This window comes from Amycolatopsis sp. M39 (assembly GCF_001651785.1).
Classification (GTDB): domain Bacteria; phylum Actinomycetota; class Actinomycetes; order Mycobacteriales; family Pseudonocardiaceae; genus Amycolatopsis; species Amycolatopsis rubida.
Map to the genome: position 1 here is coordinate 1 of NZ_LWSF01000014.1, position 57,406 is coordinate 57,406.

52 protein-coding genes and 1 riboswitch are annotated in these 57,406 nt (G+C 70.5%); of the genes, 31 read left to right on the top strand and 21 right to left on the bottom strand.

Translation table 11 applies throughout. The features are described from left to right. Both A4R44_RS26210 and A4R44_RS26215 read right to left on the bottom strand, forming a co-directional pair. Positions 1-838, bottom strand: an 838-nt coding sequence (locus tag A4R44_RS26210; protein ID WP_067586154.1) for an SGNH/GDSL hydrolase family protein, incomplete at its 3' end; no start/stop codon positions are given. A 93-nt stretch (positions 839-931) separates the two neighbouring features. After that, a complete protein-coding gene (locus tag A4R44_RS26215; RefSeq protein ID WP_067586157.1) occupies positions 932-1,573 on the bottom strand; it encodes a bifunctional 2-polyprenyl-6-hydroxyphenol methylase/3-demethylubiquinol 3-O-methyltransferase UbiG in 642 nt (213 codons plus the stop codon). Positions 1,574-1,741: 168 nt separating this feature from the next. Here A4R44_RS26215 and A4R44_RS26220 point away from each other — a divergent pair, with 168 nt between their 5' ends. Further along, positions 1,742-3,418, top strand: a complete 1,677-nt coding sequence (locus A4R44_RS26220; RefSeq protein ID WP_067586160.1) for a folylpolyglutamate synthase/dihydrofolate synthase family protein — start codon at positions 1,742-1,744, stop codon at positions 3,416-3,418. Beyond that, complete coding sequence (locus A4R44_RS26225; protein WP_067586163.1) at positions 3,415-3,816, top strand: DUF4233 domain-containing protein; 402 nt, start codon at positions 3,415-3,417, stop codon at positions 3,814-3,816. Before A4R44_RS26220 ends, A4R44_RS26225 begins: the two co-directional genes overlap by 4 nt. Before the next feature lie 151 nt (positions 3,817-3,967). Here A4R44_RS26225 and A4R44_RS26230 read toward each other — a convergent pair whose 3' ends face one another. Continuing rightward, the gene (locus tag A4R44_RS26230; RefSeq protein WP_232791780.1) at positions 3,968-4,252 is read right to left on the bottom strand and encodes a VOC family protein; all 285 of its coding nucleotides are present in this window, start codon (positions 4,250-4,252) and stop codon (positions 3,968-3,970) included. Positions 4,253-4,551: 299 nt separating this feature from the next. Here A4R44_RS26230 and A4R44_RS26235 point away from each other — a divergent pair, with 299 nt between their 5' ends. From A4R44_RS26235 to A4R44_RS26270, 8 genes are all read left to right on the top strand, one after another. Continuing rightward, positions 4,552-4,869, top strand: a complete 318-nt coding sequence (locus tag A4R44_RS26235) for a GNAT family N-acetyltransferase (protein WP_232791781.1) — start codon at positions 4,552-4,554, stop codon at positions 4,867-4,869. A 97-nt stretch (positions 4,870-4,966) separates the two neighbouring features. Further along, a complete protein-coding gene (locus A4R44_RS26240) occupies positions 4,967-6,523 on the top strand; it encodes an alkaline phosphatase (RefSeq protein WP_067586166.1) in 1,557 nt (518 codons plus the stop codon). 70 nt (positions 6,524-6,593) lie between these two features. Continuing rightward, the gene (ndk, locus tag A4R44_RS26245; RefSeq protein ID WP_020660996.1) at positions 6,594-7,004 is read left to right on the top strand and encodes a nucleoside-diphosphate kinase; all 411 of its coding nucleotides are present in this window, start codon (positions 6,594-6,596) and stop codon (positions 7,002-7,004) included. Between the two features lie 291 nt (positions 7,005-7,295). Beyond that, positions 7,296-8,021 (top strand): maleylpyruvate isomerase family mycothiol-dependent enzyme, encoded by a 726-nt coding sequence (locus A4R44_RS26250; protein ID WP_067586169.1) that lies wholly within the window; start codon positions 7,296-7,298, stop codon positions 8,019-8,021. A 124-nt stretch (positions 8,022-8,145) separates the two neighbouring features. Continuing rightward, entirely contained in the window at positions 8,146-11,481 is a 3,336-nt protein-coding gene (locus tag A4R44_RS26255) for a phosphodiester glycosidase family protein (RefSeq protein WP_095213606.1), read from the top strand. 154 nt (positions 11,482-11,635) lie between these two features. Continuing rightward, a complete protein-coding gene (locus A4R44_RS26260) occupies positions 11,636-12,577 on the top strand; it encodes an ABC transporter ATP-binding protein (protein WP_067586172.1) in 942 nt (313 codons plus the stop codon). Beyond that, a complete protein-coding gene (locus A4R44_RS26265; protein WP_067586175.1) occupies positions 12,577-13,380 on the top strand; it encodes an ABC transporter permease in 804 nt (267 codons plus the stop codon). Before A4R44_RS26260 ends, A4R44_RS26265 begins: the two co-directional genes overlap by 1 nt. Beyond that, positions 13,380-14,219 carry an ABC transporter permease gene (locus A4R44_RS26270; RefSeq protein ID WP_067586570.1) on the top strand — a complete coding sequence of 280 codons (840 nt, stop codon included), beginning with the start codon at positions 13,380-13,382 and terminating at the stop codon, positions 14,217-14,219. Before A4R44_RS26265 ends, A4R44_RS26270 begins: the two co-directional genes overlap by 1 nt. Before the next feature lie 7 nt (positions 14,220-14,226). Here the strand turns inward: A4R44_RS26270 and A4R44_RS26275 are convergent, their stop codons facing one another. Further along, positions 14,227-15,657, bottom strand: coding sequence for a S8 family serine peptidase (locus tag A4R44_RS26275; RefSeq protein WP_067586178.1), 1,431 nt, complete (start codon positions 15,655-15,657; stop codon positions 14,227-14,229). 509 nt (positions 15,658-16,166) lie between these two features. Between A4R44_RS26275 and A4R44_RS26280 the strand changes: the two genes are divergently transcribed. The 5 genes from A4R44_RS26280 to proB all read left to right on the top strand — a co-directional run bounded on the left by A4R44_RS26280 (position 16,167) and on the right by proB (position 23,214). Continuing rightward, positions 16,167-19,640, top strand: a complete 3,474-nt coding sequence (locus A4R44_RS26280; protein ID WP_095213607.1) for a translation initiation factor IF-2 N-terminal domain-containing protein — start codon at positions 16,167-16,169, stop codon at positions 19,638-19,640. Positions 19,641-19,801: 161 nt separating this feature from the next. Further along, entirely contained in the window at positions 19,802-20,116 is a 315-nt protein-coding gene (gene rplU / locus A4R44_RS26285) for a 50S ribosomal protein L21 (protein WP_009081084.1), read from the top strand. A gap of 46 nt (positions 20,117-20,162) precedes the next feature. Next, positions 20,163-20,420 carry a 50S ribosomal protein L27 gene (rpmA, locus tag A4R44_RS26290; RefSeq protein ID WP_009081082.1) on the top strand — a complete coding sequence of 86 codons (258 nt, stop codon included), beginning with the start codon at positions 20,163-20,165 and terminating at the stop codon, positions 20,418-20,420. Positions 20,421-20,587: 167 nt separating this feature from the next. Then, positions 20,588-22,111: a GTPase ObgE gene (gene obgE / locus A4R44_RS26295; protein WP_067586181.1), complete on the top strand. Its 1,524-nt coding sequence runs from the start codon at positions 20,588-20,590 to the stop codon at positions 22,109-22,111. Next, entirely contained in the window at positions 22,108-23,214 is a 1,107-nt protein-coding gene (gene proB / locus A4R44_RS26300) for a glutamate 5-kinase (protein WP_067586184.1), read from the top strand. The genes obgE and proB overlap by 4 nt, the downstream gene beginning before the upstream one ends. A 98-nt stretch (positions 23,215-23,312) precedes the next feature. Here proB and A4R44_RS26305 read toward each other — a convergent pair whose 3' ends face one another. Next, positions 23,313-23,936, bottom strand: a complete 624-nt coding sequence (locus A4R44_RS26305; RefSeq protein WP_067586187.1) for a TetR/AcrR family transcriptional regulator — start codon at positions 23,934-23,936, stop codon at positions 23,313-23,315. A gap of 85 nt (positions 23,937-24,021) precedes the next feature. Here A4R44_RS26305 and A4R44_RS26310 point away from each other — a divergent pair, with 85 nt between their 5' ends. After that, positions 24,022-25,272, top strand: coding sequence for an NAD(P)/FAD-dependent oxidoreductase (locus A4R44_RS26310; RefSeq protein ID WP_095213619.1), 1,251 nt, complete (start codon positions 24,022-24,024; stop codon positions 25,270-25,272). A 2-nt stretch (positions 25,273-25,274) separates the two neighbouring features. Here the strand turns inward: A4R44_RS26310 and A4R44_RS26315 are convergent, their stop codons facing one another. The 5 genes from A4R44_RS26315 to A4R44_RS26335 are packed head-to-tail and all read right to left on the bottom strand — an operon-like array spanning position 25,275 to position 30,103. Continuing rightward, positions 25,275-25,751: a hypothetical protein gene (locus A4R44_RS26315; protein WP_067586190.1), complete on the bottom strand. Its 477-nt coding sequence runs from the start codon at positions 25,749-25,751 to the stop codon at positions 25,275-25,277. A 28-nt stretch (positions 25,752-25,779) separates the two neighbouring features. Then, positions 25,780-27,402, bottom strand: a complete 1,623-nt coding sequence (locus tag A4R44_RS26320; RefSeq protein WP_067586193.1) for an AMP-binding protein — start codon at positions 27,400-27,402, stop codon at positions 25,780-25,782. A 13-nt stretch (positions 27,403-27,415) separates the two neighbouring features. Beyond that, positions 27,416-28,150 carry an SDR family NAD(P)-dependent oxidoreductase gene (locus A4R44_RS26325; RefSeq protein ID WP_067586196.1) on the bottom strand — a complete coding sequence of 245 codons (735 nt, stop codon included), beginning with the start codon at positions 28,148-28,150 and terminating at the stop codon, positions 27,416-27,418. 10 nt (positions 28,151-28,160) lie between these two features. After that, complete coding sequence (locus A4R44_RS26330; RefSeq protein ID WP_067586199.1) at positions 28,161-29,306, bottom strand: acyl-CoA dehydrogenase family protein; 1,146 nt, start codon at positions 29,304-29,306, stop codon at positions 28,161-28,163. A 2-nt stretch (positions 29,307-29,308) separates the two neighbouring features. Beyond that, complete coding sequence (locus tag A4R44_RS26335; protein ID WP_067586202.1) at positions 29,309-30,103, bottom strand: enoyl-CoA hydratase-related protein; 795 nt, start codon at positions 30,101-30,103, stop codon at positions 29,309-29,311. Between the two features lie 115 nt (positions 30,104-30,218). Here A4R44_RS26335 and A4R44_RS26340 point away from each other — a divergent pair, with 115 nt between their 5' ends. Continuing rightward, complete coding sequence (locus A4R44_RS26340; protein WP_095213608.1) at positions 30,219-30,863, top strand: TetR/AcrR family transcriptional regulator; 645 nt, start codon at positions 30,219-30,221, stop codon at positions 30,861-30,863. Position 30,864: 1 nt separating this feature from the next. Here the strand turns inward: A4R44_RS26340 and argS are convergent, their stop codons facing one another. From argS to A4R44_RS26355, 3 genes are all read right to left on the bottom strand, one after another. Continuing rightward, positions 30,865-32,583: an arginine--tRNA ligase gene (gene argS / locus A4R44_RS26345; RefSeq protein WP_067586208.1), complete on the bottom strand. Its 1,719-nt coding sequence runs from the start codon at positions 32,581-32,583 to the stop codon at positions 30,865-30,867. Positions 32,584-32,640: 57 nt separating this feature from the next. Further along, complete coding sequence (locus A4R44_RS26350) at positions 32,641-33,930, bottom strand: MFS transporter (protein ID WP_067586211.1); 1,290 nt, start codon at positions 33,928-33,930, stop codon at positions 32,641-32,643. Positions 33,931-34,367: 437 nt separating this feature from the next. After that, positions 34,368-34,703 carry a helix-turn-helix transcriptional regulator gene (locus tag A4R44_RS26355; RefSeq protein ID WP_067586214.1) on the bottom strand — a complete coding sequence of 112 codons (336 nt, stop codon included), beginning with the start codon at positions 34,701-34,703 and terminating at the stop codon, positions 34,368-34,370. 162 nt (positions 34,704-34,865) lie between these two features. Between A4R44_RS26355 and A4R44_RS26360 the strand changes: the two genes are divergently transcribed. After that, positions 34,866-36,227, top strand: a complete 1,362-nt coding sequence (locus A4R44_RS26360) for an FAD-dependent monooxygenase (protein ID WP_107648887.1) — start codon at positions 34,866-34,868, stop codon at positions 36,225-36,227. A 651-nt stretch (positions 36,228-36,878) separates the two neighbouring features. On the opposite strand, the gene A4R44_RS26365 is transcribed toward A4R44_RS26360, so the two are convergent. Beyond that, positions 36,879-38,996 carry a RecQ family ATP-dependent DNA helicase gene (locus A4R44_RS26365; protein ID WP_067586217.1) on the bottom strand — a complete coding sequence of 706 codons (2,118 nt, stop codon included), beginning with the start codon at positions 38,994-38,996 and terminating at the stop codon, positions 36,879-36,881. Between the two features lie 166 nt (positions 38,997-39,162). Between A4R44_RS26365 and nadD the strand changes: the two genes are divergently transcribed. The 5 genes from nadD to A4R44_RS26390 are packed head-to-tail and all read left to right on the top strand — an operon-like array spanning position 39,163 to position 42,409. Further along, positions 39,163-39,762 (top strand): nicotinate-nucleotide adenylyltransferase, encoded by a 600-nt coding sequence (gene nadD, locus A4R44_RS26370; RefSeq protein WP_078560899.1) that lies wholly within the window; start codon positions 39,163-39,165, stop codon positions 39,760-39,762. A gap of 45 nt (positions 39,763-39,807) precedes the next feature. After that, the gene (gene rsfS / locus A4R44_RS26375; protein ID WP_067586219.1) at positions 39,808-40,215 is read left to right on the top strand and encodes a ribosome silencing factor; all 408 of its coding nucleotides are present in this window, start codon (positions 39,808-39,810) and stop codon (positions 40,213-40,215) included. Continuing rightward, positions 40,212-40,826: a histidine phosphatase family protein gene (locus tag A4R44_RS26380; protein WP_067586222.1), complete on the top strand. Its 615-nt coding sequence runs from the start codon at positions 40,212-40,214 to the stop codon at positions 40,824-40,826. The genes rsfS and A4R44_RS26380 overlap by 4 nt, the downstream gene beginning before the upstream one ends. A gap of 4 nt (positions 40,827-40,830) precedes the next feature. Further along, positions 40,831-41,559, top strand: a complete 729-nt coding sequence (gene octT / locus A4R44_RS26385; RefSeq protein ID WP_067586225.1) for a diglucosylglycerate octanoyltransferase — start codon at positions 40,831-40,833, stop codon at positions 41,557-41,559. 4 nt (positions 41,560-41,563) lie between these two features. Further along, the gene (locus A4R44_RS26390; RefSeq protein WP_067586228.1) at positions 41,564-42,409 is read left to right on the top strand and encodes a DegV family protein; all 846 of its coding nucleotides are present in this window, start codon (positions 41,564-41,566) and stop codon (positions 42,407-42,409) included. Here the strand turns inward: A4R44_RS26390 and A4R44_RS26395 are convergent. Genes A4R44_RS26395 through A4R44_RS26400 form a run of 3 tightly spaced genes read right to left on the bottom strand, consistent with a single transcriptional unit; the run spans position 42,406 to position 44,141 of the window. Beyond that, on the bottom strand, positions 42,406-43,224 hold the full coding sequence (locus tag A4R44_RS26395; RefSeq protein ID WP_093576205.1) for a DUF3626 domain-containing protein: 819 nt from the start codon (positions 43,222-43,224) through the stop codon (positions 42,406-42,408). The two genes, A4R44_RS26390 and A4R44_RS26395, sit on opposite strands and share 4 nt — an antisense overlap. Before the next feature lie 5 nt (positions 43,225-43,229). Then, a complete protein-coding gene (locus A4R44_RS49270; RefSeq protein ID WP_198545447.1) occupies positions 43,230-43,538 on the bottom strand; it encodes a GNAT family N-acetyltransferase in 309 nt (102 codons plus the stop codon). 9 nt (positions 43,539-43,547) lie between these two features. Beyond that, positions 43,548-44,141 (bottom strand): hypothetical protein, encoded by a 594-nt coding sequence (locus tag A4R44_RS26400; protein WP_198545448.1) that lies wholly within the window; start codon positions 44,139-44,141, stop codon positions 43,548-43,550. Between the two features lie 691 nt (positions 44,142-44,832). Here A4R44_RS26400 and A4R44_RS50760 point away from each other — a divergent pair. Both A4R44_RS50760 and A4R44_RS26410 read left to right on the top strand, forming a co-directional pair. Beyond that, on the top strand, positions 44,833-45,504 hold the full coding sequence (locus A4R44_RS50760; RefSeq protein ID WP_369805940.1) for a helix-hairpin-helix domain-containing protein: 672 nt from the start codon (positions 44,833-44,835) through the stop codon (positions 45,502-45,504). Beyond that, complete coding sequence (locus tag A4R44_RS26410) at positions 45,501-47,879, top strand: ComEC/Rec2 family competence protein (protein ID WP_067586234.1); 2,379 nt, start codon at positions 45,501-45,503, stop codon at positions 47,877-47,879. Before A4R44_RS50760 ends, A4R44_RS26410 begins: the two co-directional genes overlap by 4 nt. Positions 47,880-47,903: 24 nt before the next feature. On the opposite strand, the gene thrC is transcribed toward A4R44_RS26410, so the two are convergent. Then, positions 47,904-49,169, bottom strand: a complete 1,266-nt coding sequence (gene thrC, locus A4R44_RS26415; protein WP_067586238.1) for a threonine synthase — start codon at positions 49,167-49,169, stop codon at positions 47,904-47,906. A gap of 13 nt (positions 49,170-49,182) precedes the next feature. Further along, positions 49,183-49,316, bottom strand: a riboswitch (SAM riboswitch). A 131-nt stretch (positions 49,317-49,447) separates the two neighbouring features. Here thrC and holA point away from each other — a divergent pair. Then, the gene (gene holA / locus A4R44_RS26420; protein ID WP_067586241.1) at positions 49,448-50,419 is read left to right on the top strand and encodes a DNA polymerase III subunit delta; all 972 of its coding nucleotides are present in this window, start codon (positions 49,448-49,450) and stop codon (positions 50,417-50,419) included. Between the two features lie 101 nt (positions 50,420-50,520). On the opposite strand, the gene rpsT is transcribed toward holA, so the two are convergent. Beyond that, positions 50,521-50,781 carry a 30S ribosomal protein S20 gene (rpsT, locus tag A4R44_RS26425; protein ID WP_009081037.1) on the bottom strand — a complete coding sequence of 87 codons (261 nt, stop codon included), beginning with the start codon at positions 50,779-50,781 and terminating at the stop codon, positions 50,521-50,523. A gap of 405 nt (positions 50,782-51,186) precedes the next feature. On the opposite strand from rpsT, the gene A4R44_RS26430 reads away from it, so the two are divergent. Both A4R44_RS26430 and A4R44_RS26435 read left to right on the top strand, forming a co-directional pair. Beyond that, on the top strand, positions 51,187-52,047 hold the full coding sequence (locus A4R44_RS26430; RefSeq protein WP_067586244.1) for a DMT family transporter: 861 nt from the start codon (positions 51,187-51,189) through the stop codon (positions 52,045-52,047). Between the two features lie 22 nt (positions 52,048-52,069). Then, positions 52,070-52,444 (top strand): VOC family protein, encoded by a 375-nt coding sequence (locus tag A4R44_RS26435; RefSeq protein ID WP_067586247.1) that lies wholly within the window; start codon positions 52,070-52,072, stop codon positions 52,442-52,444. Here A4R44_RS26435 and A4R44_RS26440 read toward each other — a convergent pair. Continuing rightward, a complete protein-coding gene (locus tag A4R44_RS26440; protein ID WP_067586250.1) occupies positions 52,441-53,052 on the bottom strand; it encodes a class I SAM-dependent methyltransferase in 612 nt (203 codons plus the stop codon). The genes A4R44_RS26435 and A4R44_RS26440 overlap by 4 nt on opposite strands. 116 nt (positions 53,053-53,168) lie before the next feature. Here A4R44_RS26440 and lepA point away from each other — a divergent pair, with 116 nt between their 5' ends. Both lepA and A4R44_RS26450 read left to right on the top strand, forming a co-directional pair. Then, positions 53,169-55,034, top strand: coding sequence for a translation elongation factor 4 (gene lepA, locus A4R44_RS26445; RefSeq protein ID WP_067586253.1), 1,866 nt, complete (start codon positions 53,169-53,171; stop codon positions 55,032-55,034). Between the two features lie 121 nt (positions 55,035-55,155). Further along, entirely contained in the window at positions 55,156-55,779 is a 624-nt protein-coding gene (locus A4R44_RS26450) for a Uma2 family endonuclease (protein WP_067586256.1), read from the top strand. On the opposite strand, the gene A4R44_RS26455 is transcribed toward A4R44_RS26450, so the two are convergent. Then, positions 55,763-56,209, bottom strand: a complete 447-nt coding sequence (locus tag A4R44_RS26455) for a pyridoxamine 5'-phosphate oxidase family protein (protein ID WP_067586575.1) — start codon at positions 56,207-56,209, stop codon at positions 55,763-55,765. The two genes, A4R44_RS26450 and A4R44_RS26455, sit on opposite strands and share 17 nt — an antisense overlap. Before the next feature lie 59 nt (positions 56,210-56,268). On the opposite strand from A4R44_RS26455, the gene A4R44_RS26460 reads away from it, so the two are divergent. After that, positions 56,269-57,318, top strand: a complete 1,050-nt coding sequence (locus A4R44_RS26460) for a nitronate monooxygenase family protein (protein WP_067586259.1) — start codon at positions 56,269-56,271, stop codon at positions 57,316-57,318. Positions 57,319-57,406: the final 88 nt, after the last annotated feature.

Consider the following 57,406-nt stretch of genomic DNA (forward strand, 5'->3'; position numbering starts at 1 on the left):
CCATTCCTGCGTAGAGCGGGTGGTAGGAGGCTGCGGCCAGCAGGTTGAGGTCTTTGCCGTTGATCCAGGCGACGCCGGGGCCCTTGCAGGCGTCGTGGCCAAGGGACGGGGTGTAGGTGTCCACATAGGACGACTGGCCGTCTGCTTCGACTGCGTTGCTTACTGCCGCGTTCAGGGCTTCTTCAACGCTGGAGAGCCAGGCGTAGTCGCCGTTCGCGAAGGGCAGGACGTCGGGGCAGTAGCCTTCTTCGGGGGCGATGCGCGGGTAGCCGATGGCCAGCACCTTGGCGTGGGGCGAGCGGGCGTGGATTCCGGCCAGTACCTGCTGGATAGCTGCTTGCGTCTTGGGGAGCAGCGCCTTCATCGTGTCTACGCCGTCAACGGTGAAGTGCTGCTGGCACGGGTTTCCGGTCGGGTCCGAGGCGCGCAAGGTGGGGCAGGTGTCCACCAGCTTGCCGAACAGGCCCGAATCATTGCCGCCGATGCCGACGGTCACCAGGTCGGTGTCGGGGCGCAGTGCGGAGAACTGCGGGGCGTTCTGGCCCAGCGGCACGCTTTGCGCGCTGGTCATGTCCGACGTGTCCGCGCCGCCGCAGCTGACGTCGGTGAAGCGATCCACGTCCAGGGAGTCCGCGACCATCGACGGGTAGTTGGACGTCGAGCGGAAGCAGCCGAACGGATCCAGCCGGGGCAGCGGGATGAGCGGGCCCGACGTGTACGAGTCGCCCAAGGCGACGTAGTGGCGGTAGTGCCGGGGCGCGGCGCTCGCGGCCGCCGCCGCCGACAGAAGCAGTGCGATTGCCGCGATCGCGGCCAGCACGATTCGGATGGTGCGCATGCGAAACCCGTCCTCCCTAGCGGTCGACCCGCTTTACCTTTCGGCAAGCGGGGCGCGAGCGCTCTCCGCCGATCGGGTGGTCGGGGCGGGTTTTCACCCGGCTGCGGGGTGATCCACGGGTTTCCGCCAGATCAGCAGGTGCCGCCAGAACACCAGCGGACGGACTGTGCTGCCGGGAAGCAGGCGCGCGGCGTCGCGGCGGACGTCGTTCAGCGGCGGGAATTTCATGTGCACTGGGGCCTTGGCGACCGGGTCCGGGCCGCCGTTGAGGCGGTCTCCGGCGAAGACGATCAGCCTGGCCGCGACGTTCGCGGGGACGGCGACGAGTTCGCGGGCGTAGTCGCCGGGGCGGCTGGGGCGGCTGGGGCGGGCACAGCCGAGGACCGCGAGGACGCCGCCGGGGGCGAGCGCGTCGCGCAGTCTCGTGACGGTGTCGAACGGGACGTGGTGCAGGGAAGCCAGGCAGGAGATGTAGGCGTAGGCATCGGGTTCCAGCTGTTCGGTCGTCACGTCTGCGCGGCGGTACTCCACTGTGCCTGGTCCTGGCGAACCGGCGGACGTCGCGCGGGTGATCATTTCGGCCGACGTGTCGATGCCTTCGACGGTCATCCCGGCGGCGGCCAGCTTGCGGGCGAACCGGCCGTCGCCGCAGCCGACGTCCAGGGCACGGCCGGGGCCCGGCGGCAGGAGCCGGAGCAAGGCCGGGTGATAGTGATGGTTGTGGTCGAAGGGCATGTGCCCGACCTTGCCACGGATCGCTGCGGGCGTGATCGCGCCGAGGCCCCGGGGCCGCTGGGCGCGCGGCGGCCCCGGGTACGCTCGACAGTGTGCCGGGCCGAACCTTTCGCCTGGTCTTCCCGGTCGCGCGACCGCGCCGGGACAGCGACTTCAAGGAGTGCACGAGTGCCGCGCGGTGAGGAGCCCGAGGAGACCCGGCGGCCGGATCTCGCCGATCCGGACAGTTTCGCGGGGGTCGACGAACTGGGCGCGCTCGCGCACAGCGACGACGACGATCCCGGCGACGAACTGGAACCGGACCTCGACGCGCCGGACGCGGCCTACACCGTCGGCGGCGGTTCGCGCGGAGGGATCGGCGGCATCGGCCAGCTCGGCGACAACCTGGCGCTCGGCCCGGTGCCGGGCCTGCACGCCGAAGAGGGCACTGAGCTGCACGAACTCGATGACGAGGGCGCGCCCGCCGAGTTCGGCGACGAGAACGGCCCGGAGGCCCGCCGCGACCTGATGGCCGCCGAGGCCGAGCTGAACCAGCGCTGGCCGGAGACGAAGCTCGAACCGTCGCTCACCCGGATCCAGGCGCTGATGACGCTGCTCGGCGAGCCCAGCCAGGGCTACCCGGTGGTGCACGTCGCGGGCACCAACGGCAAGGGCTCGGTCGCGCGGATGGTCGATTCGCTGCTGACCCGCATGGGCCTGCGCTCGGGCCGCTACACGAGCCCGCACCTGCAACTGGTCACCGAGCGGATCGCGCTCGACGGCCGCCCGATCTCCGCCGCCCGCTACGCCGAGCTGTACCAGGACATCGCGCCGTACGTGGCGATGGTGGACGGCGCGAGCGAGGACGGCGTGCCGATGAGCAAGTTCGAGGTGCTCACCGGGATGGCGTTCGCGGCGTTCTCCGACGCGCCGGTCGAGGCCGCGGTGGTCGAGGCGGGCATGGGCGGTGCGTGGGACGCGACGAACGTCGCCGATGCCCAGGTCGCGGTCATCACGCCGATCGGGCTGGACCACACCGAATACCTCGGCCCGACCGCGGTCGACGCGGCCGCGGAGAAGGCCGGGATCATCAAGCCGGGGTCGGTCGCGGTGATCGGCGAGCAGGACCCCGAGGTACTGAACGTCCTGCTGAAGCGGACGGTCGAGGTCGACGCCGCGGTGGCGCGCGCGGGCAGCGAGTTCGGCGTGCTGGAACGCGAGGTCGCGGTCGGCGGGCAAATGCTGAAGCTGCAGGGCCTCGGCGGCGTCTACGACGAGATCTTCCTGCCGCTGCACGGCGCGCACCAGGCGGCGAACGCGGCCCTCGCGCTGGCCGCGGTCGAGGCGTTTTTCGGGGCGGGCAAAGACAAACAGCTCGTGGTCGAGGCGGTGCGCGAGGCGTTCGCCGAGGTCGAGAACCCGGGCAGGCTCGAACGCGTGCGGGCCGCCCCGGCGGTGCTGGTCGACGCCGCGCACAACCCGATGGGCGCGCGGGCGCTCGCCACGACGATCACCGACGAGTTCAACTTCCGCCGGCTCGTCGCGGTCGTCGGCGTGCTGGCCGACAAGGACGCGCGCGGCATCCTGGACGCGCTGGAGCCGGTGGTCTCCGACATCGTGGTCACGCGCGGTTCGTCGCCGCGGTCGCTGCCGGTCGAGGACCTGGCCGAACTGGCCGCGTCGATCTTCGGCGAGGACCGCGTGCTCGCCGAAGGCGACCTGGAGACCGCGATCGAGACCGCGATCGGCCTCGTGGAGCAGAACGACGACCCGGAGGAACCGCTCGCGGGCGGCGGCGTGCTGGTGACCGGCTCGGTGGTCACCGCGGGCGACGCGCGCACGCTGTTCGGGAAGGAGCCGGCATGAGCGAGGAAACCCCGGTCAAGCGGCCCGCGAAGGACCCGATGAAGGGCTTCCGCGGCGTCCTGGCGGGCACGCTGATCATGGAGGCGATCACCGTCGCGCTGGCGCTGCCGGTCGTCGCGAAACTCGGCGGCGGCATCACCAGCTTCACCGGCTGGACGGTCATCGCGCTGGCCGTGGTGCTGATCGTGCTGTGCGGAATGCTGAAGCACGTCTGGGCGGTGCCGGTGATCCTGCTGCTGCAGCTGGCGATCATCGGGATCGGCGTCACCCAGCCCGCGATCGCGATCATCGGCATCATCTTCCTGGCCGCGTTCCTGTGGTTCCTGTGGCTGCGCCGCGACGTCGCGCGCCGGATGGCCGCGGGCACGCTGCCGAGCCAGCAGCAGCCGCAGGCTTGAGCCCCGGGCGAGTCCAGCCAGGTCCCGGACGACGCGCTGAAGAACGGATCGCTCGAAGCCGGGGCCGAGGCGCCGGACGAACTCGACGCCCCGCTCCTCGAATGCTTTCCGGATCCCGGCGCCGCGCCCGGGTGCTCCCGCGAGGCGCGGCTCAGCGGTAGACGCTGACCTCGACCAGGTTCCGGTCCGGGTCGCGGAAGTACCCGCCGCGGATCGGCCCGGTCGCGCCCGTGCGGTCGACCGGGCCCTCCTCGACCGGCACCCCGTGCACGGCGAGGTCTTCGACCACCCGCTCCAGCGAATCGGCCGTGATCAGGCACAGGTCCGCGCTGCCCGGCGTCGGCCGGTCCGCCTTGGGTTCGACCTCGTGCAGGTTGATCTTGCTGGCGCCGAACGCCAGCGCCTTGCGGCCCGCCCCGAACGTCACCTCGGTCATGCCGAGGACGCGGTGGAGAAATCGACTGTCGCACCGAGGTCGGCGACGGTGAGGACGAGGTGGTCGAGCCGGTCGATCCGCATGGTTTCACCCTGTTCCGATGTAACGGCCGGGCCGCCACGGCGACGGTGCAAGTGTGATCGTGGTGCGCGAGCTGAGCGTGGACAACTGGGCGGAGTGGCGCGACCTCCGGCTGGCGGCGCTGAGCGAGGACCCGGAGGCGTTCAGCTCGAAACTCGCGGACTGGCNGGCAAGGCGAAGGCGACACCGAACCGCGCTGGCGGGCGCGGCTGCGCGACGTGTCGCTCAACGTCCTGGCCGACCTCGACGGCGTTCCGGCCGGGATGGTCAGCGCCAACCTGTCCGAACGCGGCGACAAAGCCGATCTGCTGTCGATGTGGGTCGCTCCGCCGGCGCGCGGCAGGGGAGTCGGGGACGCGCTCGTCCGGGCCGTGGTGCGCTGGAGCGAAGGGCGCGGGGCCGCCGAGCTGGCGTTGCGCGTCGCGGGCGGCAACCAGCACGCCATGGCGCTGTACGAACGACACGGGTTTGTGACGCGTCCTGCCCAGGAAGGCCCCTGCGAGCACGAGATGGTCCGGGAAGCACACCGAGCGTGACGACCGGCTGTGAGCTTCCTCCTGACGAGTGAGCCGTTCACCCGGCGGTCAGCCCGAGTTGGCCGCTTGGCCGTGGTCGCCGGATAGAACGGCCGCCATGACCGAAACGACCCCTTCCCGGCGCTCCGTGCTCAAAGCCGGGATCGCCGTCCCCGCGCTCGCCGCGGCAGGCGGGCTGCTGCTGCCCGGCTCCGCCTCGGCGGCCCCGCTCGTCCGCCGCGACCGTCCGGTGCTCGCCCACGGCGTCGCGTCCGGGGACGTGACCACCGGTTCCGGCATCGTGTGGTCGCGGGCCGACCGCCCGGCGCGGCTGATGGTCGAGGTCGCGCGCGACCCGTCGTTCCGGCACGCCCGCCGGGTGCCCGGCCCGTTCGTCACCCCCGCCACCGGCGGCACCGGCAAGGTGCGCGTCGCCGGGCTGGCCCCGGGCACCGAGTACCACTACCGCGTCACCGCCGTGGACCTCGACGGCCGCGGCGCGAGCGAGCCGGTCGCGGGCCGGTTCGCCACCGCGCCGGTCGGCCGCGCGAACACCCGGATCCTGTGGAGCGGCGACGTCGTCGGCCAGAACTACGGCATCAACCCAGGCCTCGGCGGCATGACGATCTTCTCCGCGATGGCCGACCGCCGTCCGGACCTCTTCCTGCACAGCGGCGACACGGTGTACGCCGACGGCCCGCTCACCGAAACCGTGACGCTGCCCGGCGGGGGCACCTGGCACAACATCGTGACGCCGGAGAAGTCGAAGGTCGCCGAAACCCTCGACGAGTACCGCGGCCAGCACGCCTACAACCGGCTCGACGCCAACTTCCGCCGGTTCGCCGCGGAGGTCCCGGCTTGTGTCCAGTGGGATGACCATGAAGTAGTCAATAACTGGTACCCCGGCGAAATCCTGCACGACCGCCCCGAATACACCGAAAAGCGGGCCGACGTCCTCGCCCGGCGCGCGTTCCAGGCGTTCCACGAATGGCATCCGATCGACCGCCGCCAGGCCGTCGACGGCCGGGTGTACCGGAGCTTCCGCCACGGCAGCCGGGTCGAGGTGTTCGTCCTCGACATGCGCACTTACCGCGACGCCAACACCTCCGACCAGACCAAGCCCGGCCACATCCTCGGCGAGGCGCAGGCCCGCTGGCTGGCCGACGCGCTCCGGCGCAGCACCGCGACCTGGAAGATCGTCCAGGCGGACATGCCGATCGGCCTCGTCGTGCCGGACGGCAAGGACATCGAGGCGGTCGCCAACGGCCTGCCCGGCGCGCCCGGCGGCCGCGAGACCGAACTGGCCTGGGTGCTGCGGCAGATTTCGCGGCACCGCGTGCGCAATGTCGTGTGGCTGACCGCTGACGTGCACTACACCGCCGCGCACCATTATTCGCCCGAGCGCGCCGTGTTCCAGGACTTCGACCCGTTCTGGGAATTCGTCTCCGGCCCGCTCAACGCGGGCGCGTTCGGCCCGAACGAACTCGACCCGACCTTCGGCCCGGAAGCGGTGTTCGTGCACGCCCCGCAGACGCAGAATTCCTCGCCGGTGCAAGGTTTCCAGCACTTCGGGGAATTGAATGTGGACGGTGCCGGCGGCGCGCTGACGGTCGACCTGCGCGACGCGACCGGGGCCTCGCTGTGGTCCAAGACGCTGCAGCCGCAGCGGCGCTGACCGGCCCGGCGGGCGCGTCGGATAGGCTCAGCGCCGAATAACACGAATCCGCACAAGGAGAAATACCGTCGTGACTGAACGCACGCTGGTCCTCGTCAAGCCCGATGGCGTCGCGCGCGGCCTCGTCGGCGAGGTCGTCTCGCGCATCGAGCGCAAGGGCCTGAAGCTGGCCGCGCTGGAACTGCGCACCGTCGAGCGCTCCGTCGCCGAGGAGCACTACGCGGAGCACAAGGAGCGCCCGTTCTTCGGCGACCTGCTGGAGTTCATCACGTCCGGCCCGCTCGTCGCGCTGGCCGTCGAGGGCCCGCGCGCGATCGCCGCGTTCCGCCAGCTCGCCGGCGGCACCGACCCGGTCGAGAAGGCCACCCCGGGCACCCTGCGCGGCGACTTCGCGCTGGAGACCCAGTACAACCTGGTGCACGGTTCGGACTCGCCGGAGTCGGCCGAGCGCGAGCTGAAGCTGTGGTTCCCCGACCTGTGATCCGGCTGAACCGGCATTGACCCTCGCGGACGCCGGGCCGGGACTTCGGTCCCGGCCCGGCGTTCGTGCTTCCCGGGCCAGCTTGTTTCCGGTGCGAGGAACTCAAGGCGGTGCCGCGGTGTGTTTGAGGTGTCTTGCCCAGCCCGAAGGCGCCGCGCCAGCTGTTGTCGCGGCCCGGACGCGGGAGTTTGCGGTCCCCCCACGGGCGGGGATGAGCCGACGCAGCTTGAGCTCCTGGCGTCGGCGGGTAATTCCGGTGCCGGGACCCCGCGCATCGGTTAGCCTCCACCCGTGACCGCCCTGCCGCTGCCGCCGCGCGACTACCTGCCGCACCTCCGTTCGCTCACCGAAGCCTTCGCCGCGGAAGCCGCGGGCGATCTCGGCAACCCGGTCCCGTACTGCGGCGACTGGACCAAGCGCGACCTCGTCACGCATCTGGGCAACGTGCACCGGTGGGCCGCCGGGATCGTCCGGACCGGCGAGCTGAGCAACCAGGAATTCGACGTCTCGCCGGGCGCCGACCTCGTGCCCTGGTACGCCGAAAGCGCCGCCGAGCTGCTGGACGCGCTCGACGCGGCCGATCCCGCCGACTCGTGCTGGGTTTTCGGTGCCGCGGAGAAGACCAAAGCGTTCTGGTTCCGCCGTCAGGTGCACGAAACTGCCGTGCATTTGGTCGACTTGTTCGGCGCACGCGGCGTAGCGGCGCGGCTTGATCCGCTGATCGCGGCCGACGGCGTCCACGAGGTGCTCGGCACGATGCTGCCGCGCGTCGCGCGCTGGAAGCACGAGGTTCCGCTGGCCGCGCCGATCACCTTGCGCACCACCGACACCGGGCACGCGTGGACCGTCGTGCCCGGCGAACCGCCCGAGCTGGGCGCGGGCGAAGCGGTGGCCACCGTCGCGGCGGCCGCGCAGCATTTGCTGGTGCTGCTGTGGAATCGCACCGATGCGCAGCCGGAGATCGCCGGAGACGAGGCCGTCGCGAAGGAGTTCCTCGCCGCGCGCATGACACCCTGAGCGGATAATCCTGCGCCATTCAGGTCCCGTTCACCGCAGGGCCTTCCGGCGGTCGCGCCGATGGATTTGGCTGACCTGAGCCATCGTCGCGATCGTGGGGTATCTGGTGAAAAGATCAAGATCCGTGCTGCTCAGCGCCCTTCTGGTGCTGACGCTGGCCACACCGGCGCAGGCCGGCCCGCTCTCCGCTCCGCTCGGCCCGCCGCCGGTCGAGAGCGCCTCCGCCTTCTCCTCGGCCCGGGAGGCTCCGGCGATCGCCGCGGCGCCCGCCGCCGACGACGGCCTCGAAACCAGCAGCGCCACCAACGCGGTGGCACCTGGTCTGAACCTCACCCAGTTCGACCGCTTCGACCCGAAGGGCTGGATCCGCGGCGACGCGCTGAGCGTCGACCTCACCAGCAAGGTCCTGAAGCCGGCTTACCTCAGCCCGGGCACCGTTTCCGCGCGCACTCCGCTGTCTCAGCAGGTCGCTCGCGCCGGTGCGGTCGCGGGCGTCAACGGCGATTTCTTCGACATCAACGCCTCCGGTGCGCCGCTCGGCGTCGGCATCGACAAGGGCGAGCTGCACAACGCACCCGCGTCCGGCCACAACACCACCGCGGCGATCACCGAGCAGGGTCGCGCGAAGCTCGCCGACATCTTCCTCGAAGCGTCGGTCACGTTGCCGGACGGCCGAGCTGTTCCTGCAACGAACTTCAACAGCCCGGTGCTCGGCAAGGACGCTCTCGGCGTCTACACGCCGCTCTGGGGCGCTTCGGCGCGAGCGACGTCGGTCGCCGGTGCGCAGAAGGTCGTCGAGATCGAGGTCCGCGACGGCGTCGTGACGCAGGTGCGTCCGAATCCCGCAGACGGCCCGATTCCGGCTGGCAGCACGCTGCTGCTCGGCCGGGAAGCTGGCGCGGACGCATTGTCGGCGTTGCACATCGGTGACCGCGTGGGCGTTTCGTACGCGCCGCGGACCGACGCGGGCAAGATCGCCGTCGCGGTCGGCGGAAACAAGACGCTGCTGAAGGGCGGGCAGCTCCAGCAGCTCGACGATGTCACCCTCGCCCCGCGTACCGGCGTCGGCTTTTCCGCTGACGGCAAGCGGATGTGGCTCGTCACGGTGGACGGCCGCCAGGCCGACAGCCGCGGGATGACCGAGCTGGAAATGGCCCGGCAGCTGAAGCGGCTCGGTGCCGACGACGCGATCAACCTCGATGGCGGCGGCTCCTCGACCCTGCTCGCGCGTAACGAAGGAGAAGCCGCACCGTCTGTGCGCAACTCGCCTTCGGACGGTGGGGAACGCCTGGTGCCCAACGGCATCGGCTTCGCAACGGTGGCCGGCAGCGGACGGCTGACTGGCTTCGCGCCCGCCCCCGCGCAGGAGGGCGACAACTCGACCCGCGTGCTGTCCGGCCTGAGCCGCGCACTCGTGCCGAACGGCCACGACGAGACGGGCGCCGCAGTGGCGTCGCGCCCGTTCTGGACCACGTCGAATCCGTTCCGCGGCACTGTCACGAAGAACGTTTTCACCGCGCAGCCCGACTTCCTGCATCCGGACGCGCGAGCCGACGTGACGGTGACCGCGCACCAGAACTTCGTGAACGGCCGCACGAAGCTGACCGTGCTGGGCAAGCCGGTTCGCCTTGGCGCGAGCACGAAGCAGGTCGCGCTGTCGGGTGCGGATGCGCGCGGCGAGTTCCAGGTCTACGGCTACGACGCGGACGGTTATGGCACCTGGATCGAACCGTCGGACGTGAAGCTCGAATACGACCCCGCCGTGGTGAAGATCGAGCCGTCGGGCAAGGGTTTCGCAGTCACCGCGAAGACCGCGTCCGGGGCCACGGCGATCACCGTGCACGCAGGCGGGAAGACCATGCACCTGGCGGCTTCGGTGGGCACCGAAGCCACGGTCGCGGCGCCGCTGGCCGGTCCGGAAGGCTGGTCCGCAACGGTGTATCCGGCCGTCGTCGGCGCCGCGCTTTCCTCGGCAGACGGCCGCAACGGCGGCAAGGGCCTGGCGCTCGACTACCGGCTCACCGGCACCACCGCCACCCGCGCCGCGTATGTCAACGCTGCCGACCCGATCGCGGTTCCGGCTGGCACGCAGAAGATCGGCATGTGGATCAACGGCGACGGCAAGGGCGCCTGGATCCGCGCGGAACTCCGCGACGGCGCCAGCACCGCGTCCATTGTGGATCTTTCGCTGAGCGTCAATTGGACCGGCTGGCGATACGTGACAGCCGCGGTGCCCGCCGGGCTGCCGGACGGGCAGCGCCTCACCCGGTTCTATGCCGTGGAAACCGCGGCGGGCAAACAGTACGAAGGCAGACTGGTGTTCAACGACCTCACCTTCGAGGTCGCCCCGAGCACCTCCGTGCCGCACGATCCGGCTGTCCCGGACCCGGCGCTCGTCACCGACGGCACACTCGGCGAGGGCGGCCTGAAGATCGCGGTCGTCAGCGACGCCCAGTTCACCGCCGACGCCCCGGACGGCCCGCTGGTCGCCCAAGCGCGCCGGGCACTGCGCGAGGCCATTGCCGCGAAACCGGATCTCGTGCTGATCAACGGCGACTTCGTGGACCGCGGCACCGCGCCGGACTTCGTGCTGGCCCGCAAGATCATCACCGAAGAACTGGACGGCCGCGTCCCCTGGTACTACGTCCCCGGCAACCACGAAGCCGAGGGCGGCAACGGCCTGAAGAACTTCCAGGACGCGTTCGGGGAGACGCACCGCGTGGCCGACGTCAACGGCGTTCGGCTGATCCTGATGGACTCGTCGCGCGGCTCCCTGCGCGCGGGCGGATTCGACCAGGTGCGGATGATGCGCGAGGCGCTCGACAACGCGGCGAAGGACCGTTCCGTGCGCGGTGTGGTCGTCGCGATGCACCACCCGGTGAAGGACCCGAGCCCGACCGGCAATTCGCAGCTGGGCGACCGGAAGGAGGCCGAGCTGCTGCGGACGTGGCTGACCGGTTTCGAGGAGAAGTCCGGAAAACCGGCCGCGTCGCTGGCTTCGCACGCGGGAGTGTTCGGCCTGTCGCGCACGGACGGCGTGCCGTACCTGGTGAACGGCAACTCGGGCAAGACCCCCGCCGCGGCCCCCGGCGACGGCGGCTTCGTCGGCTGGACCCTGGTGCGAGTGGACCCCTCGGACCGCGGCCAGCCGGTGCGATTCGAGACGCGCCCGAACGTCGACGCGCTGACGGTGACCGGCCCGGGCACGCTTCCGTGGGGCGGGACCGGGAAGGTGACCGCCACGGTGACCCAGGAGGGCCGGTCGATTCCGGTGACTTACCCGGTGAGCGCCGCGTGGGGTGGTCGCGGGGTGCACCTCGGCAGCTGGCCGCCCGCGCCGTGGGATGTGGTGTCGCTCGACCCGGCCACCGGGACGGTGCGGGGCCTGCGTCCAGGCACGGCGGAAATCTCGGTGACGGTGAACGGGGTGACCCGTTCGGCGCCGGCGACGGTGCGCTGAAGTCCGTGAGGGGGCCCTGAGGGAATCAGATTCCCGCAAGGCCCCCCTCACGGACAGCTCGGTCGCGTCGAGGGAGGGGTCGTGTACCTCTGCCAGTTCCGGTTCTGGGAAACGGGTCGAGAATTGTCGGTCCCTCCCTCTACTGTCGTTCCTCGTGGGAGAGTCGGCATCGGAACCAGCCCTCGTGCAAGCGAAGGCGCTGGTCAAAAGGTTCGGAAAATTCGAGGCAGTCCGCGGCATCGACGTCGAGGTGCGGCCAGGGGAGGCGTTCGGCTTCCTCGGGCCCAACGGCGCCGGGAAGTCATCGACAATGCGGATGATCGCGTGCGTGTCTCCGCGCACCGACGGCGATCTGCGCGTCCTCGGCATGGACCCCGACGCCGACGGGCCGCGGATCCGCGCGCGCCTTGGCGTGGTGCCGCAGGAGGACAACCTCGACGTGGAGCTCACCGTCCGGCAGAACCTGCACGTCTACGGCCGGTATTTCGGCCTCTCCCGGGCCCGTGTCCGGCAGAAGGCGGTCGAGCTGATGGAGTTCGCGCAGCTGTCCGACCGCGCCGAGAAACCGGTCGATTCGCTCTCCGGCGGCATGAAGCGGCGGCTCACCATCGCCCGGTCGCTGGTCAACGACCCGGAACTGCTGCTGCTCGACGAACCGACCACCGGGCTCGATCCGCAGGCGCGGCACCTGTTGTGGGACCGGCTTTTCCGGCTCAAAGCCCGCGGCACCACGCTCATCGTCACCACCCACTACATGGACGAAGCAGAACAACTCTGCGACCGGCTGGTCGTCATGGACGGGGGCCGGATCGCCGCGGAAGGCTCGCCCGCCGACCTGATCGCGCGGCATTCCACCCGGGAAGTCGTCGAGCTCCGGTTCGCGCCGGGCGAGCAGCAGGACGCGGCCGACCGGCTCGAAGGGCTGGCCGAACGCGTCGAAGTCCTCCCGGACCGGGTGCTGCTGTACACGATGACCGGCGAGGCCACTCTCGAACGCGCGCACGAGCGCGGCCTGCGCCCGTTGTCGAGCCTGGTCCGGCGCAGTTCTCTGGAGGACGTCTTCCTCCGCCTCACCGGCCGGACGTTGGTGGACTGATGACCGCTCCCGCCACCGGCCGCGTCGTCGGCCGGTTCCACGGCGCCTGGCTGCGCGTCGAGGGCTACTGGACCTGGTACCGCAGGCACTGGCTCAGCACGCTCTACTCCACCGGCCTGCAACCGGTCCTGTTCCTCGCCGCGATGGGGCTCGGGTTCGGCTCGCAGGTCAAGGCCGGTCCGGCGACCGGCGGGGTGTCCTACCTCGGGTACGTCGCCCCGGCGCTGCTGGTGGCAGGCGCGGCGCAGCAAGCGGTCAGCGAGTCGAGTTATCCGGTGCTCAGCGGATTCAAATGGCAGAAGGACTATCTGGCCGTCACCGCGACGCCGGTGTCTCCGGGCCAGGTCCTCGGCGGGCACCAGATCTGGACCATGCTGCGGCTCGCCCTTTCCGGCACGGTCTACGCGCTCATCGCGTGGTTGTTCGGCGCCTGGGACAACGCGGGAGCGCTGCTGGTGGTCCTCGTCGGCGTTCTCACCGGCCTCGCCTGCGGATCGCTGATCGCCGCGCTGGCGGCGTGGACCTTCGACGAGGGACAGCGGTTCGGGCTGATTTTCCGGTTCGTCGTCATCCCGATGACCCTGTTCTCCGGCACGTTCTTCCCGATCACCCAATTGCCGCTGTACCTGCGCTGGCTCGCCTGGATTTCCCCGCTGTGGCACGGCACCGAGCTCTCGCGCGCCGCCACGCTCGGCGGGCGGGAGCTGCTCCCGGTGCTCGGGCACCTCGCGTATCTGGCGGCGCTGGTCGCGATCGGCTGGACGATCGCGCACCGCGGCTTCTACCGACGGCTGGTGGCGTGATGACCGACCTGCGAAGCGCCCCCATTCTCCCGCAGCGGCGCGGAATTCTGCTCCGCGTCCTGCCCGCGGGCATGTACAGCGGCCGCGCGACCGCATTGATCGAACGCGCGCTCACTGTCTACGGGCGGTCGTGGACGATCCTCGTGTCCGGCGCGCTTGAGCCGTTGTTCTACTTGCTCGCGTTCCAGGTCGGCTTCGGCAAACTGGTCACCACGGTGCCGGGGCCGGACGGGCAGCCGATGAGCTATGTCGCGTTCGTCGCGCCCGCGCTGCTGGCTTCGTCGGCGATGAACGGCGCGGTTTTCGAATGCACGTACAACCTGTTTTTCAAGCTGCGCTACGCCAAGACGTACGACGCGATGCTGGCGACTCCGGTCGGCCCGCTCGACGTCGCGCTCGGCGAGATCGCGTGGGCGATGATGCGCGGCGGCCTCTATTCGGTCGCGTTCCTGGCGGTCACCGGCGTCATGGGGCTGCTCACGTCCTGGTGGGCGCTGCTGCTCCTGCCCGCCGCGCTGCTCGTGTCGTTCGCGTTCGCGGCCATCAGCATCACGCTGGTCAGCTTCCTGAAGTCGACGTCCCAATTCGACTACATCCAGCTCGTCCTGATGCCGATGTTCCTGTTCTCCACCACGTTCTTCCCGATCACGGTCTACCCGGAAGCGCTGCAGTGGCTGGTCCGCTGCTTCCCGCTCTACCACGGGATCGAGCTGATGCGCGGGCTTTCCGCCGGCATCTTCTCCTGGAGCATGCTGGGCAACCTGGCGTACCTGCTGGCGCTCGCCGCGATCGGGATCTGGGGCGCGACAAGGAGGATCGCGAAACTGCTGCTGACCTGAACGCGGCTCAGCGGGCCGGGCTGGGCAGTCCGGTGTGCGCCGGTGCCACCGCGGACCGGGCGTCGACGAGGCCGTGGCCGTAGAAGCCGTTGTATCCGTCGTAGCCGGAGCAGTAGGCGTCCTGGGCGCCGTCGCCGGTCAGATCGTAGTCGTCCGGGCACGGCATCGGCGTCGCCCGGGAGTCCAGCGCGCGGCGCAGCTCGGCGGCCGTCCACGGGGGATGCACCGACTTGAGCAACGCCAGCACCCCGGCGACGTGCGGCGCCGCCATCGACGTCCCGCACATCGGCGCGTAGCCGCCCGGAACGGTCGAAACCACGCACCGGTCGTCGTCGCCGCCCGGGGCCGTGACATCGACCACACCGAGCCCGTACGAGCTGTAGCCCGACTTCACCCGGTCCGGGCTGATCGCCGAGGCCGTCACCACGTCCCGCAGCCCGGCCGGCAGTGCCTCGCACTTCCCGGCGGCGGACGGCGAACCCGAGCGGCCCGAAGGCGTGAGGTCGACCGCCTCGTTGGTCGCGGCGGCGACGTTCAGCGTGCCCTGGGACGTCGCGTACTCCACGGCTCGCGCCAGCACTTCGTGCACCACGCCGCGGTCGTTGCCGCGCACGCAGGACAGCGACCACGGATTCACGAACCAGCTGCTGTTGGCGATCGGCAGATGCCGCGCCGCCGACCACATGATCCCGCAGACCGCCGCCTCGGGATCGGCGTAGCCGCGATCGTCGATCACCTTCACCGACGCGATCCGCACGCCCGGCGCGACGCCGGTGATGCCCTTGCGGTCGTCGGCCGCGGCGATGATGCCCGCGACGTGGGTGCCGTGCGCCGAGGTCGTCGGCTGCCACGCGGCCGGGCTCGGGTCCGGGACGCCGGTGAGGCAGCCCGCCGAATCGTCCGGGTCGATCGCCGCGGCGAGGTCGGGGTGCTTCGGGTCGACGCCGGAGTCCAGGACGCCGACGACCACCGCGCGGCTGCCTTCGGTGACCTGGTGCGCGGCCGGAGCGCCGATCTGGTTCATGTCCCACTGCCGCGAGGACAGGTCCGCGGCGGGCACTCGCGCCGGGTCGCTGAGCGGGAGTTCGGCCCGCGCGGGCTGGGCCGCGGCGCCCGGTCGCCCGGCGGTCGTCCGGGTGGCTTGCGCGCTGAATGCCCGTTCCGGGCCGAGACGGTCCGCGAACGCCCGATCGGCGGACGTGACGACCGCCACGGAAATCTGCGGATAGTAGCCCGCGAGCTGCCCGCAGCCCGCGCTCGTCTGCTGGCGGGCGGAAGATTCCGGGGTTCCGCGGTCGAACGCGACGACGTAGCGCACCGCCCGGCCGCCGGAGGCGCATCCGGGGCTCGCGACGGCGGCGGGGGAGACCGCGGCGCAGCCGGCGAGGACCAGGACAGAGCACACGGCCGCCCGCAGCGGCCGCGCCAGCACAGACACCGGACCTCCCACCGCGCGCGGGGCTATGCCGGGCGCCCGCGCGAGCGCCCGAGCCCGCACGCTAACCACCCCGGGCCCGGCGCGACAAGCGATGCGCGGAAGTTCGCCCGGGCGCATGATCGCGGCACGCCCGGGCGCCTGCCGAGGGACACCGACTACACCGGGTGTCCCCCCGGGTGTGGGATACTCGCGTTGGCCGCTGCGCCGACGGGCATCCCGCTCGCGTCGTGAGCGGCCCGGAGGAGTGCCGGACCGGCACCACGCGCGTCGCCCCCGGGAGGCCGGGCCAAGGTCGATGTCGTGGCGGGTGGCCCGGGGGTCGCGAGCAGGCCGGCACCCCGCCGAGCAGACCAGGAACCGAGCGGCCGCCGACCGGCGGACCGCACGGCTGCCAGCAGGATTCCCGCCGCTGGTCACCACCACGGCGGGCACGGAACAGAAAGGGCCCCTGCGCGGCCGCGTCACCACCGGTGCGAACCGGCTGACGCGCCCGGGGGCGGAGGAGACATATGTCGAACGCGGACACACCCGCCGATCAGACCGGCGGGAATACCGTCGCACCCACGACCAGCAGGCTGGGCGAGCTGCCGCCGCGCATCCGCGTGCACGCGCTGGCCAAGCTGCTCGGCCTGAGCAGCCGCGACCTGCTCGGCAAGCTCGCCGAGCTGGGGGAAAGCCCCCGCAGCGCCCAGTCGAGCGTGACCAAGGAGGTCGCGCACCGCGTCGCGGTCATCCTCGACGCGGAGACCGCCGAAGCCACCGGGCAGAGCCCGGCCGCGGCCGAGCCGGAGGCCGCCGCCGGGACCGAAGCCGCCGAGCAGACCGGCGCGACCGCCGGAGCCCAGGACAGCGAGGAAGCCCCGGAAGCCACCCAGGGCACCGCCGCGCAGACCCCCGAATCCTCGGAAGCCGTCGCACAGGATGCTGCTTCGCGCCAAACCGCCGCTCCGGAAGCGGTCGTCGCGCCGGGTGCTGGGGCTTCGGACACTGCCACCCCGGAAACCGGTGCTGAGCAGGGCGCTGGGGCTTCGGACACTGCCGCTCCGGAAGCGGTCGTCGCGCCGGGTGCTGGGGCTTCGGACACTGCCGCTCCGGAAGCGGTCGCCGCGCCGGGTGCCGGGGCTTCGGACACTGCCACCCCGGAAACCGGTGCTGAGCAGGGCGCTGGGGCTTCGGACACCACCGCTCCGGAAGCGGTCGCCGCGCCGGGGACTGGGGCCTCAGACACCGCCACCCCGAAAACCGGTGCTGAGCAGGGCACTGCCTCGGAAGCCGCTTCGCGGGACGCGGCCCCGGCCCGTCCGTTCTCCGCCGAATCCGCCGAGCCGGAAGCCGCTCGGGAAACCGGCGAGAAGCGCACCCGCACCCGTCGCGCCCGCCGGGCCGTCGCGCCCGCGATCCCGGCCGAACAGCAGGAAACCGAGCAGGCCGCCCCGGTCCGCGGCCCCGTGCACGTGCCGGTCTTCGCCGCGCCCTCGCCGGTCTTCCTGCCGCCCGAGCCCGCGCAGCAGTCGCGTACCAAGCCCGAGCCGGTGTTCGGTGCCGGCGAGCCTCCCGCGCAGGCCGAGCGTCCTGACCGCACCGCCGAAACCGCCGAGGAGGACATCTCCGACGAGACCCGCGACGAGCGTTCCGACGAGGACGGCGACGACGCGGGCGGCCGTCGCCGGCGCCGTCGCGGCCGTCGTGGCCGCGGCCGGGGCAAGGGCGGCGACGAGGCCCAGTCCGAGAACGAGGACGAAACCTCCGAGGGCCAGCACGACCAGCAGGCCAAGGACAGCAAAGACGCCAAAGACACCAAGGACAAGACCGCGAAGCCGGACGAGATGGGCGACGCCGACGCGGAGTCCGACGACGACTCCGAGTCCGACAGCGGCAGCAAGCGCCGCCGCCGTCGCCGCCGCCGCAAGGGCGGGGACGACGACGGGGCCGACACGAACGGCACCGACGACCCGCCGAACACCGTCACGCACGTCCGCCAGGCCAAGGCCGCCGAGACCGAGCGCCCGGCGCGCGACGAGGTGCGCAGCGTCCGCGGTTCCACCCGGCTGGAGGCCAAGCGCCAGCGCCGCCGCGACGGCCGCGAGGCGGGCCGCCGCCGCGCCCCGATCCTGTCCGAGGCCGAGTTCCTCGCCCGCCGCGAGTCGGTCGAGCGCACCATGGTCGTCGCCGAGAAGGGTGAGTCCACGCAGATCGCCGTGCTCGAGGACGGCGTGCTGGTCGAGCACTTCCTGACGTCGTCGGGCACCGGTTCGATCGTCGGCAACGTCTACCTCGGCCGCGTCCAGAACGTGCTGCCCAGCATGGAGGCCGCGTTCATCGACATCGGCCGCGGCCGCAACGCCGTGCTCTACGCGGGCGAGGTCGACTGGGATTCGGCCGGGCTGGAGGGCAAGGCGCGCAAGATCGAGCAGGCGCTCTCCACCGGCGACAGCGTCCTGGTGCAGGTCACCAAGGACCCGGTCGGGCACAAGGGCGCCCGGCTGACCACGCAGATCTCGCTGCCCGGCCGGTTCCTCGTCTACGTCCCCGCGGGCGGGGCCACCGGCATCTCCCGCAAGCTGCCGGAGAACGAGCGGCGCAGGCTCAAGGACATCCTCAAGCGGATCGTCCCGGAGGACGCGGGCGTCATCATCCGCACCGCCTCGGAGGGCATCGGCGAGGACGAGCTGGGCCGCGACGTCGACCGCCTCAAGGCGCAGTGGGACGTCATCAAGGAGAAGGCCGCCGCCGCTTCCGGCAAAAAGGGCAACGCGCCGACCATGCTCTACGAGGAGCCGGACCTGCTGGTCAAGGTCGTGCGCGATCTGTTCACCGAGGACTTCGTCAAGCTGGAAGTCCAGGGCGGCCGGTCCTGGGACACCATCAACGACTACGTCCAGCACGTCGCGCCCGACCTCGCCGACCGGCTCAAGCGCTACACCGGCACCGGCGACGCGTTCGCCGACCACCGGATCGACGAGCAGATCACCAAGGCGCTCGATCGCAAGGTCTGGCTGCCCTCGGGCGGCTACCTGGTCATCGACCGCACCGAGGCGATGACCGTCATCGACGTCAACACCGGCAAGTTCACCGGCTCGGGCGGCAACCTCGAGGAGACGGTGACCCGCAACAACCTGGAGTCGGCGGAGGAGATCGTCCGCCAGCTGCGGCTGCGGGACATCGGCGGCATCATCGTCATCGACTTCATCGACATGGTGCTCGAGTCCAACCGCGAGCTGGTGCTGCGCAGGCTCACCGAATGCCTGGGCCGCGACCGCACGCGCCACCAGGTAGCCGAGGTCACGTCGCTGGGCCTGGTGCAGATGACGCGCAAGAAGATCGGCACCGGGCTGCTTGAGGCGTTCTCCACGCCCTGCGAGCACTGCAAGGGCCGCGGCGTCGTCGTGTCCACCGAACCGCAGCGCACCGGCGGCGGCAACGGGAACGGCCACAACGGCGGCGGCAATGGGCACAACGGCCACAGCCACGGCGGCGGCGACACCAAGAGCTCGCGGCGCTCCCGCGGCCGCGGCAAGGGCGAGGAGCAGCAGCACCACGAGCCCAAGCCGGAGCAGCCCGCCCCGGCGCCGACCCCGGAACAGCGCGAGTCGGTCGTGTCGGCGGTGCAGGCCATGGCCAACGCGTCCAAGGCGAAGCACGAGCACCCCGATACGGAAGCCGCTGAGGGGAAGGAGCGGGAAACGGCCGAGCAGGCCGCCGCGCCGGACAAGACCGAGGACAAGGCGGAAGACAAGGCGGAGGCCCCGGCCCCCGTCCAGCAGCCGGAAGCGAAGCAGCCGGAGCCCGCGGCCAGCCAGGCCGCGCCGGAGGCGGACGCCCCGGAGGCGGACGCCCCGGAGGCGGACGCCCCGGAGGCGGACGCGGGAGAAGAACCCGAGGTCGACGTCCCGGCCCCGGCCGTGCGCAGCACCCGGCGCCGTCCGCGCCGCACCGCTTCGCGTCCGGCAGGGCCGCCGGTGAAGGCTTCGGACCAGAGTTGATCCACCACGGGTACCCCGGGTGCAGCAGCGCCCGGGGCCTCCCGTAACCTGTAGTACGGCTCATCGCAAGCATGAGCCGCTGCGCGAGCACCTGGACCGCCCCCGGGCGGGCCGGCCGCGCCAGCCCCCTAACCCATTGTCGAGTAATGCAGGAGACTTCCGTGTCGGCGTACGCGATCGTCAAGACCGGTGGCAAGCAGTACAAGGTTGCCGTCGGCGACGTCGTCGAGGTCGAGAAGCTCGAGGGCGAGCCGGGCACCGAGCACACCTTCCCCGCCGTGCTGTTCGTGGACGGTGGCGAGGTCACCACGGACGCCGACGCGTTGGCGAAGGTCTCGGTCACCGGCAAGGTCGTCGAGCAGACCAAGGGTCCGAAGATCCGGATCCACAAGTTCAAGAACAAGACCGGCTACCACAAGCGCCAGGGTCACCGGCAGAAGCTGACCCGCGTCGAGGTCACCGGCATCTCCAAGTAGTTCTTCGGATCTTCGAGACTGAAGCTTTCAAGAAGGGGCATGAGCGATGGCTCACAAGAAGGGTGCGTCCAGCTCCCGCAACGGTCGTGATTCGAACGCCCAGCGACTGGGCGTCAAGCGCTTCGGCGGCCAGGAGGTGAACGCGGGCGAGATCCTGATCCGCCAGCGTGGCACCAAGTTCCACCCCGGTGTGAACGTCGGCCGCGGCGGCGACGACACGCTGTTCGCGCTCGCCGCCGGTGCGGTCGAGTTCGGCTCGAAGCGCGGCCGCAAGACGGTCAACATCGTGCCGGTCGAAGCCTGATCTTCGGCGCGAGCTTTTGGGCGACGTGTGTCCGCGGAATACGCGGACCACGTCGCTCGCTTATGTCACCCGGGGGCCGAGCCCCCGGACCCCCACGGTGCGGCCGCTGGCAGACCCAGCGTGGTCCGCACCGTTTTGTCGTTTCGTGAGTGAAGTGAGGCAAGCCCATGGCGTCCCGGTTCGTGGACCGCGCGGTCATCCATCTGACCGCCGGGGACGGGGGAAACGGCTGTGCCTCGGTGCACCGCGAAAAGTTCAAGCCGCTCGGCGGCCCGGACGGCGGCAACGGAGGCAACGGCGGTGACGTCACCCTCCTCGTCGACGCCAACGTGCACACCCTCCTCGACTTCCACTTCCGCCCGCACGCCCGCGCAGGCAACGGCAAAATGGGCATGGGCAGCAACCGCAACGGCGCCGCCGGCGAGGGCCTGGAGATGAAGGTCCCGCCGGGCACCGTCGTGTTCACTGAGGACGGCGAACTCGTCGCGGACCTCACCAACCCCGGCACCCGGTTCGTCGCCGCCCAAGGCGGTCGCGGCGGGCTCGGCAACGCCGCGCTCGCCTCCAAGGCCCGCAAAGCGCCGGGGTTCGCGCTGCTCGGCGAGCCCGGCGAGAGCCGGAACCTCGTGCTGGAGCTGCGTTCGGTCGCCGACGTCGGCCTGCTCGGCTTCCCGTCCGCGGGCAAGTCGTCGCTGATTTCCGTGCTGTCCGCCGCGAAGCCGAAGATCGCCGACTACCCGTTCACCACGCTCGTGCCGAACCTCGGCGTGATCACCGCCGGCTCGTCGGTCTTCACGATGGCCGACGTGCCGGGCCTGATCCCGGGCGCGTCCGAGGGGCGCGGGCTCGGCCTGGACTTCCTGCGCCACATCGAACGCTGCGCCGTGCTGGTGCACGTGGTCGACTGCGCGACGCTGGAGCCGGGCCGCGATCCGCTGTCCGATGTGGACGCTCTCGAAGCGGAGCTGGCCCGCTACACGCCGGGGCTGGGCGGCAAGCTCGAGGAACGCCCGCGCGTGGTGGTGCTGAACAAGATCGACATCCCGGAAGCGGCCGAGCTGGCCGAGTTCGTGCGCCCCGACCTGGAGGCGCGCGGGCTGCGGGTGTTCGAGGTCTCGACCGCGTCGCGCAAGGGCCTGAAGGAGCTGAGCTTCGCGCTGGCGGAGGTCGTCGAGGCCTACCGGGAGGCGCAGCCGGTGCTGGAGCCGGAGAAGATCGTGCTGCACCCGCTCGCGATCGACGACAGCGGGTTCACCGTCGAACGCGATCCGGAGGAAGAAGGCGGGTTCATCGTCCGCGGTTCGCGCCCGGAGCGGTGGATCCGGCAGACGAACTTCGCCAACGACGAGGCAGTCGGCTACCTCGCGGACCGGCTCAACCGGCTCGGCGTCGAGGAAGCGCTCGCGAAGAACGGCGCCCGCCCGGGCAGCCCGGTCACCATCGGCGACATCCAGTTCGAATGGCAGCCCTCCACGCCGGGCGTCGCGGTGCACTTGTCCGGCCGTGGCACGGACGTCCGGCTGGAGCGCACCGACCGCGTCGGCGCGTCCGAGCGCAAGGAAGCCCGCCGGATCCGCCGCGACGGCACCGGCGAGGACGAGGACCTGGTCGAAGAGGAGACCGCCCCGTCTGTCGACGCTGAGCTGGATGACGTGTGGGAAGACGAGGAGCAGGCGGAGCGCGACCGGTGAGCGGCACGCGGCACGCGATCGCGGAAGCTCGCCGGCTGGTCGTCAAGGTCGGTTCCTCGGCACTGACGACCGCGGGCAGCGGGCTCGACGTCGCGCGGCTCGACGCCTTGGTGGATGCCATCGCGGATCGCGTGGCCCGCGACGCGCAGATCGTCCTCGTGTCCTCGGGTGCGATCGGTGCCGGGCTCGCGCCGTTGAAGCTGGGCAAGCGCCCGCGCGACCTGGCCACTCAGCAGGCCGCGGCGAGCGTCGGACAGCTCGCGCTGGCGCACGCGTACGCGGAATCGTTCGGCCGCTACTGCCTGACCGTCGGCCAGGTGCTGCTCACTTCCGACGATGTCGTCCGCCGCTCGCACTACCGCAACGCGCAGCGCACGTTCTCCCGGCTGCTCGCGCTCGGCGCGGTGCCGGTCGTGAACGAGAACGACACCGTTGCCACGCAAGAGATCCGCTTCGGCGACAACGACCGGCTCGCCGCGCTCGTGGCGCACCTCGTCGGTGCCGACGCGCTCGTCCTGCTGTCCGATGTGGACGGTCTGTACGACGGCGACCCGCGCGACGGCGCGACCCGCAAGATCACCGAGGTGCGCGGCGAGTCCGATGTGGAGGGCATCGCGGTCGGAATGTCGTCCTCGGGTCTCGGCACCGGCGGCATGGTCTCGAAACTTTCCGCCGCGCGCACCGCGGCCGGCGCCGGAATCCCGGTGCTGCTGGCCGCTGCCGCCGACGCCGGGGACGCGCTGCGCGAGGCGAACGTCGGCACCGCGTTCGCGCCCGCTGACACCCGGCTGTCCGCCCGCCGCTTCTGGCTCGGGTATGCCGCCGACACCTCCGGCCGGCTCCGCCTGGACGACGGCGCGGTGCGGGCGATCCTGCGACGCCGGTCGCTGCTGGCGGCCGGAATCACTGGTTGGGACGGGGATTTCGAGGCCGGAGATGTCGTCGATCTGGTGGATTCGGCGGACGTGCCGGTGGCGCGCGGGGTGGTCGGGTTCGATGCGGGGGAGCTGCCTGGGTTGATCGGGCGGTCCAGCCATGAGGTCCCGGTGGAACACCGCCGGGAGGTCGTCCACGCCGACGATCTCGTACCGCTGCGCCGCTAAGAAGCCCGGCACCGAAGATCCCGCCCGAACCGATTCGCGGACCTGAGGGCAGGGCGAGCCGGCCCGGCTCAAGCCTGTGGCATTGCCGNGCATTGCCGCTAAGACCCCGAGAGATGCCGAGCCACGCGAGCCAGCTGCTCCGCGTAGTACTCCACAAAGGACTCTGCCGACGGATCCTCCCCGGTGAGCGCTTCCGCGATCCGGGGGAGCGACGTCGGCGCGCTCGCCGCCGCCATCAGCATCAGCAGCAACGTCTCCGGGTCCACATCGGACGGGAAGTCGCCCGCTTCCTGCCGGGCCCGCATGTACTTGAGCTGACCCCGCAGGAACTCCCGCTGCGACTCCGCCGCCGCCTCGTCCGGGGTGCCCTCGGCCATGTTCTCCCGCAGGAACAACCGGGCCTGGTCTTGGTCGGAGAGCCCGCTCCTGGCGAAATCCGCGAGCACGTCCGCGAGCGGACGGTCCGGCGTGGTCATCGCGGAGAACCCGGCGAACGGTTCGCTCGCGACCTCCGCGTACAGGCCTTCCTTGCCGCCGAAGTAATACGAGATCAGCTGCTTGTTCACTCCGGCGCGCTGCGCGATGTCGCTGACCCGCGCGGCCGCGTACCCCTTGCTGCCGAACTCGGCCTTGGCCGCCTCGAAAATGCGGGCCTTCGTGCGTTCGGGATCGCGCTGACGCTCACCGGGGCGCGGCGCGCGGCGCGGGGTGGTCTCGGACACCTGCGCAGCCTAACCGACGCATTAATCATCCAAAAGGTTGACGCAATCATCCTTGTGGATAATTATGGAGACCGACCGAGAGGGGATGACCGTGAACAAGATCAAGGTGGCGGTGGTAGGCGGCGGCACCGGCGGGTTGTGCCTGGCGCACGGCCTGGCGCGGGCCGGAGTCGAGGTGGCGGTGTACGAGCGCAGCCGCACCCGGACCGAGCGCTTGCAGGGCTACCGCGTGCACATCGCGCCGATGGGCTCCGCCGCACTGCACGAGTGCTTGCCGGCCGAGGCGTGGGAGCGCTTCCTCGCCACGACGGGGGAGAGCAAGGGCGTGTTCGGATTCGTCACCGAGCAGATGCGCGAACTGGCGGCTCTCGATGCTCCGCCGAGCGGCGATCCGGCCGCCGCGCACCATTCGGCGAGCCGGATCTCGATGCACCAGGTGCTGTCGTCCGGATTGGACGACGTCCTGTGGCACGGCAAGGAATTCGTGCGCTACGAGACCGGCCCGAAGGGCGTCGGCCTGCACTTCGCGGACGGCACCACCGCCGAGGCGGACCTGGTCGTCGGCGCGGACGGAGCGAATTCCCGGGTCCGTGCGCAACTGCTGCCGCACGCGAAGCGGGCGGACACCGGGATCCGCACCGTCATCGGTAAGTTCCCGCTGAACGCCGAGTCCGTCCGGCAGCTCCCGGAACGGCTGGCGACCGCCCCGACGTACGTGCTGCCGCCGGCGGGCAGCGGGATGTTCACCGCGCCGCACGAGTTTCCGGCGGCTTCGGCCAACGACGAGTCCGCGGCCCTCGATCCGGTCCTGTTCGACAACACCGGCAGCTACGTGATGTGGTCCTACGGAGCGAAAGCCGGGCTGTTCCCCGGCGATCTCGCCGAATTGGCCGCTCCCGCGCTCCGGTCGCTGATGCTGGAGCGGATCCGCGACTGGCATCCGGCGTTCAGCCGGCTGGTGCGGGACTCGCCGGACGGCACGGTGAGCATGCTGCCGATCCGCACGTCGGTGCCGGTCCGCGAGTGGGAGCCCGGTCCGGTCACCCTGCTCGGCGATGCCGTGCACAGCATGACGCCGTTTCGCGGCATCGGCGCGAACATCGCCCTGTGCGACGCACAAGTGTTGTGCCGCAACCTTTCCCGCGGCGGCGACGTGACCGCTGCGGTCGCCGACTACGAGCGGCAGATGCGGAAGTACGCGTACCCGCAAGTGCGTGGTTCGCTGCGCAGCGCCGGGCAGTTCGTGACGGAAAGCCGGTTCAGCCGCAGGGCGATGCGCGCGTCGATGACCGTGCTGGGGGCGGGCCTTTCGCTGCGGCGGAAGCTGCGCGGCTGACGTCAGCCCGCGCCGTACCAGCGCCCGCCCGGCGGCATGGCGTACTCCTTGTACAGCAGAGCTGCCAGGGTTTGCCAGCCGGTTTCGTCCGCGGTGTAGGTCTGGCCGCCCGGCGCGATCAGCACGGCCTGGCCGCTCGCGTCGGCGACCAGCGAGATCGACACGCGGAATTCGTCGTAGTCGTGCCGCACCAGCCAACGCCGCCCGATCGTGAACCGGCGGCGCGCGGTGACCGGATAACGCACGTCGACGTCGGAGACGCCGGTGCCGACGGTCGTCCACAGCGGGGTGACGCGGAGCCCGGCCAGGTGCACGAGCTGCGGTTTCCCGCCGTCCGGTTCGAAGCGGTAGTACGGACGCCTGCGCCACTGCTCCCAGCGCAGCCGCCGCCGTTCGCGGCGGATCGGGCCGCGCAGCCGGGACAGCGCCTCCTCGACCAGCGCGAGGGCGCGGGCGTAATCGGGATCGTCGCGGGACACGAGATCCTCCCTTCTCTCGCGCCCGAAGCTACTGAACCGGCCGGGGACCGGTCCCGCTCTCCTTGTCCACCAGCATGCGGAGCTGGAACTTCTGGATTTTGCCGCTGGCGGTCCGGGGGAGTTCCGGAAACAGTTCCACGCGCTCCGGCCAGTACTGCTTGGCGACGCCCTTCTCGGCGAGAAAGCCGCGCAGCTTCTCCAGGTCCAGGTGGGCGCCGGGGTTCAGCACAAGGCAGGCGCAAGCGCGTTCCTGAAGTCGCGGATCGGGGACCGCGACCACGGCGACCGCTTCGACGTCCGGGTGTTCGTAAAGGACGTTCTCCACGTACGCGACCGGGATGTTCTCGCCGCCGCGGATGATCACGTCCTTGGTGCGGCCGGCGATGCGGAGGTAGCCGTCGGCGTCGATGGTCGCGAGATCGCCGGTGTCGAACCAATCGCCGGTGAAACTCTCGCGGGCCAGTTCGAGCCGTTCCGCGTAGCCGGCGAACAGGAACGGCCCGGCGACCTGCAGCCGGCCTTCGGCGCCTGGCGGCAATTCGGTCCCGTCCGCGTCGACGGTCCGGATCCGCATCCCCGGCCACGGATAGCCGTCGGTGTCGATCAGCTTGTCGTCCGGATCGCCGGGGATGCCGAGCGTGACCAGCGCGTCCTCGCTCTGTCCCCAGCCGCCGAGCACGACCAGACCGGGCAGCTTCCGCCGTGCCTGCCGCACGAGCGCGCGGGGGATCGGTGCGCCCATGCAGCAGAACCGTTGCAGGGAACTGAGATCGTGGTCGGCGAGGTTCGGCGCGGACAGCAGATCGTGCAGGAACGGCGTGGCGGCGGAGGTGTAGGTGATGCCGTGTTCGGCGACCAGTTCCACGAATCGCGCGGCATCCCATACGTCCTGCAGCACGCAGGTCGCGCCGTTCTGCACGCCGAGCCTCGCGCCGTAAAGGAAACCGGTGAGATGCGCGAGCGTCGACGCCATGTGCAGGACGCTGTCGGAAGTGATGCCGAGCCGGTCGGGGAGCGGGTTGTTCGCGGCGACGGCCGTGTTGTGCGTGTGCATCACGCCCTTGGGCTCGCCGGTGGTGCCGGAGGTGAAGATCAGCAGGGTGACGTCGTTGGGATCAGGCCGCCACGACGGCAGCTCCCGCCGCTCTTCCCAGGGCGTCGCGGCGAACTTGTCCCAGGACGACCCGACCACCAGCACGTGCTCCAGTTCCGGCCACCGCGGACGGAGCCGCTCCGCCATCGCCGGGTAGTCGAAACCGCGGAATTCCCGCGGCACCACCAGGACTTTCGACTTCGCGAGCGCGACCATGAAGCCGACCTCGCGGTCGCGATAGATCGGGATGAGCGGATTGCTGACCGCGCCGATCCGGCTCGCCGCGTAGTGCACGACGATCCACTCGATCCGGTTCGGCAGCTGGAAAGACACGACGTCGCCGGGCCGGACGCCCAGTTCCAGCAGCCCGAGCGCGCACCGGTCGACCTCCCGTTTGAGCTGGCCGAACGTGACGCTGCGCCGCGAATCGACGAACGCGGTCTTGTCCGGCGTGGCCGCCGCGGCGTCGTCGAGGTAGTCGGTGATGATGCGGTTGACCCAGTACCCGGCGCGGGTGTGGGCCTCGATCGTCTCGTCGTTGAGAATCGTCGCGAACATGGCGGGCTCCGGGTCAGCTCATGGTGAGGCCGCCGCTGACGCTGACGGTCTGGCCGGTGACGTAGGCGGCCTCGTCGGAGGCCAGGAAGGCGACCACGTTCGCGATGTCGGACGGCTGCGCGAGCCGCCGGAACGGGATGGCTTTCGTCAGTGCTTCGCGCAGCTTCGGGTTGTCGCCGCCGAGCGAGGCGAACAACGCGGTGTCCGCGGGGCCAGGACAGACGACGTTGGCGTTGACCGTGTTGCGGGCCAATTCCCGGGCGATCGACTTCGTGAACGCGATGACGCCGCCCTTCGCCGCCGAGTACACCGCCTCGCCCGACGAGCCGACGCGACCGGCATCGGACGCGATGGTGACCACGGAGCCGAAACCCTGCTCGACCATCACCGGCAGCACCTCGCGGCAGGTATTGAGCACACCGTAGAGGTTGATCTGCACGACGCGGTCCCAATCGGCGCGATCGGATTCCACGAACGGGCCCGCCTTGTCCCAGCCTGCGTTGTTGACCAGCGCATCGATCCGGCCGAACTGCGCGCGAACCTGCTCGACCGCGGCGGCGACGGACTCGGGGGAGGTGACGTCGGTCTGGACGCCGAGCCCGCCGATCGCGGCCGCGGTTTCCTTCGCGGTGGTCTCGTTGATGTCGCTGACCACGACGGTCGCGCCCTCGGCGGCCAGCTTCTCGGCGATGCCGCGGCCGATTCCCTGGCCCGCGCCGGTGACGATGATTACTTTGTCTTTCAGCATGGTTTCTCCATCAGGGTGCGTAGGCGCGGCCGAGGAGGTTGCGCGCGATGACGAGCTTCGACACCTGCGCGGTGCCGTCGCCGATTTCGAGGCCGATCACGTCGCGAAGCCGCTGCCCGACCGGGCTTTCGCTGGAATACCCGAGGTGCCCGAAGGTCAGCAGGCACTGGTGGATGGTCTCGGCGGCGAGCTTCGGCGCCCAGAACTTCGCCATCGCCGCCTCGGTGCTGTGCTCGACTTCGTTGTCCTTGCGCCACAACGCCTCGTAACAGACATGCCGGGCTCCGCGCAGGTAAGTCGCCTGCTCAGCGAGCGGGAACGCGACGCCCTGGAAGGTGCCGATCGGGCTGCCGAACGCCTCGCGGTCGCGGGACCACTGCAACGCCTCGTCGAGCGAAACCTGCGCTGCGCCAAGGCAGGCGAGCCCGATGATCGCGCGGGAGTAGTCGAAACCCTGCATCACCGAGACGAAGCCCTGTCCTTCTCCGCCGACCAAGGCATCCTTCGGGACGGGCAGTCCGTCGAAGTGCAGTGAAGCGCGGCCGATCGCCCGGCTGCCGAGGTCGTCGAACGCCGCCCGCGAGACATACGCGTCGTCCAGTTCGACCCAGAACGCGCTGACGCCGCGGGCACCGGGACCGCCGGTGCGGGCGAGCACGAGCGCGACGTCGGCGGACATGCCCAGCGTGATCGACGTTTTCTCGCCGGTGAGCCGCCAGCCGTCGCCGTCCGGTTCAGCCTTCATCTCCAGCTTCGCGGCGTCGGTGCCGTGCCCGGGTTCGGTGATGCAGAACGCGGGCACGACCTCGCCGGACGCGATCGGCGGCAGCCACGCCGCCTGCTGCTCCTCGGTCGCGTTGCGGGTGAGGATGTCGCTGACCAGCGCGCTGACGATGATCAGGTAGGCCGCGTTGAAGTCGCCGTGCGCGACCTCCTCGGCGGCCATCCCGGCGACGACCGCGCTGGCCTCCTGGCCGCCGTGGCGTTCCGGGATGCGCAGGCCGGTCAGGCCCATCGAGGCCAGGTCCGCGACGAGCTGGGGCCGCAGCTTCGCCGCCTTGTCGTCGGATTGGTAGTGCGGCGCAAGGACTTTCGCCGCGAATCGGCGCAGCTCTCGCCGGTAGGAGTCCTCGTCGCCGGTGAAGGTGAAATCCATGGTCAGTGCCAGTTCACGTGCGAGACGAAGTCCGGCTTGCGCTTCTCCGCAAACGCTTGCGCACCCTCCAAGCCCTCCGGCGAGGCAGTGAACAGGTCGAGCGCGGACATGGCCAAATTGGACAGTCCGGCCTGGTGGTCGGTGTCCGCGTTGAAGGACTGCTTGAGAAAACGCAGTGCGGTCGGGCTTTTCTCGGCTGCTTCGCCGGCCCACGCCTTGGCGGTCTTGAGCAGTTCGCCCGGCGGGACGACGGCGTTGACCAGACCCATCCGCTCCGCCTCGGCCGCGTCGTACTGGCGGCAGAAGAACCAGATCTCGCGCGCCTTCTTCTCGCCGACGACCCGCGCGAGATACGCCGAGCCGAACCCGGCGTCGAACGACCCGACCCGCGGACCGGCCTGGCCGAACCGCGCGGTCTCGCTGGCGATCGTGACGTCGCACAGGACGTGCAGCACGTGCCCGCCGCCGACCGCGACGCCGTTGACCGCGGCGATCACCGGCTTCGGGATGTCGCGGATGAGCTTGTGCAGGTTGCCGATCTCGAACATGCCGCTCTCGGTCGGGCCGTAGTCGCCGGTCTCCGCCCGCTGCTTGACGTCGCCGCCGGTGCAGAACGCCTTCTCGCCGGTGCCGGTGAGGATCACCGCCTGCACGTGCTTGTCCGCCCACGCCAAGCGGAACGCCTTGATCAGCTCGTCGACTGTCCGCCCGCGGAAGGCGTTGTAGCGCTCCGGCCGGTCGATCGTGACGACCGCGGCCGGACCGTCGATCTCGTACCGGATGTCCTCGAACTCCATCGTTCGCTCCCGTCTGTCGTCTGACCACCGTGACAAAATTTGACTGTTGAGTCAAGAGTTGAATCCATGGTCAACCGGTAGGCTTCTGGGGCAGCGAAGGATGTGGAGGAACGAGATGGCCGCGGTGAAGCCGCCGTCCGAGCGCGTGCGGCGCAAACGGGGCAAGCGGATCCAGGAGATCCTGACGGCGGCGGCCGAACTGTTCGGCGAACGCGGCTACGACGCGGTGAGCCTGGAGCACGTCGCCGAGCGCCTGGACGTCACGAAGGGCTCGCTGTACTACTACTTCTCCAGCAAGGACGAGCTGGGCACAGCGGCGATCGAGACGCTCGGCGACGAGTGGACGGCCCGGCTGGAGCACCTGCTCGACCGCACCGAGGGCCCGCCGGAAACCCGGCTGCGCGCGTTGATCCACGAACACGTCACGATCGCGGTCAACGACTATCCGGCGGCGTTGCGGCTGTTCCTGATGCCGCGCGAATGGCCGAGCGCGCAACGCGAACGCATCAAGGAACTCCGCCGTCGCCACGACGCGCTTTTCCGCGCGCTGATCGAAGAAGGCCTGGCGAGCGGCGAGTTCACCGTCACCAGCGTCGACACCGTGCTGCAGTGCATGCATGCCGCGATGAGCCAGGCGCCGACATGGTGCGGTGAACTGCCGTCCGCCGCGCGCGGTAAAGCGGTGGACGAGGTGGCCGACACGTTGATGGCGCTCGTCCACATCGGACAGCTCGGACAGCTCGGACAGCTCGGACGGTGAGCTAGAGGCGGCGCGGGGCCTCGATGCCGAGCAACGCCAAGCCCTGCACGAGCGTGCGCGAGGTGAGCGTCGCCAGCTGTACCCGCGAAGCGCGCAGCTCCGGCGTTTCTGCGATCAGCACCGGGCACTGTTCGTAGAAGCGCGAGAAGGTGACTGCGGTGTCGTACAGGTACGTACACAGCTTGTGCGGCGCGTACGCGGATGTCGCCGCGCTGATCGCTTCGCTGAACCGCAGCAGCGTCAGCGCGAGCGCGCGTTCCGCCGGTTCCTGAAGCAGGATGGGCGCGTCTTCGGTGGGTTCTCCGGCTTTGGCGAGGATCGACTCGATCCGCGCGTGCGCGTATTGCAGGTAGACGGACGTGTTGCCGTCCTTGGCGAGCATGCGGTCCCAGTCGAACACGTAGTCGCGTTCGCGGTCGCTGGAAAGGTCGGCGTACTTCACCGCGCCGATCCCGACCGCGCGCGCGACTTCCTGCTGCTCTTCCTCGCTGAGTTCACTGCGCTCGGCAACGACTTCGCCAGCCTGCGCGACCGCTTCGCCGAGCAGGCTGGCGAGCTTGATCGTCTCGCCGGCGCGGGTGCGGATCACCTTGCCGTCCGCGCCGAGGATCGAGCCGAACCCGATGTGCTCGGCGTGCACGCCGTCGAGCCAGCCCGCGGCGCGGGACACCGCGAAGACCATCGCGAAGTGCTGTGCCTGCGGGGTGCCGACGACGTAGAGCAGGTCGGTCGCGCCGCGTTCGGCGGTCCAGTACCGGGCGGTGGCGAGGTCGGTGGCCGCGTAGCCGTAGCCGCCGTCGCGCTTGCGGACGATCAGCGGGAGCCGGTCGCCCTCGCGGTTGGTGAAGCCCTCGGGGAACACGCAGACCGCGCCGTCGCTGATCTCGGTGAGCCCGTCGGCTTCGAGTTCGTCGACGACCTCGCCCAGGTACGGGTTGTAGAAGCTCTCGCCGTAGATGTCGTCGTCGGTGAGCGTGATGCCGAGCTGGCGGTAGACCGCGTTGAAATGCCTTGTCGACTCGTCGACGAGCTCCTGCCAGAAGGCGAGCGTTTCCGGGTCGCCGCCCTGGAGTTTCACGACGCGCTCGCGGGAACGGTTCGCGAAGGTCTCGTCGGCGTCGAACTTCCGGCGCGCGGCCTGGTAGAACGCGTTGAGGTCGCTGCGGTCGCCGGACGGTTCGTCGAGGTGGTGCTCGATGAGCATGCCGAACGGCGTGCCCCAGTCGCCGAGGTGGTTGTGCGGCAGCACTTCGTGCCCGGCGAAGCGCAGCAGCCTGGTGATCGCGTCGCCGATCACGGTGGAACGCAGGTGCCCGACGTGCATTTCCTTGGCGACGTTGGGACTGCTGTAGTCGAGCGCGACCCGGCGCGGCTGCTCGGCCTCGGCCACGCCGAGCCGGTCGTCGTGCAACTGCCCGGCGACGCGCTGCTCAAGCCATTCGCGGCGCAGCACGAAGTTCAGGAATCCGGGCCCGGCGATCTCCGGCTGGTCGGCGACCCCGTCCAGCTCCAGGTTCTCGACGATCCCGGCCGCGACCTCGCGCGGCGGCGTGCCGAGCCGTTTGCCGAGGCTCATCGCCAGATTGCACTGGTAGTCGACACCGTCGCGAGTGGACACCGCGATGAGCGCCGCGGACGGGTCGAGGTCGACGTCGAACGCACGGCGGACCGCGGCCACCACGCGTCGGGCCAGTTCCTCACTCACCTCGGGCTCGCGCACGGTGTCCCTCCTTCGCCTAGTCGATCGCTGAAGCCTACCGACCGCGCGCGAACGGGTTCACCGCAGTTCGCTGCCCTTCGTTTCGGGCATCCGGAGGATCACGAAGAACGCGATCGCCGCCCCGGCGGCGACGTACCAGAAGAAGGCGGTGGCAGCGCCCGCCGCGGACAACGCGCTGAGCACGAGCGGCGCGGTCCCGCCGAACACGGCGACGGTCAGGTTGTACCAAGCGCCGATGCCGAGCCCGCGGAGTTCGGTCGGGAAGAGCTCGCTCATGATCGCCGGGGCGAGCGAGGTCATCGCGGTGTAGAGCGCGAGGCCGACGCAGAACACGATGAGCAGGTTCCCGAACCCGGGCCGCACGAGAGAGGAGAGGGGGACGATGACGAGTGCCGTCGCCCCGGACCAGACCAGCAGCTGAGGCCGCCGTCCGACCCGGTCGGCGAGGGCTCCCATCGGGTACTGGAGGACGACGAAGAGCGCGGTCGCGATGGAAAGCGCGAGGAAGGTGTCGACGTCGTTCGCGCCGCGCCCCTTGACGGCGAAGGAGGTCAGGGCGCTGAAGAAGGTGTAGTAGCACAGCGTCGAGAGCATCGAGAACCCGATGAGCTGCCCGACCGCCTTCGGATGCTGAGTGACCGTGGTGAGCAACGGCCGCCGCACCTGTCGCGCGGTCTCCTTTTTCTCGTGGTACAGCTCGGTTTCCGCGAGACTGCGGCGCAGCCACAGCCCGACCAGCCCGAGTACCCCGCCGAGCAGGAACGGAATCCGCCAGCCGAACGAGCTGAGATGCGCCTTGTCCATCGTGCGGGCGAGCACGAACCCGAGCACCGTCGCGATGAGCACCGCGGACCCGGTGGAGATGTAGAAGAAGGAGGAGTACCGCCCCCGCCGCTCCTTGGGCGCGACCTCGCCGAGGTACGCCGAAGCGTTGGAAACCTCGCCGCCGAGCGAAAGCCCCTGCGCGATCCGCGCGAGCAGAAGGAGAATCGGAGCGAGCCACCCGACCTGCGCGAACGTGGGCAGGAGCCCGATCGCGACCGACCCGCCCGCCATCAGCGAAATGGTGAGAATCATGGCGGGCTTGCGCCCGTGCACGTCGGCGAACCGTCCCAGCAGCACGCCGCCGAGCGGCCGGAAGAAGAACGCGAGCGCGTAGGTGGCGAACGTGTTGATGAGGGCGAGCGTTTCGTTGCCGGGAGGGAAGAACGCGCCGGCGAAGTAGATGCTGAAGGTCGCGTAGATCGTCCAGTCGAACCACTCGAGCGCATTGCCCGCACTGGCGGCGAACAACTTCCGCACCGGCAGCCGGTGCCGGGCGACGCCTTCGGTCGTAGAACCGGCCATCGGGCAACCTCCACACGTCCGCACGGGTGGAACGGGACTTTGCCAGAAATGCCCGGAGATCGGTAGATCTCGGCCAAGAGTGGCGGTTGGTGCTTGTCCCACTGCGGTCCGTGATGCGGTTGGCGGCGCGGGATCGCTTTCGCCGCACAGACATCGTGCGGTCACGACGGGACGGCGGCTCGCCTTGCGCCAGGCGCCCGGTTGCCATGCCGATCCGGGGATGCGCTCGTCCGGGCTGGCTCCGCCGCTTCCCGCGCACCGGCCGCGGGCAGCCCGACCTGCCTGAACCGGCCCAGTGCCTTGCCCGCCGGATCGCCCGGTGCGCACCGCGAACCCGCGCTGGAACCGGTTATCTCACAACCCGAAGCCGAGAGGCCTGTTTCCGAACCCGGAGTGCCTCGGCCGCACCTCCGCCGCCCCAGCGATCTCCGGTGTGCTCAGTGCGGAGCGGTACCGCCTCGGGGCTCTGCTTTCAGGAGCGCGAGGAGTCCGGGAAACCTCTTCTCGACGTCCGCGCGTCGCAGCCGGATGCCCTTGCGGTTGCCGTAGTCGATCTCGTCGATGAGGCCCGCCTCGCGAAGGACCCGGAAGTGGTGGGTCTGGGTCTGCTTCGAAATCGGAAGATTGAACGAGTTGCAGCCCCGTTCGCTGTCGCCGCGGTCGGCGGCCAATTCCGTCATCACCGAACGGCGGTGCTCGTCGGCGAGAGCGCGAAGCACCGCACCCAGATCCAGCGCATCGGCCTCCGGCCCGGCCTGCTTCGTCCCGGCCACGCGATACCTCCTTCAGGTACGACTTGCATCGTACCTCAGGGAGATGCTGTACTCAGGTACGAATTTGATCTTACCTTGACCCGGCCGCGCGGTGCCTCCGCTCATGGAGACCCGGCCCAGTAGCCGGACTCCGGGTCATCGACACTCCGAGAGGTCATCGTCATGACGAAGCGCGAGGTGCTGATAGTCGGCGCCGGAATCGCCGGGCCCGCACTCGCATACTGGCTGGCCCGGCAGGGATACCGGCCGACGGTCGTCGAACATGCCCGGCAGCTGCGCTCCGGCGGCAGCGCGGTCGTCGTCAAGGGGCCCGCGATCCCGGTCGCCGAGCGCATGGGCATCCTCCCGCAGCTCCGCGGGCTCGCCACGCGCACCCGGTCGCTGACCCTGCTCGACCCCGGCGGCAAGCGAATCCTGCGGCTCCCGCTCGCCTCGGACGAGTCTCCGGCGGTCGAGGTGACCCGAGCCGACCTGTCCGAGGTCCTCCACCAGCCGGCGCGGTCCGAGGCCGAGTTCTTGTTCGACGACACGGTCACCGCTCTCGACCAGGACAGAGGCGGGGTCGACGTCACCTTTCGGCGGTCCGCGCCACGGCGCTTCGACTTGGTAGCCGGTGCGGACGGGATGCACTCCGCGGTGCGACGCCTGGTCTTCGGACCCGAGCGGCAGTTCGTGAGCGATCTGGGTCTGTACGGCGCGACCGTCCCGTTGGAACCCGACGCCATCGAGGACCCGAACGAGATGACGATGCTGACCGTGCCGAACCGGATGCTGGTCGTTCACCCCTCGCGGACCACCCCGCTCGCGATCTTCACTTTCCGGGCCGCGCAGCCAGCACCCCACGACCGCAAGAACATCGCACTGCACAAGCAGACGGTGGCCGGCGCCTACGCCGACGTGCGGTGGCGCGCACCGGAACTCGTGGCGGCGTACCTCGACCACCCGGCTCCGTTCTTCGACCCCCTGACCACCGTCCGGATGCCCTCGTGGTCCCGCGGACGGGTCGTACTGCTCGGGGACGCGGCGGGAGCGACAGCCCTGCTGGGCGACGGGTCCAGTATGGCGATGGCGGGCGCCTACGCCCTCGCGGACGAACTCGCCGCCCATCCAGGCGATCACGCCCGCGCCTTCGCTGCCTACGAGTCGCGACTCCGCCGTGAAGTGGGCCCACGGCAACGACGCGTCGGCCTGGTCTCCCGGCTCATGGTGCCCCGTACCCGGCCGGGCCTGGTGGTGCGCAACACGGTGGCTNGGTGGCTCGCGCAGCCGGTCGCACGAGCCGGTTCACCGCTCGCGAAGCCGCGAACCGGTAGACCGGGTCCGCGGAGACCGGTCACCCGGCAGGTGCGCGGCTCCGCGGCAGCTCTCAGCCGGGTCGACGCCGCCATGGCCGACGACCCGGCTGGGCCGCACGCAGGCCAGAGCGTGGCCGATGCTGCCTGCGGCGACGCCGGGGGTTTCCTTGCGCGTCGGCCAGTTCTCCTTGTGCCGCGGCAAATTCAGCCTCGCCGACCGGCCGCCTGATTTCGTACTCGTCGGCGCGGTCGTTCATCAGGCATTCGACGAAGACGGTCTGCTCGACGGGATGCCCCGCTGTCGGCGACATCGCGACCAGATACCCGCGGCATGCGCGCGGCTGCACTGTCGGCGTCTTCCCGAGTTGCCTGCCACCCTGCTGAGCAGCAACTCCGCCTGATGGCGGCGAATACGCGACGATCGAACGCAAGAGCCTGCCAGCAACACAACACCGGTCTGCTCGACTCAGCCCGCCGCACGTACCCACCAGCCGCAGACCCCGGCCAATCAAGCCCGGCCGTCTGCCCACCAGTCACGCCGCGCGCCGGTCGTGACCGAGCCGACCTGCCCGACCCCGCCCGGCGCACCTGACGACCAGCCGCGGATCCCCGCGAACTCGAGCCGCCGAGTCGCCGATTCAGCCCCGGCGCATCCAGTCGCCGATTCAGTCCCGGCGCGCCCAGTCGCCGATTCAGTCCCGGCGCGCCCAGTCGCCGATTCAGTCCCGGCGCGCCCAGTCGCTGATTGCGCCCCGCCACTCAGCCGTCGATTCCGCCCAGTTCGTCCACTGACCGGCCGCCGAAGCTCGGCGCACCTGCCGACCAGTCGCCGCCCCGGCCAGGCAAAGCCGCTCCGGCTCACCACCGAACCCGGCGCACCTCAAGCCGTACTGGCCAACGCGAACGGCAACACCCCCTCCGCCCCGGCCCGCCGCAGCAGCCGCGCCGCCAGCGTCATCGTCCAGCCGGTGTCGATCAGATCGTCCACCAGCAGCACCGGCCCGCGCGCCTGCGCGACGCTCGCGGCCACGTCCTCCGGCAGGCTCAACCTCCGCCACAGATCAGCCAGCCGCTGCGCGCTGTTCGCCTGCCGCGGCGGCGGCCCGGCCGACGCCAGCTCTCCCAGATAGTCCAGCCGGCCGATCGCCGACAGCCGCAGTGCGAGGCTGTCCACCAGTTGCGGCCGCGTCGCCGACGGGATCGCCACCACCGCCACCGGACGTTGCGCCCACTGCCACCCCGCGAGCACCTTCACGCACGCGTCGAAAACCGAGTCGGGGACCTCGGCGTCCGGCGCGCCCGGGCCGAGCAGTTCGCGCAGCCGGCCGCCCCAGCCCACGTCCGTGAGCCGGCCCAGCACCTGTCCCGGCTCGGCCTGTTCCTCGGTCTTGATCCGGCCCGACAGCGGCACGTCGAGCCCTTTCATCCCGCTCGGCCACTGTTTGCGCGGCGCGACCTCGACCCCGGGCCGGTCCAGCCGTTCCCGCGTGGCACCCGCGATTTCGTCGGACACCGCCGTGCTCCAGTGCTGCCCGGTGCAGTTGTCGCACCGGCCGCACGGCGCTGCCTCCGGATCGTCGAGCTGCCGCCGCAAATACTCCATCCGGCATTCGCCGGTGCGGATGTACCCGAGCATCGCCTCCTGCTCGGCCGCCCGCGCGACACCGACGCGCTCGTACCGTTCCCGGTCGTACTCCCACGGCTGGCCGGTGCTCTCCCAGCCGCCGCGCACCCGGCGCACCGCACCGTCCACATCGAGCACTTTCAGCACCATCTCCAGCCGAGACCGGGAAAGCTCGACCGACGGCTCCAGCGCGGCTGTCGAAAGTGGACGGTCGGCGTACGCGAGCGCGTTGAGCACCTGCGTGACCCGCAGCTCGTCCGGGAACGCCAGCGACCCGAAGTACGCCCAGATCGCCTTGTCCTCGCGCCCGGGCAGCAGCACCACCTCGGCCCGTTCGACGCCGCGACCGGCACGGCCGACCTGCTGGTAGTAGGCGATCGGCGACGACGGCGCGCCGAGGTGCACCACGAACCCGAGGTCCGGCTTGTCGAACCCCATCCCGAGCGCCGACGTCGCCACCAGCGCCTTGACCCGGTTCTCCAGCAGGTCGTCCTCCGCGGCCTGGCGGTCGGCCGGATCGGTCTTCCCGGTGTAGGCGGCCACCGGATAGCCGCGGTCGGACAGCAGCGCGGTGACGTCGTGCGCGGCGGCGACGGTGAGCGTGTAGATGATGCCCGACCCCGGCAGCTCCGCCAGGTGCTCGGCGAGCCAGGCCAGCCGCGCCTCGTCGCTGGGCAGTTCGGCCACTGCCAGGCGCAGGCTTTCCCGGTCGAGCGGACCGCGCAGGACGAGCGTGTCCGTCTCGCCGCCGATGCCGAGCTGCTCGGCGACGTCCGTGGCCACCCGGTCGTTCGCGGTCGCGGTGGTGGCCAGCACCGGCACGCCGTCGGGCAGGTCGCCCAGCAGCGTGCGCAGCCGCCGGTAGTCCGGCCGGAAGTCGTGGCCCCAGTCGGAAATGCAGTGCGCCTCGTCCACCACCAGCAGGCCGGCGCCGACGGTGAGCTTCGGCAGCACGCTGTCGCGGAAGTCCGGGTTGTTGAGCCGTTCCGGGCTGACCAGCAGCACGTCCACCTCTCCCGCGGCCACCGACGCCTGGACCTGGTCCCACTCCTGCGCGTTCGCCGAGTTGATGGTGGCCGCGTGGATCCCCGCCCTGGCGGCGGCGGAGATCTGGTTGCGCATCAGGGCGAGCAGCGGCGACACGATGACCGTCGGTCCCGCTCCCCGTTCCCGCAGCAGCGCGGTGGCGAGGAAGTACACGGCCGACTTCCCCCAGCCGGTGCGCTGCACGACGAGCGCGCGCCGGTGGTGCGCGACCAGTGCCTCGATGGCGGTCCACTGGTCCTCTCGGAGGGCGGCGTTGTCCCCGGCGAGCGCCCGGAGCAGGGTCTCCGCGCGGGTCCGGAGGTCTGGGGTGGTATCGGTGGTGTCCACGTCCCCCGGTCTACCCCATGCCCCCGACAATCCCGGAGCCGCCCGGACCGGAACGGACAGTTTCCGGCCGGAAACGCAGAGTTATGTGACTCATGTCACAACAGTAACCTAGGTCGCAGGCGCGACGGGAAGCCCTCGCGTGCCCGCGCGTATAGGCTCACCGGCTATGTCACCACGCCGGATCGGGGTCATGGGCGGCACCTTCGACCCCGTGCACCACGGCCACCTCGTCGCGGCCAGCGAGGTCCAGTCGCGGTTCGCGCTCGACGAGGTCATCTTCGTGCCGACCGGGCAGCCGTGGCAGAAGTCCGGCCGCCGCGTCACGCGCGCCGAGGACCGCTACCTGATGACGGTCATCGCCACCGCGTCCAACCCGGTCTTCTCGGTGAGCCGGGTCGACATCGACCGCGGCGGCCAGACCTACACCGTCGACACGCTGCGGGACCTGCACGAGGAATACCCGGACGACGAGCTGTTCTTCATCACCGGGGCCGACGCCCTCGAACAGATCCTCACCTGGCACAAGGCCGACGAGCTGTTCGACTTCGCGCATTTCATCGGTGTCACCCGGCCGGGCTACCGGCTCAACTCGCACCATCTGCCGAGCGGCAAGGTGAGCCTGGTCGAGGTCACCGCGATGGCCATCTCGTCCACCGGATGCCGCGAGCGCGTCGAGCGCGGCGAGCCGGTCTGGTACCTCGTGCCCGACGGCGTTGTGCGCTACATCGCCAAGAAGGACCTCTACCGCAAGGACGCCGAGGCCTGACCGGGTACCCTCGTCCGGGCGTACCCGAAATCTTGAAGGAGCACTGTGGCAGCGACGTCCGAGGCACGGGACCTGGCGGTGGCGGCCGCGCACGCGGCGGCGGACAAGCTGGCCAGCGACGTGGTCGTCCTGGACGTGTCCGAGCAGCTCGTGATCACCGACGCGTTCGTGATCGCGTCCGCGGCGAACGAGCGGCAGGTCGGCGCGATCGTCGACAACGTGGAGGAGAAGCTCCGCATCGAGGGGCACAAGCCGGTGCGGCGCGAAGGCGCGCGAGAGGGCCGCTGGGTGCTGCTCGACTACGTCGACGTCGTCGTGCACGTCCAGCACGCGGACGAGCGCTCGTTCTACGGCCTTGAGCGGCTGTGGAAGGACTGCCCGCGGATCGAGGTCGAAGGGCTGGCGACAGTCCCCGCCACCGACACCGACGACGCGGACGGCCCGGAGGCGTGAGCCCGCGGCGGCTGCTGCTCTGGCGGCACGGCGAGACGGACTACAACGCCGCCGGCCGCATGCAGGGACACCTCGATTCGGCGCTGACCCCGGTCGGCTGGAACCAGGCGCGCTTCGCCGTGCCCGCGCTCGCGCGGTTCAAGCCGGACCTGGTGATCGCGTCCGACCTGCGCCGCGCCACCGACACCGCCACGGTGCTCACCGAGGCGATCGGCGTGCCGCTGCAGATCGACAAGCGGCTGCGCGAGACGCACCTCGGCGAGTGGCAGGGCCTGACCGGGGCCGAGGTCGACGAGGGCTATCCCGGCGACCGCGAACTGTGGCGCACCAACGCCGCGTGGGCCCCGCCGGGCGGCGAGTCCCGGGTCGAGGTGGCCGAACGCGCCGCCGAGGTGGTCGACGACCTGATGCAGCCGAACTCCGACGCCGGGGAATCGGTCCTGCTCGCTTCGCACGGCGGTCTGATCCTCGCGCTGACGGCGAAGCTGCTCGGCCTTCCGGTCGAGGTCTGGCCGTCGCTCGGCGGGATCATGAACTGTCATTGGGTCGACCTCGGCCACCGCGAGGGGAAGTGGCGGTTGCACGCGTACAACGCGGGCATCACCGGCTGACCCGATGAGCCCGCAGCTGCTCGTCTTCGGCGATTCACTCTGTTTCCACGGTCCTGAAGGTCCTTGCGCGGCCGATGATCCGCGCCTGTGGCCCAACGTCGCCGCGAACGCGTTGTCCGGACAAGCTGATCTCGTCGCAGGCATCGGCTGGACCGCGCGCGACCTGTGGTGGTCGCTCACCGGCGACCCGCGGGTGTGGGCGGATCTGCGCCGCGTCGACGCTGTCGTGCTCGCTGTCGGCCACATGGACACACTGCCGTCGCCGTTGCCGACGTACTTGCGTCAGGGACTTCGCTACCTTCGCCCCGACGGCGTGCGTCGCGTCGTACGCGGTGCCTATCTCGCTGCGCAGCCACGATTGTCTGTCGTGATGCGCGGACGTCCTCGCGTGCTTCCCGCGCGGCTGACAGTGAGCTATCTGGACCAGTCCGTCGAAGCGTTGCGCGCGTTGCGGCCTGAGTTGCCTGTGTTCGGAATGCTGCCTTCGGTGCACCGCGCTGATGCGTACGGACGCGTACACACGGGACGCGCCGAAGCAGCCGCTGCAATCGCTTCGTGGGCCGCGCGATGCGAAGTGCCGTTGCTCGACACGCCCGGCGTGGTTGGCGAACATGTCTTGAGCGGCGCGGGAAATCCCGACGGCATGCACTGGGGATGGGCCGGGCACCAAGCCGTCGGCACCGCGATGGCGAAACTCGTTGCCCCGCACCTCGGCTCCGGCCACGTAGGCTGACGACGTGTCGGTCGCCGTGGTCACGGACTCCACCGCGCACCTGCCCGAAGGCTTCGCCGAGCGGCACTCGGTGCGGGTGGTGCCCCTGCACGTCCTCGTCGAAGGCGTGTGCTCGCTCGACGGCATCGAGATGGGCCCCGCCGCGCTCGCGGAAGCGCTGGGGGAGCGCAGGATCGTCACGACTTCCCGGCCTACGCCGGCCGAATTCGCCACCGAATTCCGGGCCGCGCTCGACGCGGGCGCGGACGCGGTCGTGTCAGTGCACCTGTCGAGCGAACTGTCCGGCACCTGGGAAGCCGCCGTCCTGGCCGCGGAAGAGGTCGGCTCGGACCGGGTCCGCGTCGTCGATTCCCGCACCACAGCGATGGGTTTGGGCTTCGCCGCCCTGCACGCCGCGGACGCCGCCGCTTCCGGAGCCAGCCCGGCGGAAGTCGAAGCGGCGGCGGCGAAAGCGGCCGAACGGTCTTCGACGTTGTTCGTGGTCGAGACTCTGGAACACCTGCGCCGGGGCGGCCGGATCGGCTCGGCCGCGGCATTGCTCGGCACCGCACTGGCGGTGAAACCGGTGCTGCACATGTCCGACGGCCGGATCCTGCCGCTGGAGAAAGTGCGCACGATGAACCGCGCGATCGGGCGGTTGGTCGAGTTGTCCGTGCAGGCGGCGGGCACCGGACCGGTCGAGCTGGCGGTGCATCATCTCGCCTCGCCGGAGCGGGCCGTCGAATTGGCGAACCGGCTTGAGGAAGCGATCCCGGGATGCGCCGGGGGATGCGTGGTGTCGGAGATCGGCGCGGTCATCGGCGCGCACACCGGGCCTGGCGTGCTCGGCGTCGTCGTGCAGCGCGCCTAACCGGGTTCCTGGTTGCCGAATCGCGCGAGCAGGTGCCAGACGCGCTTGAGATCTTGCTCGTCGCGGACGGCGGCTTTCCCGAGTATCCGTGGGTCGAGGTGCCCTTCCTCGGCGAGTCCGGCACCGAGCGCGGCGAACTCCGGTCCGCGGTAACCGGGGTGCCGGAGCAGTTCTTCGGCGGTGAGCCGGAACCCTTCGTGCCACTCGACCGGGCCCAGGTTTCGGGCAGCCGCCTCGATTTCCGTTCCCCGGTAGGACGGATCGAGAACCAGCGCTTCGACGTCCCGGGCCAGGTCCGCCTCGCCGTGCACCTGCGCCTCGATGTAGTCGTCCAACAGGTCTTTGCCGTCAGCTTCGGCCATCGCGACCAGTTCGGACAGGTGCGCCTCGACGCCGAAGGACGTCGGTTCGAAGACGCTGTCGGGATAGCTGAAAGTCGTGCGGGACAGCGTATGCCGGGCGAGCCGCAGGTGCGCCGAACCGAACCGCGGCGAGCCGCCCGCCTTCCGGCCGCGGAAATTCAGCGACCCGTATTTCGGCCGGTGCTCCGGCGCGGCCTCGTCGTAGGCACCGGCGAACAACCGGCTTTCCCAGCGCCAGCGGTCGCCTCCCGGATCCGCCGTCAGCCCGCCGTTGCTGACGCCGGTCTCGAACTGCGAGCGGTACCGGCCGTCTCGAACCATTCTTTCCAGGATCGGCACCCCGTCGACCAGCCGGTCCGGGTGGAAATGCAGCGTGACCCGCCACGACGGATCCGCTGGCCCGCCGGTCGCCAGCGCGGCGAAGCGGGCGACCGCACGCTCCCCAGCCTCCATCCGGATCACGGCCAGGACATCGTGATCGCGCGCTCGAAATCGACGTACCCGGCGCGCTGGAACGCGTTCGCCATCGGGACGTTGCCGAGATCCGTCGCCGCCCGGATGCGAGGAACCTCTTGGGCGGCAAGGATTCGAATGCCATCGGCGAGAATTTCGTCGAGGCAGCGGTTGCCGCGATGCTCGGGCAGGACGGCCAGATAGCCGATGACGGGGTGGTAATCGTTGCGTGCTGGCGTGACGAACCCGACCGGCGTGCCGTCGGGCAGCGTGGCGACGCGCCGCCAGTCCCGCGGACTGCGGTAGTGCGCCAATTCGTCCTCCTAGTGCCGGATCGCCGCTTCACGGGCGGACATCCGGGTCAGGTCGTCGCGGCTGCGGGCGTCGGGCGTTCCGTCCAAGACCCGGGTCATCAAGTCGAGGACCTCGTCCTCGCCGCGGATCTTCCGGAAGACCAGCCGTTTTCGCGGCGGGGCGACTGGAGTCCCTGGCCGCCGCTCGAAGCGCGGCCGCTCAGCGAGCAGTTGAGCACCGGCCTGTTCGAGTGCGATCATCCGGTCCTCGACAACGCTTCGGGTTTCGGCTTTTTCGCGCCAGTCAGCGGGAATCATCCGGTTGTAGACCGGAGGCCGGGCGCCTGCGGGCAGAATCTCCGCCATCGCGGTCCGGAGCAGCCGCGCGCCGACGGTCACGTCCTCAAGATCGAAGAAGTCCAGCAGAAGCGGGACAGGTTCGTCGGCTCGGCCCCAGCACGCGGCCCTGGCGACGAGTTCGCTGCCGCGGACCGCGATCCACATCCACTCCGGCCCGCGTCGGCCAGCGGCGAGCTCGTGGTCGAGGGCGTAAGTGAGTCGGCAGAAGAGATCGAATTCTTCCGGTCCGGAGATCGGGCGCAAGGTCAGGTCGGTGTGGTCCACGGCTGCGGCATGCTCCCGTTCGACGGCGGGCTACCAGGTCTAGCCGATGAGCGCGGCGGGTGCGAACGCTTTTCGCCCGCTGGTGCCGCAGGCCAAACCCGCCAGTATGACCGCGTGCCCCGACAAACTCCGTCGCGTCGCCTGCGCTGACGGCCCAGTTGTCCCCAAGGGGCGGGTTGTCCACAGATCGCGCGGAACACTCTCGCCGCCGGACCGGCCGACGCCTAGCGTCGATCGTGTGTTCGAGCACTCCGCCCGAGACCAGGGCACTCCCGTCAACGTCAGGCTCACCTGGCTGGCCGACCAGCTGGCCGCTGTCCCGCACCTCGCCGGACCCGGCAGCAGGCCGGCACGCCGCTGGCTGCCCCTCGGCCGGGCGGGCCGGCCCGTGCGCAGCCGGGCGAGCGTGTCGGCAACGGCAGACAGTCAGCCGTCCGCGGGCACGGAGGTGGAACCGAACTATCGCCTGTCCGCAGGTGCTGACGGCTTGCTGACAGGCATGGATGGCACAGCAGGCGACTCAAGGTCGCACTCCCGCACCGCGGGGTTGAAAGCTGGACTGTCTGCCGTTGCCGACAGTTCACCGCTACTGGGCGGCCCGTTGGCGGACGGTACGCCGCTCGTGCGGCCTGGGGGCCGCATAGCCCGGCTGTCTGCACTCGCCGACAGCCCGCCCCCGCCAGAAAACCCATTGCCGGGCGGCAAACTGGTCCGCGGCTGGCTGCCGGAACACACCGGACACCGCCTGGCCCGGCGCTGGCTCCCTGGCTCAACCGGCCTGCCGGGCTTCCTGGGCCGCCGGGGAATGATCTTCGCCCTGGCGTTGCTGGCAGCAGCCGCCGTCATCGCCGGAGGCCTGGCCATCTTCGGCCGCTCACCCGCGGCCGAGATCGCTCCGCCGCTCCCGGCCGCCCGTGCGCAAGTGCCGCACGCGTCGAAGACCAACGAGAACCTGGTCATCAGCGTAGTCGGCCACGTGCGCTCGCCAGGGCTGGTCACCGTGCCGTCGGGTTCCCGCGTCGCCGACGCCCTCCGCGCAGCGGGCGGTGCCACCCCCGGTGCCGACCTGACCGCACTGAACCTCGCCCGCAAACTCACCGACGGCGAGCAGTTGGCGGTCGGCGTCCCAGCCACCTCAGCGGCACCGGCCGGCTCAGGAGCCGCGGCCAGCAAAATCGACCTGAACTCAGCGACCGCCGAACAACTCGACAGCCTCCCCGGCGTCGGCGAGGTCACCGCCCGGCGCATCACCGACTGGCGCACCCAGCACGGCGGATTCGCGAGCGTCGAACAACTCCGCGACGTGGATGGCATCGGCGCGAGCAAATTCGAAAAGCTTCGCGAGCAGGTGACCGTCGGATGAAGCTGGAAACTGAGGAAGAGACGCGGCGCGACCACGATTTCCGTCTCGTCCCCGCTGCCGTCGCCGGATGGGTGGCTACTCTCGCCGGACTGCAACTCGGTTGGTGGGTCGCGACAGCGGTCGGTGCCGTAGCAGTGATCGGCGCTGTGGTGTTTCTAGTGCGCGGCGGTGCCAGATACGCCGGTGCTGGCGGAGCGCTGCTGCTGGCCGGGCTCATTGCCGCAGTGCCCACCGCCCTGCGCATTCACGACGCGGCATCCGACCCGCTGGGAGCCGCTGCCGAACACGGCGTCACCGCGACGCTGCGGGTCGAGATCAGCGAGCGCCCGCGGCCGATCCACCAAGCCGGCTATGCGGACCAGCAGGCGGGAACCCGGTCAGTGGCGATCCCCGCCCGAGTCTCAACGGCCATAGCGGACGGTCAGCCCATCGAATCGACCGGCCGGGTTCTGTTGCTGGCACCGGTTGCCGGATGGAGCGGCCTGCTGCCCGGCCAGGAAGCGACGACGTCCGGCCGCCTCCTGCCCGCACGCGGCGGGGAACTGACCGCAGCAGTCCTCTCCGTTCGTGCCGCACCCATCGACGTCGGGCCAGCGCCGTGGTGGCAGCAAGCCGCCGCAGTCCTGCGGAACAGCTTGCACTCCCTGTGCTCGGTCCTGCCCGAAGAACCAGCGGGCCTCCTGCCCGGACTGGTGCTAGGCGACACGAGCGCGTTGCCGCAACGGGTCGAAGGAGAGTTCAAGGCATCTGGACTCACCCACTTGATGGCAGTGAGCGGCGGAAACCTCGTCATTCTCGGCGGAGCCGTCCTGCTGCTGTGCCGATTGGTCCGAGCCGGCCCGAGATTTTCCGCGACAGCGGCTGGAGTCTGCCTGGTGGGATTCCTCGTCCTGGTGGGCCCTGAACCGAGTGTGGTCCGGGCTGGCGTCATGGGCGGCATCGGCCTGCTCGCGCTGGCTCTGGGACGACGTGGTTCGGCGTTGCCCGCATTGGCCTTCGCGGTGTGCGTACTGGTGGCGTGGGATCCGACGATGGCGGGTAATTTCGGCTTCGCGCTTTCGGTTCTCGCTACGGCAGGACTGGTGCTGCTCGCGCCGCGCTGGGCAGATTCGCTGGTACGAAGGGGAGTTCCAGCCGGTTACGCCGAAGGCCTGGCTGTTCCGCTAGCCGCGTTCGTGGTCACCGCTCCCGTCATCGCCGGTATGGCGGGCACGGTCAGCCTGGTCTCAGTCGTGACCAATGTCCTTGCGGCACCGGTAGTCGCGCCGGTGACTGTGCTGGGAGTGCTGGCAACAGTCGTCGGACCATGGTGGCCAGGTGCGGGACGGGTGCTGATCCATGCGGCAGATCCGGAAGCCCGATGGCTGATCACCGTCGCCCGGCACGGTGCGAGAGCGCCGGGCGCGGCGCTGTCGTGGCCCGGTGGCTGGTGGGGCGGATTGTGCGCGGCGGCCCTGCTGGTCGTCGTCGTGGTGGCGGCGCGGTTTCGCCGGCTCCGGCTGCTGGTGGCGATCGGACTGGTCGTCGTGCTGCTGACGGTCGTACCGGCCACAGTCCTGGCGCCTGGCTGGCCGCCAGGCGGCTGGGCGATGGTGGAATGCGATGTCGGACAAGGAGATGCGGTCGTCCTGGCCACTGCTGAGCCTGGCCGCGCCGTGGTCGTCGACACCGGGCCGGAGCCAGAGCCGGTCGACGAATGCCTGCGGAGGCTGGGCGTCGATCGGGTGCCGTTGCTCGTGCTGAGTCACCTGCACGCGGATCACATCGGCGGACTCGTCTCGGTGTTCGACGGAAGAACAGTCGGTGCGATCGCGGTAGGGCCAGGGCGTGCTCCGGCGTGGGCGTGGCAGTCGGTCTCCGGCGAAGCGCGGCGTCGTGGCGTGCCGCTGGTGCAGTTGAGCGACGGGCAGCGGCTGGAGTGGCCGGGGCTGTCGCTGGAGGTGCTCGGTCCGCGCTATGCCACTACTCGCGCACCGGCGTTGCAGGACGGCACGATGATCAACAACAGTTCGGTCGTCCTGCGCGCCGAAACCCCGGCTGGCCGGGTATTGCTGACTGGAGACGTCGAACTGGCCGCACAGGCGGACTTGCTCGCCGAGGGCGCGGACCTGCGGGCGGACATCCTGAAGGTGCCGCATCACGGATCGAGGTACTCGCTGCCGCAGTTCCTCGCGGCGGTGCGGCCGCGCACGGCGCTGATCAGCGTCGGCGCGGGCAACGGGTACGGGCATCCGAGCAAGTCCACAATGGACGTTCTCGGGACGATGGGAGTGCTGGTCACCCGGACCGATGTGGACGGCGACACTGCCGTCCTGCCCGGAGGAAGCGGGCCGGCGGTCGTGCGCCGGGGCGAGCCGCGGGGTCCGCCGCGGTAGTGCGGCGGACCCCGGGCCGGTGCGTCAGTAGCCGAGCGCCTTGGCGACGGCTTCGGCGGACGGCGGCACGGTGGCCTTCGGGCCGATGTGGTTCTCGACCGCGTCGAGGGTCTTGAGGCCGTCGCCGGTGATGAGGAGGACGGTTTCGGCGTCCGGGTCGAGCTTGCCGGTTTCGACGAGCTTCTTCGCGGTCGCCACGGTGACGCCGCCCGCGGTCTCGGTGAAGATGCCTTCGGTGCGCGCGAGCAGCCGGATGCCTTCGACGACCTCTTCGTCGGTGACGTCCTCGATCGCGCCGCCGGTGCGGTTGACCACGTCGAGCACGTACGGGCCGTCGGCCGGGTTGCCGATCGCGAGCGAGCGGGCGATGGTGTCCGGCTTGACCGGCTGGACGACGTCGTGGCCGTTGCGGTACGCGGCGGAGACCGGCGAGCAGCCGGTGGCCTGTGCGCCGAACACCTGGTACGGGCTGGCGTCCACGAGACCGAGCTGGCCCAGTTCGCGGAAACCCTTGTCCACCTTGGTGAGCTGGGAACCGGAGGCGATCGGCACGACGATCTGCTCGGGGATGCGCCAGCCGAGCTGCTCGGCGACCTCGTAGGCGAGCGTCTTCGAGCCTTCGGAGTAGTACGGGCGGACGTTGACGTTCACGAACGCCCACTTCGGGTGCTCGGCGGCCAGTTCGGTGGCGAGCCGGTTCACGTCGTCGTAGTTGCCGTCGACGGCGATCAGGTCGCCGTCGTAGACGGCGGTGGTGAGGATCTTCGCGCGTTCGAGGCTCTTCGGGATCAGCACGACCGACCGCCAGCCGGCGCGGGCCGCCGCGGCGGCGGTCGCGTTGGCCAGGTTGCCGGTCGAGGGACACGCGAGGACCTCGAAGCCGAACTCGCGGGCGGCCGCGAGCGCGACGGCGACCACGCGGTCCTTGAACGAGTGCGTCGGGTTTCCGGTGTCGTCCTTGACCCACACGCGCTTGAGGCCGAGCTCCTTCGCGAGCCGGTCCGCGCGCACGAGCCGGGTACAGCCGGGTTCGGTGTTCGGGGTCTCCTCGACGGTCGAGGGGACGGGAAGGAGCTTCTTGTAACGCCAGATGTTGCGCGGGCCCGCCTCGATGTCCTCGCGGCGGACGCGGCCGAAGTCGTAGGCGACCTCGAGCGGAGAGAAGTCTTCGGCGGAGACGAATTCCGGAGCGAGCGGCTGCCGGTGCCCTTCTTCCTTCGACACCAGTTCGACGGCCGGACCGAGGTCGATCGTCTTGTTGGCGGAGGTGGCGCTGAGGGCTGCAGTCATCGCGAGGTTCCTTTCCTCATCTGCCCCGCCGAAGCGGGCCGGAATTGGCACCGTGGTCGTCAGCTACCCCGCGATCGCGGGGTGACAGGCTGTACGCCGGTTGCCGGGGCTTCGTCGGGCCGTTCCCTCTGCCCCTCTGGATGAGCGGTATTCGGTTGTCGGAGCGCCGGTGGGCGCGTCCTCGGCTACACCGTACGACATCCCGATCAGCTCGTGCCACGGAGGCGGCCCACATCACCGGAGCGGGCGGCCCGGCGGCCGGGTGAGAAGATGGCGGGGTGACCACCGCACCCGCGCCGCTGCACCTCGTCACGGGCGAGGAAGAACTGCTCATCGAACGGGCTGTGCGAGCGTCCCTCGACGCGGCCAAGGCCGCGGACCCGACGGCGGACCTCACGCGCATGCGGGTGTCCGATCTCACACCGCCGGTGCTGGCCGAGCTGGTGAGTCCGTCGCTGTTCGCCGAGGGGCGCGTGATCGTGCTGGAGTCGGCGCAGGACATCTCGCAGGAGCTGTCCGACGCGGTCCTCGCGTACGTGAAGGTGCCGGCCGAGGGCATCGTCCTCGTGGTGGTGCACAGCGGCGGCGGGCGGAGCAAGGCCGCGAAGGCGCTGCCGGGCGCGTTGAAAAAAGCGGGCGCGGAAATCACCGAATGCCCGAAGCTCACCAAGCCGGCCGAGCGCGAGGCGTTCGTGCGCAACGAGGTGCGCCGCGTGGGCGGCAAAATCGACGCCGCGGGACTGATGGCGCTGCTCGACTCGGTCGGCTCGGATCTGCGTGAACTGTCCTCGGCCGCTACCCAGCTGGTCGCTGACACCGGGGGAGCCGTCGACGAGCAGGCGGTGCGCCGCTACCACACCGGACGCGCCGACGTGACCGGCTTCGCGGTGGCGGAAAAGGCCGTCGCGGGCGACCGGGCCGCCGCGATGGAGTCATTGCAGTGGGCGATGCAACTGGGCGTTCCGCACGTCCTGGTGGCCGACGCGCTGGCCGACGCCGTGCGCACGATCGCTCGCGTGTCCGCGGCCGGGCGCGGCAACCCGAACCAGATGGCGGGCGAACTGGGCATGCCGCCGTGGAAGATCCGCAAGGCGCAAGGCCAGTCGCGCGGCTGGGGCCAGGACGGCCTGGCGACCGCGATGCGCGTCGTGGCGCGGCTGAACGCCGAGGTCAAGGGCGCGGCGGCCGATGCGAATTACGCACTGCAGCGCGCGGTCCTCGACGTGGTCGCGGCCAAGGGAGACCGCTGACGGGAGCCCTCGCGGTTGGCGGCGGAGGCCCGGTCGCGAATCCCCAGGACGCGGAAAAGGCCCGGCAGCCGAAGCCGCCGGGCCTTCCGGAAAGACTGCGCTCAGAGCTGGTTCGCGCGCTTCGCGAGAGCCGACTTCTTGTTCGCGGCCTGGTTGGCGTGGATCACGCCCTTGGTGACGGCCTTGTCGAGCTTGCGAGCGGCGTCGCGCTGCAGTTCGAGGGCCTTGTCCTTGTCACCGGCTTCGGCGGCCTCGCGGAACTTGCGGATCGCGGTCTTCACCGAGGACCGGATCGCCAGGTTGCGCTGCCGCGCCTTCTCGTTCGTCGTGATGCGCTTGACCTGCGACTTGATGTTGGCCATGGAGGCGTTCCTCTTTCACTCGGTGAAGGTCGCTGCCGCGTTCGTGTGGCTCCGGATCAGTCCCGAGGGGACTGCCGGGTTTCCTCCCTGACGGAATGCCGCACGGCAACAGTCGAAAATCTTAACAGCCCTGTTCGCGGTGCCGCGGCCAGCCCCGGAGACCGCCCGGGGCACGCGAGCGCTCGGCATCCCGGCCTTGGCTCGGTTACGGTGGGCTTCGGTAGTGCCTAGGGTTCCGTCGCCTGCCCGTGGTCCCGCAGAGCGGGTCGCGAAGACAACGAGGGCGGGCGGGCCTGGTCCGAGCGGCACCTTCGGCGGGACACCGAGCCCCCGCCGTTCATCTGACGGGACAAAAGCCTGGAGGACCCGGTCTTCAGCGTGCGCTGGAAACCTGAAGGGGTCCGGATGAACACCACTGCCCTCGCCATGGTTCTCGTCGCCGCGGTCGTGCACGCCGTGTGGAACCTCGCCGCCAAACGGGTTTCCGGCGGCCCGCGGTTCGTCTGGCTGTACTACACGGTTTCCGCGGCGGCGATGCTCCCGGTGATCGCGGTCGCGCTGGCCGTCGAACCGGAACGTCCGCAGTGGACTTGGCTGCTCGCCGCCGCGGGCACCGCGGTCCTGCACGTGGCCTACGGGATCGTGCTGCAGCGCGGATACGAGGTCGGCGACCTGTCCATCGTCTACCCGCTGGCCCGCGGGACCGGGCCGCTGGTGTCGGTGCTCGTGGCGGTCACGATCCTGGGCGAACGGCCTGGCGTGCTCGGGCTGATCGGGGCCTTCCTCGTCGTCGCGGGCGTCCTGGTGATCAGCCTCGGCGGCGGCACCGGCGACGCCCGGGCTCGCCGCGCGGGGGTGTGCTACGGGGTCGCCACCGGCGTGGTCATCGCGGCTTACACGCTCTGGGACGCGCACTCGGTCACGTCGCTCGGCGTGCCTCCGCTCGTCTACTTCGGCGGCGGCGCGATCGGCCAGAGCATCCTGCTCGCGCCGACCGCCGCGCGCGGCCGCTCGGAGATCAAGCGGCTGTGGCGCGACCACCGGCGCGAGGTGCTGATCGTCGGGCTCGCCTCGCCGGCCAGCTACCTGCTGGTCCTGTACGCCCTGCGGATCGCGCCGGTCAGCCTCGTCGCGCCGGCGCGCGAATTGTCGATCGTCTTCGGCGGGGTCGCCGCCTGGCTCGTGCTGCGCGAGCGCAACGCGGCCCGCCGCCTCGCCGGATCGCTGGTGGTGCTGGCCGGGATCGCTGCGATTGCGGTCGCCTGAGCCGCTCGGGTAGGCAGGAGCCATGGACGTACTGAGCAGCCGGGTGCTGATCCACCCCCGCGACCACGAGCTGTCCACCGCGTTCTACCGCGACGCCCTCGGCCTCGCGATCGAGCGCGAGTTCCCCGGCGGCACGCGGTTTTTCGCCGGCGGCGGGTCGATCGAAGTGGTCGGCACGGGCGAGGAGGGGCCCGGTCCGGACGTCAACCTCTTCCTCCAGGTCCGCGATCTCCCGGCGACGCTGGCCGAACTGGCCGGACGCGGGGTCGAACCGGTGCGCGAGGCCCGGCGCGAACCGTGGGGCACCGACGAGGCGTGGATCGCCGACCCGGACGGGCTGCGGATCGTGCTCGTCGAGGTCCCGGAAGACCACCCGCTGCGCCGCGACCAGCGCTAGGCCGGTTTCCCGGCCCGGAGCTGGGCGGCGAGCGCGGCGAACCCCGGCGGGTCCCAGGTCCAGGTCTGCAGGTCGGTGAATCCGGCCGCGGCGGCTTCGCCGGCCAGCTCGTGCCGCGTCACCGGAAGCCACTTCTCGTGCGCCGAGAGCAGCAGCCGCCCGCCCGGCCGCAGCACGCGGAACAGCTCGGCGAAGGCCGCCGGGCGGTCTTCCCAGAACTGGACGTTGTTCACGGTCAGCACGACGTCCGCGGACGCGTCCGCGCAGCCGGTCCGGGCCGCGCTGCCCGCGCGCACCTCGGCGCGGTCGCCGCAGCGGTCCGTGCAGAGGTCGCGCATCTGCGGGGAGGGTTCGACGCCGATCACCTCGCCGGCGAGTTTGCTCGCCGCGTCGAGGCCGACCCCGGGTCCGGGGCCGACGACGAGCACGGTCTCGTCGGGTTCGAGGCGGGCCAGGTCGACGACGCGGTGCTCGGTCGCGGCGTTGCCGATCGCCATCAGCTTGCCGCCGAGCCTGCCCAGCAGGCCGCTGGGATGGCCGAAGGCCCGGTCGAGGGCGGCGTCGAGGACGCCGGGACCGGGCGGCGCGGGGGAGGGTGAAGTGCTCATGCTTCGAGGTCACCACGAGACGCGCGGGGCCGCATCGGGGATGACCCCCACCCGCACCCGGAGGTCCATGGGACGATGGGGCACGGACATCCCCCACCATCCCGAGGACAGCCCGAGTGACAGCGCCCAAGACGTTCGCCGACACCACCTTCACGCCGCCGGAGTTGATCCGCAACTTCTGCATCATCGCCCACATCGACCACGGCAAGTCGACGCTGGCGGACCGGATGCTGCAGCTGACCGGCGTCGTCGAGGAGCGAGCCATGCGCGCGCAGTACCTCGACCGCATGGACATCGAGCGGGAACGCGGCATCACGATCAAGGCCCAGAACGTCCGGCTGCCGTGGAAGATCAAGGACGGCCAGGGCGGTGCACAAGATTATGTCCTGCACCTGATCGACACGCCCGGCCACGTGGACTTCACCTACGAGGTCTCGCGGGCGCTTGAGGCGTGCGAGGGCGCGATCCTGCTGGTCGACGCCGCGCAGGGGATCGAGGCGCAGACGCTCGCGAACCTGTACCTCGCGCTCGAGAACGACCTGCACATCATCCCGGTGCTGAACAAGATCGACCTGCCCTCGGCGGACCCGGAGAAGTACGCGGCGGAGATCGCGCACATCATCGGCTGCGAGCCCTCGGACGTGCTGCGCGTGTCGGCGAAGACCGGCATGGGCGTGACCGAGCTGCTGGACGAATGCGTGCGCCAGGTCCCGCCGCCGGTCGGCGACGCGGACGCGCCCGCCCGCGCGATGATCTTCGACTCGGTCTACGACACCTACCGCGGCGTCGTCACCTACATCCGCGTGGTGGACGGCAAGATCACGCCGCGGGAGAAGATCAAGATGATGTCGACCGGCGCGACGCACGAGCTGCTCGAGGTCGGGATCATCTCGCCGGAGCCGAAGGCCAGCAAGGGACTCGGCGTCGGCGAGGTCGGCTACCTGATCACCGGCGTGAAGGACGTGCGCCAGTCGAAGGTCGGCGACACCGTGACGTCCGAGCGGCACGGCGCGACGGAACCGCTCGCCGGGTACCGCGAACCGAAGCCGATGGTGTTCTCCGGGCTGTATCCGGTGGACGGCTCGGATTACCCGGAGCTGCGCGAGGCGCTGGAGAAGCTGCAGCTCAACGACGCCGCGCTGACCTATGAGCCGGAGACGTCGGTCGCGCTGGGCTTCGGCTTCCGCTGCGGTTTCCTCGGCCTGCTGCACCTGGAGATCACCCGGGACCGGCTGGAGCGCGAGTTCGGCCTTGACCTGATCTCGACCGCGCCGAACGTGGTGTACCGCGTGGTGCTGGAGGACCGCAGCGAGGTCGTCGTCACGAACCCGTCGGACTGGCCGACTGGGCTCAAGATCGCCGAGGTGCACGAGCCGGTGTCGAAGGTGAGCATCCTCGCGCCGTCGGAGTTCGTGGGCACGATCATGGAGCTGTGCCAGGCGAAGCGCGGCACCCTGCTGGGCATGGACTACCTGTCCGAGGACCGCGTCGAGCTGCGCTACACGATTCCGCTGGCGGAGATCATCTTCGACTTCTTCGACACGCTGAAGTCGCGCACGCGCGGCTACGCGTCGCTCGACTACGAGGAGTCCGGCGAGCAGGTGGCGGACCTGGTGAAGGTCGACATCCTGCTCCAGGGCGAGACGGTGGACGCGTTCTCCGCGATCGTGCACAAGGACGCCGCCTACACGTACGGAAACCGCATGGCGACGCGGCTGCGCGAGCTGATTCCGCGCCAGCAGTTCGAGGTCCCGATCCAGGCGGCGATCGGCTCGCGGATCATCGCGCGCGAAACGATCCGCGCCATCCGCAAGGACGTGCTCGCCAAGTGCTATGGCGGCGACATCTCGCGGAAGCGGAAACTGCTGGAGAAGCAGAAGGAAGGCAAGAAGCGGATGAAGACCGTCGGCCGGGTGGAAGTGCCGCAGGAGGCCTTCGTCGCGGCACTGTCCACTGAGGACAACGGGAAGAACAAGAAGTAGTTCCACCTTCGGGTGAACGGCGGCTCCGGGTTTCCGGGGCCGCCGTTTTTTGTCGGTGGGGTCTGGTGTTCTCAATTGCTGACAGGGAGTCTCTGGCGCGAACGGGGAAAGGAGAGCGACCATGACGGTCGTAGCGGACATCCAGAATCCTTCCGGGTCGGGGCCCATGACGGTGCACGACCTCGAGGGGATGCCGGATGACGGCAGGCGTTACGAACTCATCGACGGAGTGCTGCTCGTGACTCCGGTGCCCGGGTATCGACACCAGAAGATCGGATACCGGCTCCACCACGTGCTGGAGGCGGCTTGCCCGCCGGAGTTCGACGTCCTCGGCGCACCATTCGCCGTGCACGTCGGCGACCGGATGGAGCTGCAGCCGGACGTTCTGGTCGGCCGCGGCGAAGACTTCACCGCCAAGGACCTGCCCGTGCCGCCCGTACTCGCCGTCGAGGTTCTGTCGCCGAGCACGTCGATCCACGATCTGAACACCAAGAAAGCGGTCTACGAACGGCTGCGGGTGCCGAGTTACTGGGTGATCGACCCGGCCGCACCGGAGTTGACTGTGTTCGAACTGGACGAGGACGGCGTCTATCAGCAGGTCGCCAAGTCCGCGGGAGCCGAGGTTTTCCCAGCGCGGCGGCCGTTCCCGGTCCGGGTGGTGCCCGAGGCGCTGGTCGGGAGGGTTGAGGGGCCGGGTCGAACTCGGCACGCCTGGCACCGAGGTTCGCTCAGCCGTTCCCGATGATTCTGCCCACCTCCACGAACACCGCGGCGCGGCGTTCGGCGGCCATCACGCGGTCGTACTCCGCCCAGTCGTCGTGGGTGCCGGTGGCGGCTCGGAACACCTCGCGCAGCAGGGGCGGGAGGCCGTCGGCCGGGAAGGCGGGGTCGGGGTCGTCCGGGCCGATCAGGCGGACCGGGCCGGTCACCGAGAGCCAGCGCCAGCCGCGGCGGAACGTCACGGTCGCGTGGCCGTTGCGGCGCAGCAGGGCCAGTTTGCGCGCGCCGCCGACGGCTACGAAGCCCACGCTCGGCGTGCCGGTCACCGGGTCGTCCAGGATGCCCGCGTTCACCACGGACGCGTGCACGGTGCCGTCGGCGCGGGTCGTGGCCACGGTGGCGAGGCCGTTCTCCTCCACCGTCAGCGCGCGGAGCTGTTCCAGGGTTGCCGTCATGCTCTTCTGCAACGCGGCGGCGGCCCGGCGCATTTCCGGTCCGGCACTAGGCTCGGGGCATGTTCGATGATCTCGAGTTCCCGGTGATCGTGGCGCCGATGGCGGGCGGGCCGACGACTCCGCAGCTGGTCGGCGCCGTCACGGACGCGGGCGGGTTCGGTTTTCTCGCCGCCGGCTACGCCAGCCCGGAGACGCTGGACGCCCGGATCGCGCACACCGCCGACCTCACCGGCGGCCGGTTCGGCGTCAACCTGTTCGTCCCCGGCGGCCGGTCGGTGGCCGACCTCAGCGCGCACCGCGAACGCCTGCTCGCCGAAGCCGTCCGCTACGGCGTCGAACTCGGCGACGCGGTCTGGGACGATGACGAGTACCCGGCGAAGCTCGACCTCGTCGTGCGGCACCGGATTCCGGTGGTGTCGTTCACTTTCGGTGCGCCGACGTCCGCCGAGGTGCAGCGGATCCACGAGGCGGGCGGCAAGGTCGCGGTCACCGTCACGAACCCGGAGGAAGCCGACCTCGCCGCCGCGCGCGGAGCGGACGCGCTGGTCGTGCAGGGCTTCGAAGCCGGCGGGCACCGCGGTCTGTTCACCGACGACCCGGGCAACCCGGCCGGCGGCGAGGAATACGGCCTGCTCGCGCTGCTGCGGTTGCTCGGCGCGCGCACGAGCCTGCCGTTGATCGCGGCCGGGGGACTGGTCAACGGTGCCGACGTCGCGGCCGTGCTGGCCGCCGGTGCGTCGGCGGCCCAGCTGGGCACGGCTTTCCTGCTCGCGACGGAAGCCGGCACCGGCGACACCCAGCGCCGCGCGCTCGCCGAAGCTGGCCGGGCGACGGCTTTCACGCGCGCGTTCAGCGGACGTCCGGCGCGGGGCATGGTGAACCGCGTCCTGAGCGACCTTTCCGCGAACGCGCCCGCCGCGTACCCGCAACTGCACCACCTGAGCAAACCGGTCCGCGCGGCGGCCGCCAAAGCCGGTGACCCGGAGGCGATGTCGTTGTGGGCGGGCCAGACTTACCCGCTCGCCGGTGACGGTTCAGCGGCCTCGATCGTGGCCCGCCTGCGCACCGAGGCAAAGGCGGCGGCGGAACGGCTCGATCGGTTGCGTTGAGTGTCTGCTGGGGTGGGGGCGGGGATCGCGATGGCTTGGCCGGTTGCGCTGAGAATCCGCCGCGGCGAGGGGCGGGGACCACAACGGC

Bases quoted from the DNA above. Each gene is read 5' to 3' on its own strand.
- A4R44_RS26215 (WP_067586157.1), bottom strand. From the start codon at position 1,573: ATGCCCTTCGACCACAACCATCACTATCACCCGGCCTTGCTCCGGCTC.
- A4R44_RS26225 (WP_067586163.1), top strand. From the start codon at position 3,415: ATGAGCGAGGAAACCCCGGTCAAGCGGCCCGCGAAGGACCCGATGAAG.
- A4R44_RS26230 (WP_232791780.1), bottom strand. From the start codon at position 4,252: ATGACCGAGGTGACGTTCGGGGCGGGCCGCAAGGCGCTGGCGTTCGGC.
- A4R44_RS26240 (WP_067586166.1), top strand. From the start codon at position 4,967: ATGACCGAAACGACCCCTTCCCGGCGCTCCGTGCTCAAAGCCGGGATC.
- A4R44_RS26265 (WP_067586175.1), top strand. From the start codon at position 12,577: ATGACCGCTCCCGCCACCGGCCGCGTCGTCGGCCGGTTCCACGGCGCC.
- A4R44_RS26270 (WP_067586570.1), top strand. From the start codon at position 13,380: ATGACCGACCTGCGAAGCGCCCCCATTCTCCCGCAGCGGCGCGGAATT.
- A4R44_RS26280 (WP_095213607.1), top strand. From the start codon at position 16,167: ATGTCGAACGCGGACACACCCGCCGATCAGACCGGCGGGAATACCGTC.
- rpmA (WP_009081082.1), top strand. From the start codon at position 20,163: ATGGCTCACAAGAAGGGTGCGTCCAGCTCCCGCAACGGTCGTGATTCG.
- obgE (WP_067586181.1), top strand. From the start codon at position 20,588: ATGGCGTCCCGGTTCGTGGACCGCGCGGTCATCCATCTGACCGCCGGG.
- A4R44_RS26310 (WP_095213619.1), top strand. From the start codon at position 24,022: ATGACCGTGAACAAGATCAAGGTGGCGGTGGTAGGCGGCGGCACCGGC.
- A4R44_RS26320 (WP_067586193.1), bottom strand. From the start codon at position 27,402: ATGTTCGCGACGATTCTCAACGACGAGACGATCGAGGCCCACACCCGC.
- A4R44_RS26325 (WP_067586196.1), bottom strand. From the start codon at position 28,150: ATGCTGAAAGACAAAGTAATCATCGTCACCGGCGCGGGCCAGGGAATC.
- A4R44_RS26330 (WP_067586199.1), bottom strand. From the start codon at position 29,306: ATGGATTTCACCTTCACCGGCGACGAGGACTCCTACCGGCGAGAGCTG.
- A4R44_RS26335 (WP_067586202.1), bottom strand. From the start codon at position 30,103: ATGGAGTTCGAGGACATCCGGTACGAGATCGACGGTCCGGCCGCGGTC.
- A4R44_RS26340 (WP_095213608.1), top strand. From the start codon at position 30,219: ATGGCCGCGGTGAAGCCGCCGTCCGAGCGCGTGCGGCGCAAACGGGGC.
- A4R44_RS26350 (WP_067586211.1), bottom strand. From the start codon at position 33,930: ATGGCCGGTTCTACGACCGAAGGCGTCGCCCGGCACCGGCTGCCGGTG.
- nadD (WP_078560899.1), top strand. From the start codon at position 39,163: ATGTCACCACGCCGGATCGGGGTCATGGGCGGCACCTTCGACCCCGTG.
- octT (WP_067586225.1), top strand. From the start codon at position 40,831: ATGAGCCCGCAGCTGCTCGTCTTCGGCGATTCACTCTGTTTCCACGGT.
- A4R44_RS26395 (WP_093576205.1), bottom strand. From the start codon at position 43,224: ATGGAGGCTGGGGAGCGTGCGGTCGCCCGCTTCGCCGCGCTGGCGACC.
- A4R44_RS26410 (WP_067586234.1), top strand. From the start codon at position 45,501: ATGAAGCTGGAAACTGAGGAAGAGACGCGGCGCGACCACGATTTCCGT.
- thrC (WP_067586238.1), bottom strand. From the start codon at position 49,169: ATGACTGCAGCCCTCAGCGCCACCTCCGCCAACAAGACGATCGACCTC.
- rpsT (WP_009081037.1), bottom strand. From the start codon at position 50,781: ATGGCCAACATCAAGTCGCAGGTCAAGCGCATCACGACGAACGAGAAG.
- A4R44_RS26430 (WP_067586244.1), top strand. From the start codon at position 51,187: ATGAACACCACTGCCCTCGCCATGGTTCTCGTCGCCGCGGTCGTGCAC.
- A4R44_RS26435 (WP_067586247.1), top strand. From the start codon at position 52,070: ATGGACGTACTGAGCAGCCGGGTGCTGATCCACCCCCGCGACCACGAG.
- A4R44_RS26440 (WP_067586250.1), bottom strand. From the start codon at position 53,052: ATGAGCACTTCACCCTCCCCCGCGCCGCCCGGTCCCGGCGTCCTCGAC.
- A4R44_RS26450 (WP_067586256.1), top strand. From the start codon at position 55,156: ATGACGGTCGTAGCGGACATCCAGAATCCTTCCGGGTCGGGGCCCATG.
- A4R44_RS26455 (WP_067586575.1), bottom strand. From the start codon at position 56,209: ATGACGGCAACCCTGGAACAGCTCCGCGCGCTGACGGTGGAGGAGAAC.
- A4R44_RS26460 (WP_067586259.1), top strand. From the start codon at position 56,269: ATGTTCGATGATCTCGAGTTCCCGGTGATCGTGGCGCCGATGGCGGGC.